Below are 57,671 nucleotides of genomic sequence, written 5' to 3' on the forward strand. Positions count from 1 at the left end.
GTTAGTGGAGTTCGAGGAGGCTCGCGGATCGCCCGCGGAAAGGGAAGGCCTAACCTGGAAGGTTCCCCTTAAAACACATAGTGAATTATCAGAAAATAACCTTTACCCCAACAAATATTATAGAGCCTCTATAAAAAACCCGTGAAACCTTGTCGATTTCACGGGTCAATACTAATTATTATTCTTCCTTTTCTTCTTCAAAAAATTTACGATATTCCGGTGTGATTTGCGTATAGGTTACATCACCGTATTGATCTGTATCGATTACAAATGAACCGTTACTGTAACGATCACTTTCTCTAAACTCTAGTGGTGTTACTTCTTTAACTTCACCTTTTTCGGTTTCAATCGTAATCGTTGTATCATCTCCAACTAAATAAAATCCTACAATTCGATGAGGGTTGCGCTTAAGTTCTCTTAACATAACTAATCCACGTTTAGCGCGAGTGCTCATCTCAAACTCAGATATGCTCATTCTCTTACATGCCCCTCTTTGTGTGACAACAAATAGTGAAGGGTTGTATAGGTCATCAAACACCTCACCATTTACGATGTATTCCCCACTTTTTAAGGACATAGATTTAACACCAGCCGTTTTTACACCTACAGACTTCAGCTCATCTTCATGGTACCAAAGGCCATAACCTGTATTAGAAGCTAAGAAAATATCCTGATGTCCATTTGTCAAATGAACATTCACCAGCTCATCGTCACCCTTCAGTTTCATTGCTGTAATAGGTTTCGAGTAGCGTTGTACTTTATAAGATTGCAAGTCTGATTTCTTGATCATTCCATGCTTAGAAATCGTTAAAATGTATTGTTGCTCATTAAATTCTCGTATTGGAATTGCTTTTATAATCGCTTCATCTCGTTCTATCGGAATAATATTAGCAATATGCTGCCCCATATCTTTCCACTTAATGTCAGGGAGCTCGTGTACTGGTATAAATAAATACTGGCCTTTATTCGTAAAGACTAATAAGGTATCTGTCGTATTAATCTCCATAACGTGAATGATCTGGTCATTATCCTTCATCTGGAGATCTCCCATATTGGATGCTGCATAAGAACGTATACTTGTTCTCTTAATATAGCCCTCTTTTGTAATGGACACGACTACATCTTCAGAAGGAACCATAACTTCTAAATTGATTTTGATATCCTCAATCTCAGATTCAATTTTCGTTCGACGATCTGACTTATAATTTTTCTTAACGGTTTTTAAATCTTTTTTAATAACTTGAAGGAGTTTCTTTTCATCTTCTAAAATGGCTGATAATTCTTCAATAAGCTCCTTAAGCTCATTCGCTTCCTTCTCTAAATCTGTTATATCCGTATTTGTTAAACGATAGAGTTGGAGCATTACGATTGCTTCTGCTTGTTCTTCAGTAAAACTAAATAACTCTATTAATCGGTCTTTTGCATGTTTCTTATTATCTGAAGAACGAATAGTTGCAATAACATCATCTAAAATAGATATAGCATGAATAAGTCCTTCTAAAATATGAGCACGATCTTTTGCCTTCTTAAGATCATATTTCGTTTGACGTTCAACGACTTCACGCTGATGCTCTATGTAAGCGTCGAGAAGCTGTGTCAGATTCATGACTTTTGGTGTTTTATTAGCAATCGCTACCATATTGAAGCTATACGAGATTTGTAAATCTGTGTTTTTATAAAGATAGTTTAAAACACCTTTACTATCAGCATCTTTTTTGAGCTCAATGACAACTCTTAAACCAGTTCGATCCGTTTCGTCACGTACCTCTGATATCCCTTCAACTTTTCGCTCAATTCTTAATTCATCCATTTTCTTAACTAAATTAGCTTTATTTACTTCATAAGGTAACTCTGTAATCACGATTTGCTCTTTGCCACCTCTTAAAGGTTGAATTTCAGCTAGGCCACGTACTACAATCTTACCTTTGCCTGTTTCATAAGCTTTCTTAATCCCCTCAACACCTTGAATAATGCCGCCTGTAGGGAAATCAGGGCCAGGTAATGTCTTCATCAATTCCTCAATTGATGATTCTGGCTTTTCGATTCGTTTTATTACGGTGTCTATGACTTCGGCAAGATTATGAGGTGGTATGTCAGTTGCATAACCTGATGAAATCCCTGTCGAACCGTTAACCAATAAATTTGGAAATTTAGCCGGTATTACGATCGGCTCATGGTCTGTTTCATCAAAATTAGGGATAAAGTCAACTGTGTCTTTCTCAATATCTCTTAATAGTTCTGATGCAATTCCAGATAACCTAGCCTCTGTATAACGCATAGCAGCTGGAGGGTCGCCATCAACACTCCCGTTGTTACCGTGCATTTCGACTAATTCCTGACGCACTTTCCATGTTTGACTGAGTCGGACTAACGCTTCGTAAACCGACGAATCACCGTGCGGGTGGTAGTTACCGATTACTGTACCAACTGTTTTAGCAGATTTACGGAAAGGTTTGTCATGCGTGTTTCTTTCTTGATGCATGGCATACAATATACGTCTTTGCACGGGCTTTAAACCGTCACGAGCATCTGGTAAGGCACGATCTTGGATAATATATTTACTATAACGACCAAATCGGTCACCAATAACTTCTTCTAATGGTAAATCTAAATACTTCGCTTGTTCTGCCAACGTTTTCCCTCCTAGCTATGCAGTCTCTTATTATCTAAAATTGTATCGTCTTCTTCCATACCGAAAGCAACATTTGTTTCGATCCATTTTCGTCTTGGTTCAACTTTGTCACCCATTAATGTTGTCACACGACGTTCAGCACGTGCGACATCCTCAATAGTTACTCGAATTAATGTGCGTGTTTCTGGATCCATAGTTGTCTCCCAAAGCTGATCCGCATTCATCTCACCAAGACCTTTATAGCGTTGGATGGTGTAGCCATTCTTATATTCTTTAAGTAACTTATCCATTTGTTCCTCATCCCAGGCATAATCTTCTTTATGGTTCTTCCCTTTACCCTTAGAAATTTTGAACAGTGGTGGTAGTGCAATATAAATTTTACCTTGTTCAATCAATGGTCTCATATAACGGTAAAAGAAAGTAAGGAGTAATACTTGGATATGCGCGCCATCAGTATCGGCATCTGTCATAATGATGACTTTATCATACTGAGAATCCTCGATATTAAAATCAGCACCTACACCAGCATTTATGGTGTGTACGATTGTTGAGATTTCTTCATTTTTAAAAATATCATCTATCTTAGCTTTTTCAGTATTTATTACTTTTCCCCTAAGTGGTAAAACAGCTTGGAATCTGCGATCACGACCTTGTTTAGCAGACCCTCCAGCAGAGTCACCCTCTACCAAGAATAGTTCATTCTTCTTTGGATTTTTAGATTGAGCAGGTGTTAATTTTCCACTTAATAATGAATCTTTACGTTTGCGTTTCTTTCCATTTCGAGCATCTTCTCTTGCTTTTCTAGCTGCTTCCCTAGCATCTCTAGCTTTAATTGCCTTTTTAATTAACATCTTAGAAACTTCAGGATTTTCTTCTAAAAAGTAAGCTAGTTGTTCAGATACAATACTTTCCGTCACACTACGAGCTTCAGGTGTACCAAGCTTCCCCTTAGTTTGCCCTTCAAACTGGAGTAATTGCTCTGGGATTCGTGTAGAAATGACAGCTGTAAATCCTTCACGAATATCATTTCCGTCTAAGTTCTTATCCTTTTCTTTAAGTAATTGCATCTTTCTTGCATACTCATTAAAAGCACGTGTAATCGCTGTTCTTGCTCCTGATTCATGTGTGCCCCCATCTTTTGTTCTAACATTATTAACAAACGATAAAATGTTTTCGGAATACCCATCATTATATTGAAAGGCAAAATCGATTTCGATTTCTTTTTGTTCACCTTCAAAAGAAATCACAGGGTGCAACCCATCTTTTTCTTCATTAAGATAAGCCACAAATGACTCTAAGCCGTCTGGGTATTTATAAGACTCTGCAACATCATTTCGTTCATCTTTTAATATTATTTCAATTCCTTTTAATAAGAAAGCCGCTTCTCTAAGTCGTTCAGACAAGATATCGAACTGGTAATGAACCTGAGAAAAAATTGTCGTATCAGGCTTGAATCGAATTGTAGTACCACTTTTATTAGTATTACCTTTAACTTCTAACCCCGTTACTGGTTTTCCGCCGTTTTCAAATCGCTGATAATGTTTTGTTCCATCACGACATATTGTGACCTCCAGCCATTCGGACAAAGCGTTAACGACTGAAGCTCCTACCCCGTGTAGTCCCCCACTTGTTTTGTAACCGCCTTGTCCAAACTTACCTCCTGCGTGTAAAACAGTAAATATTACTTCCGGAGTTGGCTTGCCAGTCTTATGTAATCCAGTAGGCATCCCACGACCTTCATCTTTAACAGTAATGGATTCGTCCTTATGAATAGTCACGTGAATTTTATCACCAAAACCCGCTAAGGCTTCATCCACGGCATTATCAACAATTTCGTATACAAGATGATGTAAACCACGATGGTCTGTACTACCTATATACATCCCTGGGCGTTTCCTTACTGCATCTAATCCTTCTAGTACTTGTATTGAATCATCATTATAAGCTTGGTTTGATTGAGACAATCGTACGACCCCTTTCTAATTCTATAAGGTTATCTTTTTATAGCACTGCATAAATTAACTTATTATGTACTTAACATGCTACTGATTAAGGATTATTTAAATCCTACTAGCATTGTGCTTTTTATTTCATTCGGTAAAAGTTAAGAAAATCCCTGTTTATGAACAGAGATTTCCCAAGTTAAACGTTTTAGTTCCCGATTAATCTGGAATGAACAACCTTAATACACAAATCCATTATGACGGTAAAATTGTGTTCTTTCAATAGTTCATATGCTTTTTCATTGGATAGACCTAACTGAGCCCAGAAAATTTTACAATCCGTATTGATTGCATCTTGAGCAACTTCCACTAAATGTTCTGAACGTCTGAATACATTAATAATGTCTATTGGTATGTCTATTTCGTCAAGTGAATTGTAAGCTTTTTCACCTAAGATCTTATCTGCGTTAGGGTTTACAGGAATAATTCGATAACCCTTTTGCTGCATAATTTTTGATACTTGGTAACTCGTACGGTGTGGTTTATCAGATAATCCTACGACAGCTATGTTCTTAGATGACTTAAGCACTTCCTCTAATTCAGAATTAGATGGGTTTTTCAAAAATGACATTGTTGACATCCCCTTTTTCGAACTGTCTTTGACATAAGCATAGCTGTTTTTATATTTTTTCTCAAATAATATTTCATTCTTGTAACAACAAAATTAAAAATGCACTTCTTTATTTGTTTTAGATTTGATAGAATATAATAAGCTAACAATCTATGGAGGAAACAAAATGGAATATGTTATTTTTGCAATTATTGCCTATTTATTAGGGTCAATTCCTTCAGCATTAATTATTGGAAAATTATTTTATCAAATAGATATTCGTGAACATGGAAGCGGAAATCTAGGTGGCACAAACACATTTCGTGTTTTAGGTGTCAAAGCTGGACTTATTGTTTCGATTATGGACATACTAAAAGGGACAGCTGCAACAGTTTTAGCAATCTGGCTAGCGCCTTCAACCGAACCATTAATTATTGGTGCTTTTGCTGTACTTGGACATACTTATCCATTATTTGCTCGGTTTAAAGGTGGAAAAGCTGTTGCAACATCTGGGGGCGTTTTATTAGGAGTAAGTCCGTTATTATTTTTAATTCTAGTTATTTCTTTCTTTACGTTTTTAAAACTGTTCAAATATGTTTCATTAGCATCAATGTTAACAGGAATCATTGCTGTTATTACAGCTGTTATTATGAAAGATATTGGTTTAATTATTGTAACCGTATTATTAGCTAGTTTTGTCATTTATAGACATCGTGATAACATTAAACGAATTAAAGATAAGACGGAACCCAAAATTTCTTGGATGTAACAAGAGCCCCCATTTTTGTGGTGGGCTTTTTGTTTTATAAATGCGTGATCATAAATTAGAAAGGTGCTACTTATGAGAAATAAAATTTTAATTGGTTCAACGATCTTTCTTGTGACATTATTAAGTGTCCTAAATATAAATACGAATGATTATAAAGGTGTTTCTGCTGTACAGGTCTCAAATAATCCAGTAATGACAGAGGAACATTTTCAAGAACCTAAATACTTTGAGTCCTCCATTACGTTGAATGCGATTGGTGATTTATTAATTCATAGCACTGTTTATAAAGACGCTCAAAGTAACAATGGTTATGATTTCAACCCAATGTTTAAAGATATCAAATACTATTTGAGGAATGCTGATATAACGTTTGCTAACCAAGAAACTATTCTAGGCGGAACAGAAATTGGCTTGTCGACCTATCCACAATTCAATACTCCACAAGAACTAGGAGATACATTAAAAGACTCTGGAGTAGATATTGTATCCATGGCAAACAATCATACATTAGACCGTGGAGAAGAAGCAGTTATGAATGCAACAGACTATCTTAATAATATTGGAATTGAATACGTTGGAGCTTATCAGAACGAGGATGATCGAAGTACAGAACGCATTATCCATAGAAAAGGCATAGCTGTTGGCTTTTTAGCTTACACATACGGTACCAACGGCATTCCAGTTCCTGATGGAAAAGATTATTTAGTGAACTTAATAAACGAAGAACAAATTCTAGAGGATATTAGTAACCTTGAGCCTAAAACTGATTTCATTGTCGTTAGTATGCATTTTGGAAATGAGTATCAACCATTACCTAGTGATGAACAAATTCATTTATCAGAATTACTAACGAATCACGGTGCAGATGTTATTATTGGTCACCATCCTCACGTTCTACAACCAGTTGATTGGATTTCAACTGATGAAGGTGATGACAAGTTTGTAGCTTATTCATTAGGAAACTTCTTATCAGGGCAAAAAGGTACAGATCGTTTAATTGGTGCTATTATGCAAATAAAACTGACAAAGACCATCCAACCAAATTTAGAAACAAATCACTTAGTTTCTGAAGCAAAAATAATGCCTACTTATAATCAATATGAAAATTTTAGAAACTATAAAATCGTACCTTTAGTTGAAGCTAATCAATATAGTTTATCAAATGCTGATCAATGGTTTGAGGATAAGAAGAATCTATTACAAACATACACGGATCAAGTTGAAGTTCTTCCTTATTTAGAATAAGTTTAATAAATTGATATACAAAGTACCATTCATTATACTTATATTATGGTTCAGTGTTATGCCCTATTGAAAGGAGCTCTAGTTATGAACGAAACTAAAACGAAGAAACAATTACCTGAAAAAGCAGAAAGACATAAATTATTCGGATCCGTTGAGCCAGGCCCCCGTACTAAACCAGAAGAAAAAAGCAAAATGCCTGACTTACAAAATACGAAAAAGGATTTCTTATTTGAATTAGATGCAGTTGGAATCCAGAACGTAAAGCACCCTATTGTAGTACCTAGTTCTATTAAACCGCTAGAACAAACAACAATTGGAAATTTTTATTTCGCTTCTTCTATCTCGCAAGATTCTAAAGGTACAAATATGAGTCGTTTTACCGAACAGTTAAATGAGTATTATGACAACGGCTTTAAAGTAGATATTAAAACAATGAAAAGCTTCGCAAAAGAATTACAAGGTCGTTTAAAGCAAAGAGATGCTGAGGTGTCAGTAGAATTCCCTTGGTTCTTTGAACGCGAAGCACCATATACCGGGAAGCCAGGTATGAATCATGCAGATGCTTGGATTAACGTTAAATATGATGAAATAAATGGGTATGACATCAAAGTTGGTTTAAAAGGTAAAATCACCACCTTATGTCCTTGCTCAAAAGAGATAAGTGAATATAGTGCACATAACCAACGTGGTAATGTAATTATAGATGTGACGTTAGCACCTGATTTTGATGAGGATCAGCATGATTGGAAAGCACTTTTATTAGAAGCTACTGAATCTAATGCTAGCGCTAGAATACATCCTGTATTAAAACGACCAGATGAAAAAATGGTAACAGAGCAAGCATATGAAAATCCGAGATTCGTTGAGGATATGGTACGTTTAGTATCTAGTGATTTATACGAGTTAGATTTTGTTCAAAAATTTCATGTAAAATGCGTTAATGAAGAGTCTATCCACTTACATGACGCAATAGCATCCATTACGTATGATAAACGCAAGGAATAAGTGATAATAAATGAAGTACCTTTTTATTTACCTTATCCGTTTTTATCAAAGGTTCGTTTCACCCTTAAGGGGTCCATCCTGTCGTTTTTACCCAACTTGTTCAGAGTATGGTTTAGAATCTTTTAAGAGGTTTGGTCTTTTTAAAGGGATTTATTTGACTGTGAAGCGGATTCTTAAATGTCACCCATTCCACCCTGGAGGATTCGATCCAGTACCCGAAAAGAAATCGAAACAGCAATAGAGGTTGGGACAAAAGATATCTTAACCTTAAAGAAGACGAATATTAGAAGTCAAGTTACTCTTAATATTCGTCTTCAATTTTTAGCTACGTCAAAATGCTTCGCTTTCCGCAGGCACATCTTCAACTTCCCCAAACTCACATTCGTTCGGGGATTAAGGAAGTTCGGCTAAATTCGCAACATCCATGTAGCGACGCCGAACTGACCCACATCCTGTGGCCCCTCAGCTCGTGCTGTCTGCGACGACCTGGACGGTCAAGTGTCGGCGTTGGCCACAAATGCTACTTGTAATACTTCTTTGCTTAATTTGCGCCGAGTAATCGCAGGCGCAGGACGTGGCCGCACTTAGCCGACCAGGAGTCTCGCATTTTGACTACGCTAATAACACTCAATATTCGTTTTTTTAAACTACTTTTCTTTTGTCCCAGCCTCTAAATTTATTTAAACCTATTTAATTGGTCTAATTTACCCTCAGCTCTTAAAATATCTTTCTGAAATGAACCTATTAAATCAAAGTGCGGATATCTCTCATCTTTATGTATCCATTTTGGATTTAAACCGTGTTTCTTCCCCCACAGTTTTAATTTTTGTATATCACTACAACCTACTTTTGTAACAGTTTTCATATTCGGATATCGATCATCTAGCCAATAATGAGTTATAAAGGCAATCTCCCCCTCTTCAACTCTTCGTTTCCATTCCTTTAACTCTTCTCTCTTAAGACCAAATGCCATATTACTCCTCCACTGCTTTCAAGTAAGCCTCATGCCATTCTGGAAAGTGTTTTTTGATTGATATTGGTCTAAAATTAGATTTTTTAACACAGACATGTGTAGATTTTCCTGTAACACATAACGTTCCATCTTCAGCATAAATCTCATACCCATAAATGACACGAAAACCGTCATAATAATCAATCCATGTTTTAACTGTTGCTGTTTGACCATAACGAATTGCTTGTTTATATTTAGCTTCAATATCTAATACAGGAGATACGACCCCTTCTTCTTCCATTTCAGCATACTTAAAACCTAACTGTTCTATAAGGTGAGTTCGTCCAATTTCAAACCACACTAAATAATTAGCATGATAAACAACCCCCATTTGATCTGTTTCTTGGTATCTTACTTTAATTTCAGTTTCATTGACAACCATGATGTAAACTCTCCCATTTCAATAATAACTGTTACTATTTTAACATAATTTATTCAGAAAGATTATAAATCTAGACAAGCGCAAACGTCGTTAAACAAGCATAGTGGTAGTCGTATTGCCGCAAAATTAAGTAAGAGTTAATTTGTAAATTTGAGAATTTAAAAAAGCTGGCTTAAAGCCAACTTTTTTAGTGATCATGTGCCTCATCTGCTACTTCTTCCCTTAAACCTTGAACAGATTGACGTCTACGTTCATTTTTAGCCTCAATCTGTTGCTTTTGTTCATTAGACGCTGTTTCCATCGATTCTTCTGCTTCCTCAATGTTTTCAAGTGTATTCTGGATATTAGATTGAATCTTTTCCACATTATCTGAACGATCATCAGGCTTTGGATGTTTATGGTTTGTCATTTAAATATCAACTCCTTCACAATTTGTCATTATTTTGTGAAGGTAACGCAAACATTATACATTCTTTTCTGCTTCTTTAAGCGCTCCTAATCGTTCATCTAGGCGATCATAAATTTTTTCCATTTCATCTGGGTTTTTCATAATCTTTTCTTTTTCACTCTCGATCAAAGACTGAAATGTAACAAAATCTTTTTTACGCAACATAATCGTCTCCTTCTTGTTTTGCAAATAGTTTGACCATTATGTTGGTAAAATATACATACTGTTAATCTAATTCTTCCATTATTTGTACCATTTCTTCATATGTCATTGGGCCAGATTTCCGTTGTAATTGAATTTCACCATTTGAATTAATGAAATAAGTTGTTGGTAGGTTTGGAATTTTATAGCGCGCTGCAACCTCTGTCGTTTCATCGAATAAAATGGGGAATGTTAAACCATAATCCTCAACGAATTCTTTTGCATTATCAATAACCGGTTCATTTGTATTTACAGCTAAAACTGCTACCTCATCACCAAACTCTTCATGGAAATCTTGCATATGTGGCATCTCATCTTTGCAAGGTCCACACCATGAAGCCCAAAAGTTTAGAAATACTTTTTTGCCTCTGAAATCGCTCAATTGAACTGTTTTTCCACTCATCGTTTCTAACTGAAAATTTGGTGCTAGATCTCCAACATCTGTTCCTCCAGACTCAATATCCATACCTTCAGGAACTATGAAAATTGAATCATTCTCTTTCTCTACTTCTTTTGAGAAAGCTGTATTATAAACTACTATACCTATTAACGTAAATATTAAGCTTATTGCAAATATTCTTTTCCAAAACATTGTGCTCCTCCTTGTAATACATTAGAGCGTTTATATTATTCAACACATTATATCTTATCAAATATTTAATGCATCGAGTATTTTGTAAAACAAAAACAAATGAAAACTTTGTTAAAACTAATCCTATTTATGGAATAACTGGACGTTAAGAAGACAAACTATACATTAGAAAACAACAAGGAGGTCAATATTATGAAAGATCAGTCTCAAAATGAACCAAGTAAAAAACAGGAACAATTAGAGGATTTTAAAGTAGAGCATGAAGGTAAGGAATTGACAACTAACCAAGGAACTAAGGTTTCAAACACATCAGATTCTTTAAAAGCTGGAGAACGTGGTCCAACAATTATGGAAGATTTTCACTTTCGGGAAAAAATGACCCATTTCGACCATGAACGAATTCCAGAACGGGTTGTTCATGCCAGAGGTTTCGGTGCACATGGATATTTTCAAGTGTATGAACCTTTAACTGAATTAACAAAAGCAAAGTTCTTACAAGATCCAAATGTTAAAACACCTGTGTTTGTAAGGTTTTCAACAGTTGTAGGCTCACGTGGATCAGCTGATACTGTTAGAGATGTACGTGGTTTTGCGACAAAGTTCTATACTGAGGAAGGTAACTTTGATCTAGTTGGTAACAATATGCCAGTTTTCTTTATTCAAGATGCCATAAAATTCCCAGATTTGGTGCACGCAATAAAACCAGAACCAGATAATGAAATCCCTCAAGCATCTGCCGCTCATGACACGTTTTGGGATTGGGTAGTCAATAATCAAGAAACAGCTCATATGATTATGTGGCTTCTTTCAGATCGTGGTATTCCTAGAAGTTTCCGCATGATGGAAGGTTTTGGAGTACATACCTTTAGATTAGTTAATGAAGAAGGTAAGGCTCGGTTTGTAAAATTCCACTGGAAACCAAAACTAGGCGTCCACTCCTTAACTTGGGATGAAGCTCAAAAAATTGCAGGTAAAGATCCAGATTTTAACCGAGGAGATCTATGGGATGCTATTAACAATGGAGAATATCCTGAATTTGAATTAGGTCTTCAAATAATAGAGGAAGAGCAAGAATTCGATTTTGATTTTGATATATTGGATGCAACAAAAATTTGGCCTGAAGAACAAGTGCCAGTCAAAATAGTTGGGAAAATGACATTAAACCGAAACCAGGATAATTTCTTTGCAGAAACAGAGCAAGCAGCATTTCATATGGGTAATGTTGTGCCTGGAATTGACTTTACTAATGACCCATTACTACAAGGGCGTCTCTTTTCTTATTTAGATACTCAATTATTACGTTTAGGTGGCCCGAACTTTCACGAGATTCCGATTAATCGACCTATTATACAGTATTACAATAACCAAAGAGACGGATTTCATCGAATGACCATCGATAAGGGAAAAGTTGCTTACTTCCCTAACTCTATCAGGCAAAACTACCCTATGCCTGTACCAGGTAAAGATGGGGGTTATGAGCATTATCAAGAGAAAGTAGAAGGTAGAAAAATTCGCACTCGAAGTGAAAGCTTTAATGACCACTTCAGCCAAGCAAGGTTATTTTGGAATAGTATGTCACCTGCTGAAAAGAAACATATTATTAAAGCATTCCACTTTGAGGTTGGTAGCGTAAAAGATAAAACAATCCGTCAAAAAGTCGTAGACATGTTTAATCAAGTAGATGGAGATCTTGCAAAAGAAGTTGCAAAGGGTATTGGAGCACAACCACCAACTAAGAAAAATACGGTTGCTATAACAGATACATCACCAGCCTTAAGTCAAGAGAACACAATTAAAACACCGCAGACAAGAAAAGTTGCCGTTATTGTGGATGAAGGATTTAATTATAATGAGTTAAAACAAGTCTTAGTATCATTTCAAAAGCAAGGGGTTCATCACGAGATCATCAGTAAAACTTTAAGTCCTGTTAACAGTGCGGACGGAAATCAAGTTGAACCTCATAAGAGTTTTGCAAATAGCCATTCAGTTATGTACGATGCTCTCTACATTCCTGGTGGTCAACATATCGAAATGTTAGCAGGGTATAAAGAGACTAAAGACTTTGTTAATGACACATATGCTCACGCAAAACCAATTGGTGCTACAAATGAAGCAATACAACTTCTATCACAAACTCTGGTAAATAATATCGCTTATACTAATGATCATAATGGAGAAGTCTATTCTAACCTTGGTGTAGTGACAATTAATGATGCTAATGATTTAACTGAATTTAATCAAGCATTTATAGATGCCATTGCTCAACATCGTCACTGGATGCGAGAAAATCACGACCGTAAACAAGCATAAGAGAAAGAAGAAAAAGCACATCGCATTTGCGATGTGCTTTAGTTTTGCAATTATTATGCATTTTGTAGCTTGTTACGTAGAACCATTTGAAGGATGCCACCGTGACGGTAGTAGTCAACTTCTACATCACTATCGAAACGAGCAATTACTTCAAATTCTTTTGAATTACCGTCTTCATCAGTTGCAGTCACTTTCACTAGGTCATGTGGTTTAACATCTTCTGTTACTTCAACATCAAATGTTTCTTTACCTGTTAGACCAAGTGATTCAATGCTGTCACCGTCTTTGAACTGAAGTGGTAAAACACCCATCATAACAAGGTTTGAACGGTGGATACGCTCAAAACTTTCAGCAATTACTGTCTTAATACCTAATAAGTCAGTACCTTTTGCTGCCCAGTCACGCGAGCTTCCCATACCGTAATCTTTACCAGCGATTACACATAAGTCAGTACCGTCTTCTTTGTACTTCATGGCAGCATCGTAAATTGGCATTACATCGCCTGTAGGCCAGTATGTTGTAAAGCCACCTTCTTTACCACCTGCAATTTCGTTACGGATACGAATGTTACCGAATGTACCGCGCATCATAACCTCATGGTTACCACGGCGTGAACCGTAAGAGTTAAAGTTACGAGGTGACACGCCTTTCTCCATTAGATATTTACCTGCTGGCATATCTTTAGGGATAGCACCAGCTGGTGAAATGTGGTCTGTTGTTACAGAGTCACCAAATTTACCTATTACGCGCATACCTTTAAGTGGTGTCACTTCTTTTGGATCCTTAGACATTTCCTCAAAAAATGGTGGGTTTTGGATATACGTTGAATCTTCATCCCACTCATAAAGAGGTTCGTCAGTTGTTTGGATTTCATTCCACTTTTCATTAGAGTTAAATACTTCTTCGTATTCTTTACGGAAGATTTCAGGTGTAACAACCTTTTCAATTTCCGATTTAATTTCATCAGATGAAGGCCAAATATCTTTGAAGTATACATCGTTTCCATCTTTATCTTGACCTAATGGTTCATTTAAGATATCAATGTCAACAGTACCTGCTAATGCATAAGCCACAACTAATGGTGGTGAAGCAAGGTAGTTGGCACGTACTAATGGATGAATACGACCTTCGAAGTTACGGTTACCCGATAACACAGAAGCAACTGTTAAATCTGATTCTGCAATTGTTTCTTCAATCTCTGGAAGTAGTGGACCAGAGTTACCGATACATGTTGTACAACCATAACCAACTAAGTTAAACCCTAATTGATTTAGGTATTCCATTAAACCTGAGTTCTCTAGATAGTTTGTAACAACTTTTGAACCAGGAGCTAATGATGTTTTAACGTATTCAGGTACATTTAAGCCTTTTTCTACTGCATTTTTAGCTAGTAGACCTGCACCTAACATTACATGTGGGTTTGAAGTGTTAGTACATGAAGTGATCGCTGCAATTGCAACTGCACCAGTCTTCATAGGAACTTCAGAACCGTCTTTGAATTTAACTACTGCTTCTTTATCTTTTTCGTCTTCAGATAGACCAAAACCTTGGTTACCAGCTGGAGCTGTTAAAGCTTCATTAAATGATTTCTTCATTGCTGATAAAGGAATTAAGTCTTGTGGACGTTTAGGTCCAGATAAGTTAGGTTCTAACTCAGAAAGATCAATTTCCACTAATTGAGTGAACTCAGGATCTTCTTGATCCGGAGTGTAGAATAAGTCGTTCTTTTGTAAATATTCTTTTACAAGTTGAACTTGTTCTTCACTACGACCAGTTAGACGCATGTAGTTTAATGATTCGTCATCAACTGGGAAGAAACCACAAGTAGCACCATATTCAGGCGCCATGTTTGAAATAGTTGCACGGTCAGCTAATGGCATTTCAGTTAGACCAGGACCGAAGAATTCAACAAATTTACCAACAACTTTCTTCTCACGTAACACTTGAGTTACTTTAAGTGCTAAGTCTGTAGCTGTTGTACCTTCTGGGAAGCTTCCAGTTAATTTAACACCTACTACTTCAGGTGTCGGGAAATATGATGGTTGACCAAGCATTCCTGCTTCAGCCTCAATACCACCTACACCCCAACCAAGTACACCTAAACCATTGATCATAGTTGTGTGAGAGTCAGTACCAACAAGTGTATCAGGGAACGCGTCATACGTACCATCATCTTGTTGTTGCTCATGAACAACATTTGCAATGTACTCTAAGTTAACTTGGTGTACGATACCAGTTGCTGGTGGAACCGCACGATAGTTATCGAACGCTTTTTGAGCCCAATGTAAGAACTCATAACGCTCTGCATTACGTTCGAATTCAATTTCCATATTTGCATTTAAAGCATCCGGAGTACCATATTTATCAACCTGTACAGAGTGGTCAATTACAAGATCAACCGGAACTTCAGGATTGATTTGGTCTGGGCTTCCACCCATGTCAACCATTGCTTTACGTAATGAAGCAAGATCAACTACAGCTGGTACACCTGTAAAGTCTTGTAAGATAACTCGTGAAGGTTTGAATGGAACATCTACTGATTCCCCTGTTCCCCACTGAGCTAATTTTTCAACGTGTTCGTCTTTAATAACATGACCATCATGTTGACGTAAAACTGATTCTAAAAGAACACGGATTGAGAAAGGAAGACGAGAAATCTTGCCTAAGCCTTTTTCCTCTAGCGCTTTTAGATGATAATAGTTGTACGTCTTACCATTCAATTCAAATTGCTTTTTTGCATTAAAGGCATGTTCTGTCACGTTTTTACCCCCTTAATGAAAATATGTAGTTTAATAGACAATTCTATAATATTAAAGAACCATCCAATTTTCCGCACTTCTACATTTTATCTGAAATTATTCTAGAAGTAAAACATTTGAACGCATTTTTTATAGATTTATCGAATTAAAGCTTTAATCAAATGTAAAATTAACCAATTCTTTTAAAACAATAGCTTCTTCTTCTTCTGTCATCGTTCTAAAATCTAACAGTGCTTCTTCTCGTTCAACCCTACAAATAATCGGTGGGGTCATCTTTCTTAGCTGCTGTTTAATTTCCTCGGCGGTTAAACGTTCACTAGATAATGACACACCATATGAATCAAGCTCAACTTCTGGTAGTGTCCCTCCACCTACTTTAGACGTTAATCCCACCTCTTTTACGGTTAGAAATGGATTGTGGTATTGTTTATATCGCTCTATAAATTCTATGACTCTGCTTTCTAACTCTTCTTTAGGTTGTAAAATATCTCTAAGTGTTGGAATATCATAGTCTTGCATAATCCATTGTTTTAAAGTTGTTTCTAAAGCAGCATAAGTCATCTTATCAACTCTTAGAACCCTAGCAAGTTGATGTTGTTTTAGGTGGTCTATAAAATGCTTCTTGCCAGCGATTATGCCAACTTGTGGACCACCAAATAGTTTATCTCCACTAAATGATACCAAATCTATACCTTTTTCTAAAACTTCTTTCACTAAAGGCTCCTGGCCCACCTCGTGCCTTTTTAAATCATAAACCATTCCACTTCCTAAATCTTCAAAAGTCATGACTTGGTGTTGGTTAGCTAACGTCACTAAATCCTCTCTACTATAATAATTTACTTATATCTAGTTCAATATCAACACGATTTGTTGATTTACCTGGGTGATCCGTTATAACGACTCCTCTATTAACATCTGAAATATTAATATGACTAAGGGCAACAGCAGCCCTTTGACCTGCTACTGCTCTATTTACAGGTTCATTAAAATGATGAACCCCCTTTACTTGTGCCTTGATATTATGAGGCATCAAATAAACGGTCTGTCCATCACGAATGCTTCCTTGCGAAACTGTTCCTCTTGCAATGGTACCAATCCCATGCAAATGAAAACTTTGATCAACAGGTAAAAATAAATCACCATTCGTTTGTTTTGCCACTATTTTACCCAGTACATTTAAAATAGATTGTTTTAATTCCTCTACTCCAATTTTTGATATTGAGTCAACTTCAAAGACAGGGGAGTTTTCGAAAAATGTTCCGTTCATTTCGTCCTTTAAATCTTCTATAACAATTGATTTTAAATCTTGATCAGCTTGATCTATTTTTGTTATGACGATGATGACGTTGTGTAAGCCTAAGTGTTTAAGAACTTCCATATGTTCTAACGTTTGGGGCATAATTCCTTCATTTGCCGCTATGACCAACAACGTTAAATCGATGGAGGATACACCTGCAATCATTTGGCGTATGAACTTCTCATGACCAGGAACATCAATAATTGAAACACTTAAATGCTCTTCATTTATTAAAGGTGCATATCCCAATTCAATAGAGATATTTCGTTCCTTTTCCTCTTTCAACCGATCTGTATCAACATTAGTTAATGCTTTGACCAGTTCTGTTTTACCATGATCAATATGACCTGCAAGGCCAATCGTTAAATGTTGCTTATTCATGTCGTAACACCAACCGTTAGTGAAATCTAATTCTAAAAATACTTCCTCTATCCTCATGGTCGAGAACTTTTAATGAAGCATGATGTTTATCTAGAATCTGTTTTGTAACCATTAACCCTAAACCAGTCCCTTTTTCTTTTGTAGATAAAAAAGGCTCCCCAATACGATCTTTTAGTTCATCGGGTACACCTGGCCCTTCATCAATGACGTCGACTGTTAATACTTCATCTTTATAAACATGAACTGAAATGATTCCCGATGTTTCCATTGCTTCAATTGCATTTTTAATAAGATTTATAAAAACCTGTTTAATTTGTGATCGATCACAGTTAATAAAGTAATCCTCATTATGATGAATGAACTCAATATTAATTTCACTTAATCTAGCTTGTGATTTCATCAACATACATACTTCGTTTAATATGACAGTTAAATTTTCTTTTTTAACTTGATTCGGTGATGGCTTGGCTATATATAATAACTCAGAAGTAATTGACTCAATCTTCTCAATTTCTTCAGTCATTATATCAAAATAAACTTTTTGCTCATGGGAATCACTCTCTAGTAATTGTAAAAAACCTTTGATCGATGTTAAGGGATTCCTAATCTCATGAACAACACTTGCAGCTAATTGTCCAACTGATGACAACTTTTCGGAGTTCATTAGCATTTTCTGAGCAGTTTTTAATTCTGATATATCATTAACTACCCCGATGTAATATGTCAGTCCTTTGTGGTTATCAATTATCTTCCCTAAATAAGTCGACGTATATAAGGTCTTGTCATCGCTATTCTTAAATGCGATTTCAACATTAGTACGCTCATAACCAATTGAGTTGATTTGATCCTTAAAATGTTCTAAATCTTGTGGACAGACATAATCTAATAAATTACTGTTCATTAAATAGTTGCGAGTATAGCCAAGAAATATTTCAGCTGAATATGAAATGTACCTGATTTTATAGTTTTCATCGAATATTAATTTAACATTAGTAGAATGACTATCGAGCCATTGAAAGGCATAATTAAGCAAATCCTGATCAATTCCTTGCTGCTCATCTCCGTTTATCACCAGTGGGTATTTCTTCATTCGATTAATCCCCCCAAAAAACGACTATATATACTATAACTCTATGAACCAGACGAAAACATTATTACACAATACTTATTTTAACCAAAAAATGTCTGAATGGCAAAAACGATTTAAAATTTTTTGAAAAATTACATATAAGTAACAAAATCAGTAGTGTATATTTTACTTGTAATCTATTATTCAACATTCTATAATGATGAAAGAAATGGGGCTGGTTACAATGCTGGTGCTTGTCGAGGTCTTCAAAACCTTTTGGAAGGCGCGTGTCGTCTTCGGTGGGTTCGATTCCCACACAGTCCCGCCACTTAAATCATCTAAAGAGAGTGAAAGTTTATGTCAGAAACGGTAGGATACTTAATCATATTATGGGGACTAATCATGATTACCCTATTGGGAATTGGCGGATTCTTTATGTTCCGCAAGTTCTTAAAGAAATTACCTAAAGATGATGGGAAGTCCATTATTGACTGGGAAGAATATTATGTAGAACAAACGTTACATATGTGGGGAGAAGATGAAAAAAAATTATTAAATGAATTAGTAGAACCCGTTCCACAACTGTTTCGTGATGTAGCTAAACAAAAAATCGCAGCTAAAATCGGTGAAGTGGCTCTTCAGAAGAAAAAAAAGAGAATCACGTTAGATACTATTATTGAAGGCTACATCTTAGCTACTCCAAAACGTGATCATAAGTTTTTAATTAAACGACTAAATGAAAAAAATATTGATTTTACATCCTATGAGCACCTATTAGAAAAGCAATGAGTACGAATCATCACTCATTGCTTTTTTTAGGTAAAGAAAACCAAAACTCATTTATTTGATTTGTTGAATATACTCCTATTTCACCATTGTGTTTATGAATAATTTCTTTAGCAATAGCAAGCCCTAAACCAGTTCCACTTGATCCATGAGAAGTTGAGTATTGTAATCGATAATACCTTTTAAAGATGTCCTCATATTCAGCTTCTGGAATTTTATTTCCATGAGTTCTAATTCTGAATTTATAATTTTGTTCATGAGACACACCTCTAATTTGTACTGCTCCTTTGCCCTTATGGTATTTTAATGCATTATCTAACAAGTTGTTGATGACTTGTTGTATTCTTTCCTCATGGATTTCAATTACGCATTCTTCAACCTTAACATCCAACGGTATCTCAGCGTTTTCAAAATTCCACTGAAAGACTGCTATACATTGATGTATTACGTTAGCAATATCTATTTTTGATTTTTGTATAATTGATTCTTCTCTAATGAGATCCCATTCTTTTAATTGATCGATTTGATTGATTAACTGCTTTAACCTCTGAGATTCGTTAAATAAGGACTCAGTCACTTCTGATGTGGGAGCCATGTCACCATTTTTAAGCGCGTATAAGTAGCCATTTAGATTTTGTACAGGTGTTCTAATTTCATGAGAAAGATCTGTGATCATCTTTTTCCTAAGTTTATTGTTTGTTTCAAGTTGTTGTAACAAGTCATTATATTGGTCAACGAGCTCACCAACTTCATTATTAGAATCATAATCAACTTTTTCAGGGGTTGATCCCTCTTTTAGTTGTTTTGTTGAGTGAATTAGTTGTCTAATGGGTGTAATAAGATTTTTAGTTAAATAAAAATGCAATAAGCTACCTATTAAAATAGTAAGTAAACTAAATACAATTAAATATTGTAACAATAATGATTCAAATTGAGTTTGACGACCTTGGTCCAAATCGCCCATTGATTCTACTAGTAAACAAGCCGTTTGGTAGATGGCAAAGCTACTTATAAAAATACTTAATGTTATCATCAAAACATTTAATGAGGTTAATCTAAATAATAAACCTTTAAACATGTTGTTTTTCAGAAACAAATTTATACCCCATTCCTCTTACTGTTTGAATTCGTTGAGGTTGATTTTGATCATTTATTTTCATACGTAGCTTTTTAATATGCGCATCAATCGTTCGATCTAATACCTCATGTTCATGGTTTGGGTATAATTGATTGATGAGCTGTTCACGGCTAAACACACTATCAGGATTAGACATAAAAAAGTACAATAAATTAAACTCATGTTTTGTTAGGTTTATGTTTTCTCCGTGTAGTGTTACTTCACCTTTCCTCACCTTGATACAAAGTCCATCATGTACTATCTTTTGACAATAACGTCCTGTTCTTCTTAAAACCGCTTCTATATGAGCTAATAATTCATCTGGATTAAAAGGTTTGGTTAAATAGTCGTCAGCTCCCATTTTTAACCCGTCGATTTTGTCATTGACTTGCGACTTAGCAGATAACATGATGATTGAAACATCTTGTTGTTCTTTTCCTCTAATCCACTCACAAAATTCTTCACCAGATAATTTAGGTAACATTAAATCTAAAATAATGAGGCAAGGATGATGTTTGAGAAACAGTTTCTGAGCTTCTACACCATCAGTAGCTTCGATGACGTGATAATTCTCTTTTTCTAAATATAATCGAATTAAATTACGAATCATCTCATCATCTTCAACAACTAAAATGGTCTGTTCCATCTCTTTCACTCCTTTACCTCACTATTATAGAAAAAAATCTTAGGTTAATCCATTTTCTCGTATTCTTTAATCATCATTTCATAATTCATAGCACCCATTGACTTATGAGAGATGATCCCTTCTGAGTCCACAAAATAAGATGTTGGTATAGGTAGGATTTGGTATTCAGTTGATACGTCACCTTCGTCAATCAATATTGGGAATGTTAATTTGAAATCATCTCTAAAATTACGAACATCCATTAGACTTTGTTCAGTTTCAAATAAATCTATAGCTAAAATCTCAATATCTTTCTCTTCATAAAACTTTTGCATGTCTGGCATTTCGGCACGACAAGGCGGACACCAAGTTGCCCAGAAGTTAAGCATTACTTTTTGTCCACGATAATCGGATAACTTTACTTTTTCGCCCTCTAGATTCTCTAATTCAAAGTCCGGCGCTTCACTACCGATGTCTAAACCAACTTTAGTCTCATCTACCTCCTCACCTTCTGGATCGCTACTAATCATAAAACCATCTTCTTCTACATTTTCCTCATTCGAACCAGACTCATCGCTCTCTAAAACGAAATCATAAATAGCCCAACCGAACATACCAACTAACACAGCAATAATAATGTACTTTTTCATTAGGACTCCCTCCTACTAACCTAAGTTAGCCATCCAAGTATCTTGAACAATGCGTAATAAGAAACTAGATATTCTTGACATTTGCCCTGTAAATAATAAGACACCCATAATAATCATAACTGTTCCACCAATTTTCATGATGATTCCACTATATTTGACGATCCATCTCGCTGAACCAATAAAAAAGGTTAAAATTAAGAATGGTAAAGCAAAGCCTATTACATAGAAAATAGTGTATAGTGTACCTTGAGTTGGATTACTAGCAGCAATCATAAGTATCGAACCAAAGATTGGGCCAATACATGGTGTCCACCCAGCTGCAAACCCCATACCTATAAAGACAGTTCCTAAATAGCCACTAGGTTTATTAGCAAACTGAAAACGCTTTTCTTTCATAAAGGTTGTAATATTCAACCAGCCTGCAACAAATAAACCCATAATAATAATAAATATTCCAGCAATTTGCTGAATAAATTTACCTGATTCACCTACTAAAAATCCTTGTATCCATTGCCCTAAATAAGATGCCCCTAAACCAAGACCGATAAATACTAAGGAAACCCCAAATAGGAATAAACTTGAGTGTATTAGTAATAGTGATCGTACTTTTAAACTTCTGTCATTTTGCAATTCTTTTACACTTACGCCAGTAATATAAGAAAGATATGCTGGAAATAGTGGCAATGTACATGGCGAGAGAAATGACAAAACTCCTGCACCAAACGCTAACCATATGGTTAAATCTGCTGTATCAACCATTATGACACCTTCTTCCTTCTAATTTCCGAAAATAAAATAAACATGCCTAGTAAAATCATTACAATGAAAAACCACGTGTCTAATAGGTAGCCAAACACAGTGGTAAATGGTAAGGTAATCGATAATATTGCTTGACCTAGCCCCCATAGTAATATGACCAAGCCACTCATTAAGTTATATGATATTTGATTAGAAAAAATTAAATAGAGCATCGACAAAGCGAATAGTAATGCTAGATAACGCCAAGTGTACAGATTATCTTGCCATACGAGTTCGATAAATTCATAAATAAATGAAGAAAAGATGAAAACCGTAATTAAGGTGTGCACGAATGGTTCAAAAGTAATCACACCCTTTTTTAGTTTCCAAACCACTAGTATGGAACTCAAGATAAATGCTATGTAAAATGCACCAGAAAAACTTGGGTATGCTAGTACTGCTAATGGATCACTAATGAATAGCTCTAAATTCCAAATAATCTTTCCAACCCAGATAAAGATAATAAAATTAACGAAAAAAGAAAACACATCTTCAATGTTCTTCTTTTTATCTTTTATTACGTGATAATCTGTAATGAAGTATACGAAAACACCAATTATAAAACTTATAACTAACATTGTTACTGAAATTAGCACAGATGTTGCTGCCATGTCGTCACCTTCCATTCTATAAACATAATAAATCACTAATATGAAAGTTTGATGAAAATGAATTCAAATACAAGAAAAGCGCAAGCGCCCGACTAACCATGCAGTGACTGGACCGACTAAACTGAGATAAAGGAAACACGATGAGAGTAGCGAATCGATGTTGACTTATCGTAAGTTTTGACGAGAAGTCACCTAGTGGTTGGGCGCATTGCGCTAGACAGTGCGTTGCAACATAATTTATCAGAACTTAAGTTAAAAATTTATACATTCTTACTTTGTAAAAAAGTTCACGATCACTTAATTTGACCGTGAACTTAAATTCATTTGATTGAAATTTAAGCTTTGTCTAATTTTAACAAACTTAATAAGCATAGCAATTCGCCATGTAAATAACATACCAAATGCAAGTAAATAAAACATACCACTCGTTTCACCAACAGAAACTTCTTGTCCAAGATAAACCTTTAATATGATTCGAAACAACAATAGAAATAATAGTATGAATATAAAGGCTTTCGAGGGCTTTAGGTATATGTCTTTACCTTTCACCTCAAAGTTTGAAGTCCAAATCAGAAGAACAGAGAATGCAATTCCGACTGATAGTGCCTCAATTACTTGCAACCACGACACTTGGAAATAGGGAAACAAAAACATCAGTGCACCTGTACTCATCCCTAGTGGTGGTAATATAATTTTCTTAACTGAAGCTGGCTTTTTAGATGCTTTTGAACGCACAATAATCATTGTTGTTGCGCCCAGTATAAACATGATAGTCGTTAAGACAGCAAATAAAGTACTCTCAAAAAACACAATTATACACCTACATTATCTGACTCATCACCTGAATCAGTAGAAATGGATAAAATGATTGTAAGAGTAATACCAACAACAACTAAGTAAACTCCTAAATCAAAAATTAAAGCTGTAGCTAAGTGTTTTTCACCTAATAAAGGAATTTGGTAATATCCATCAGCGTGAGATAAAAATGACCCGCCAAAGAACATTGATCCTACACCAGCTAATGTTGCTATAAATAACCCTGTAACAAATAAAGTTCTAAAATTTACAGGCAAAATTTTCTCAATCTTTTCGAACCCATAGGTCATGTACATTAAAATAATCGCCGCTGATGTCATTAAGCCTCCAATAAATCCTCCACCTGGAGCATTGTGACCAGCGAAAAATAAGTAAACTGAAAACCCTAATAATATGAATGCTATTAATTGAGTCGTTGTGCGTAATATTAGATCATTTGGTTGCCTCATACAATAACTCCTTCACGATACGTTATTAACTTTATTCTAATACACTTAACATATGAATGACAAACGATATTAAAAACCTGTAAAACCAAAAAAGTTAGCTAGATATAGTGTAAGGTCTTTCATCCAGTCAAAGAACAATGCAATACCTAATACAATAAGAATATATCCGCCAATCTTCGTTATTTTTAAAGAGTTCCGTTTTAGCCAATCTAGCTTTCCAATAAAGAATGATAATACAAAGAATGGAATTGAAAAACCTAGAGAATAAGCTGACATTAACACGACACCTGATTGAGGTTCAGTTGCTGCTAAAGAGATAACAGCTCCTAGTATTGGTCCTGTACATGGAGTCCAGCTCATAGAGAACGCCATTCCTATAAATATAGTTCCGATGTAACCAGCAGGACGGTTCTTAATAGCAACTTTACGTTCCTTCATTAGGAATTCAAAGTTAAATACACCAATCATCACAAGGCCAAAAAATATGATTAAAATGGCACCAAGCTGCCTAATAATATCTTGATATTGTATAAAGAACTCACCTATAAAAAATGTTGAGAAACCAATCATTATAAAGATTGAAGAAAATCCAATTAAAAAGAATAATGTATGTAACAAGCTCCTTTTTCTTAACATCGCATTCTCTGTTTTAAGCTCTTCTACACTCATACCTGTAACGTACGATAAAAACACTGGATATAATGGCAAGACACAAGGTGATATAAAAGATAAAAAGCCTGCACCAAAAGCTAAAAATATATTGACATCCATAGCTACCCTAACTCTCCTTCTATTCTATACCCTAATGATATCGTAACAAATATAAACGATTAATATTGTTTGAATGCTTGAAAATTTAGTGAAATATTAAGAAAAACGTCCACTGATTAGCTTTTGCAGAGTTAATCAAAAAAAGGATAGACAAAACTGTCTACCCCTCTTGACTTTATTTTTTATTTGATTGATCCATTTGTTGGTTCATCGCTCTCATCATTTGGTTAACTTTCTTCTGTGATGGTTTTTGACCCATTTGCATCATCATCGTGCGTAACATCTGTTCATTAATTGGTGGGTTCTTCTTCAAGTAGTTCATCATCGTTTTACGAGCAATAAAGAAACCTATAACAACACCGATAATCAGTGCAGCTAGCGCGATTAATACAACCCAAATTGTACTCATTATTAAATTTTCCTCCTTCTAGTTGTCTCTTCAATAAGTATATTAAAACAACTTGTCTGTGACAATAGATTATTTTTATAGTGAATAGATATGTTTGCCAACAAACGGTGTGATCCAACCACATTCGTAAGTCTCATAATTAACCACGAATAAATGCGGGTGAAACGTTTTAAGGTATTGAAATAATAGTTGGTCTAGGTCAACGATTGTTTCGGCAAATATAGTCATATAATATTCATTCACTTTAATTAAAACGCTCTGGTTCTGATAACTAATGATAATTTGGTTATGTTTATGTTCAATAGTAAATTTTGGGTCTGCCCAATAATTTAAATGCAAAAACAAATCTTTTGCATTAGCCTTGTCCAACACAAGTTTATATTGACCTTGTGCCTCATTATCTGGGTTCTCAATCATTTGTTCATATAGAAAACGATAAACTGTATCAATTTTATAATAAAAGTGTTGAGCATAACCTGACTTGACAAGATATAAAGAATATTGATACATGATATGTCCCCCTTTTAGGACATATCATATCAATATTTTAAAGCGAAATTTGTCAAAGTTTATTTGTTATATCATTATTTTTTGTCAGAATTTCTTATTTCAAAAGAGCTTTAGCACGTGCTACAACATTTTCTACTGTAAAACCATACTCTTCAATAACTTTATTACCTGGAGCGGAAGCACCGAATGTTGATATCCCAAGAACATCACCTTCTAATCCTGTATAACGCTCCCAACCGAATGGAGAAGCCATCTCTACAGCTAGACGTGCTTTAACGTTACTTGGTAACACTTGTTCTTTATATTCATCGTCTTGTTGGTCGAATAAATACCATGAAGGCATGCTAACAACTTGTGCATTTATACCTTCTTCTTTAAGTTGTTCACTAGCCTTATGGACTAATTGAACCTCAGAACCAGAAGCTAATAAGAGTAGATCTGGTTTTTCTACCTCATTTACAACATAAGCACCTTTACGAACACCTTCTTTAGCCTTTTCAGCTGTTCCAGGTAGCACAGGTAGACCTTGTCTAGTTAAGACTAAGGCAGTTGGTGTGTCCGTTGATTGAACGGCAATTTCCCAAGCGGCTCTAGTTTCATTCGCATCACTTGGACGAATTAAGTTCAAGTGTGGCATTGCACGTAACGAAGGTAGTTGTTCAATAGGTTCATGAGTTGGTCCATCTTCCCCTACAGCAATTGAATCATGAGTTAACACATAAGTAACTGGTGTGCCCATTAAAGCGGAAAGTCGAACCGCTGGACGTAAGTAATCACTAAACACAAAGAACGTACCACCATATACTTTAACGCCACCGTGGAGTGCCATGCCATTTAAAGCGCATGCCATCGCAAATTCACGTACACCAAACCAAATATTTCGACCTGAGTAATCAGGATATTTAAAGTCTTCTTCATCTTTTAGCATGGTTTTATTAGAACCAGCTAAGTCAGCACTTCCACCGATTAAGTTTGGAATGTTTTTAGCTAATGCATTTACAACTTCACCAGAAGCAGCACGAGTTGCTAGCGCTTTAGAGTTCTCATCATAAGTCGGTAAATCAGCATTCCAAGTAGCCGGAAGTTCCCCTTTAATAGCTAATTCAAACTCTTCAGCTAACTGTGGGTGTTCAGATTTATATTGTTCAAGAAGCTGATTCCATTGATTCTCTGCTTCTTGACCTCGCTTTACTGCTTTCTCTTCAAAATCAGCTTTAACTTCATCTGGCACGTGGAAATCTTCATGATCCCAGTTATAGTGTTCTCTTACTAGTTGACGTTCTTCGTCACCTAAAGGAGCACCGTGTGCATCAGATTTACCACCTTTGTTTGGTGCACCATAACCGATGACAGTTTTAACTTCAATTAATGTTGGTTGATCTTCAGTTGCTTTAGCATCTAATAACGCTTTTTCAATAGCTTCCGTGTCATTACCGTCCTCGACACGAATGACTTGCCAACCATATGATTTAAAACGATCCTCAACACTTTCAGAGAACGAACGGTTTAAATCGCCGTCTAAAGAAATATCATTAGAATCATACATAACGATTAGCTTACCTAATTTTAAGTGACCTGCAAGAGAAGCCGCCTCTTGAGAAACACCCTCCATTAAATCACCGTCACCACAAATACTATAAGTATAGTGATCAACTAGCTCATGGTTATCTTTGTTATATTTCGATGCTAAGAACCGCTCAGCCATCGCCATACCTACAGACATAGCAATACCCTGACCTAATGGGCCAGTTGTTGCTTCAACACCATCAGTATGTCCGAATTCTGGATGTCCCGGAGTTTTAGAACCCCATTGGCGGAAGTTCTTAATGTCTTCCATTGACACTTTATAACCAGATAAATGTAATAATGCGTACAATAACATAGACCCATGACCTGCTGATAGTACAAAACGGTCACGGTTAAACCAAGTAGAATTCTTAGGGTTATGGTTCATTACTTTCGTCCATAACGTATATGCCATAGGCGCAGCACCCATTGGCATACCAGGGTGACCAGAGTTTGCTTTTTCAACAGCATCAATGGCTAATGTACGTATCGTGTTGATTGATTTTTGTTCAATATTTGTCATTAGTAATCCCCTTTCATTTCCGTTCAAATCAGTTACCACCATTTATCGTATATGGTTTAGCAACATCTGACAAGTTTTTTCATACTAAATTTATAATAAACTTAGTATACTCATACCCTCTATGTATCATTTATCACAACAAAAATTATTATAACAAAACTAATTAGAAAACAATATTAAAAACAGACTCCTTTTTAAAGGAATCTGTTAATATTTAATGCTTTTGATCATTCTCTTGATCTCGCTTTAGTTTCTCAGGTGTAACATCGGTCCCCTCAGGGTCCACAACTTTAACTGACTTCAGTTGGTTCTTAAAGGACTGTCTAAAAGCTTGTAAATACTCTTCTCTCAATTTCTTTTGTTCCTTCTTTTCTTGCTCGGTCAATCCTTCAGTCTTTGATTTATTTGCTAATTCATTTATACGCTTAATTCTTTCATCAGAAATCATAAGAAAAACTCCTTTTTATAGGCTCCTTTGTCATTTTACATGGTGATAGATTTTTAGACAAGTTTTTAAATTTTTACGAACGAATGTTTGCTTATACTGGTTAATATTGCTATAATGAACCCAGGATTAACAGTTGAGGTGAAAAAATGAAGAAACTATCAAAAAGACAAAAAGAGATTTTTGATTTTATAGTGGATAATGTGAATTTAAAAGGTTATCCCCCTTCTGTTAGGGAAATCGCAGAAGCCGTTGGACTAGCATCAAGCTCAACAGTGCACGGACATTTATCTAGATTAGAAGAAAAGGGTTACATTCGCAGAGACCCTACAAAACCAAGAGCCATTGAAATCGTTTATGATGATGGTAATACAGTTCATGAACGAGATGCATTATATGCACCATTAATTGGTAAAGTAACGGCAGGCGAACCAATCACAGCTGTAGAGAATGTTGAGGAATTTATTCCGATACCTTCTACGATCTCAGCTACTGAGGACGAAGTATTTGTGTTATCAATCCAAGGTGACAGTATGATTGAAGCAGGAATTTTTGACCGAGACATGGTCATTGTCCGAAAACAAGCAACCGCTAATAATGGAGATATCGTAGTTGCGATGACTGAAGAAGATGAAGCGACTGTAAAACGATTTTTTAAGGATGAAAACCAGTACCGACTTGAACCTGAAAACCCTACAATGGAACCGATTATATTAAATCAAGTTACCGTTCTAGGAAAAGTCATCGGTCTATATCGTGAAATTCATTAATGAGTAAAGCTGTTCCTATATTTAGGGACAGCTTTTTTAATTACTAATAAAAGCACTCAAGACTTAAGCTTTTACCACTTAAATCTCGAGTGCTGGGGATGTTAATATTATTTGGATTAATAACTACTCATGTATTGCTCGCGCTCCCAAGGGTGTACTTGAGTACGGAACATATCCCATTCGATTTCTTTGGATTCAATAAAGTGTTCAAGTAAGTGCTCACCAAGAGCTGTTTTAATGACATCATCTTTCTTAAGTTCTTGTAATGCATCATATAAAGTTGCTGGTAAGTCTTGAACGCCATTTGCTACACGCTCGTCTTTATCCATGACATAGATATTGCGATCAACCGGTTTAGGTGCTTCCATTTTGTTCTCGATTCCGTCTAATCCAGCTGCAAGCATAACAGACATAGCCATATAAGGGTTTGCTGCTGGGTCTACACTACGTACTTCAATACGTGTGCTTAAACCACGTGAAGTTGGAATACGAATCAGTGGACTGCGGTTTTGTCCTGACCAAGCTACATAACAAGGCGCTTCATAGCCAGGCACTAGACGTTTATAAGAGTTTACAGTTGGGTTTGTTACAGCTGTAAAGTTTACTGCGTGTTTTACAATACCTGCAGTGAACTGGTAAGCTGTTTTACTTAACTGTTCTTCACCATTTTCATCAAAGAATGCATTCTCTTTGCCTTTGAATAGCGACATATTTGCGTGCATACCAGATCCATTTACACCAAATAATGGCTTAGGCATAAATGTCGCATGTAAGCCGTGCTTACGAGCGATTGTTTTAACTACTAACTTAAAGGTTTGGATATCGTCACAGTGCTTAACGGCATCTGAATACTTAAAGTCAATTTCATGCTGACCTGGCGCTACTTCGTGGTGAGACGCTTCAATTTCAAATCCCATTTCTTCTAATTCAAGCACGATATCACGACGGCAGTTTTCTCCTAAATCTGTTGGCGCAAGGTCGAAGTATCCACCTTTATCGTTCAGCTCCATTGTAGGATCGCCTTTTTCGTCCAACTTAAATAAGAAGAACTCTGGCTCAGTACCAATATTAAATGCTGTAAAGCCTAACTTTTCCATACGTTCTAAATTACGCTTTAAGTTATAACGTGGACAACCTTCAAATGGTGTGCCATCTGGATTGTAAATATCACAAATGAAACGCGCTACCTTACCTTTTTCTGAAGTCCACGGGAATACAACAAATGTATCAAGGTCTGGGTGTAGCTTCATGTCTGATTCTTCAATACGAACGAAACCTTCGATTGAAGACCCATCAAACATCATCTCATTGTCTAATGCTTTGTCTAGCTGACTATAAGGAATTTCAACATTCTTGATTGTACCTAATAGATCTGTGAATTGTAGTCGGATAAATTTTACGTTCTCTTCTTCAATAATTTTGTAAATCTCTTCTTTTGTAAATTTACTCATTCTATGTTCCTCCTGTTTTTGGTCCATCTCTTAATGGTAAAACCTTGAAAGGTCTCCTTGATTGATGGACGATTTATTTAAGTAACCAGATTCAAGAAGTTCGCGACGCAATAACTGATGTAGTTCTTTTTCTGAGAGATCCTTCTTGTACTCTTTTGTGTCTGATTGCTGTTTTGATTCTTTTTCTTGAATTTGGTTTTCTCTAAGTTTTAGAACTTGCTTAATCCCTGCAAGGTTAACACCCTCATCAATTAATCGTTTAATTTCGATTAATCGATCGACATCATAGAAGCTAAATAGTCTTCTATTACCTTCTGATCTTAAAGGAGTAACTAATTGTTTTTCTTCATAGTAACGAATTTGCCTAGGACTTAACTCTGTCAACTCTGATACTATACTAATCGGAAATAATGGCATTGCTTTACGATCTTTATATTCCATCCTGCCACCTCCTAATTAATATCTATTATATTCAAAGGAAGATAATCTGTCAACAGATGTTAGGAAAGTTAACATATAAAATTTTAAAAAAGAACACAGCAGTCTTATGCTATGTTCTTATACCCTTAATTATTATTTTGTAACATCAGAAATCCTTTGGTAATGGCCAACTTTACATGTTCATAAGTTAAACCACCCTGAACATATAACGTATATGGTTCCCTGATTGGTCCATCAGCTGTTAATTCTAAACTAGCACCTTGAATGAATGTTCCAGCAGCCATGATGACATCATGCTCATAGCCTGGCATATAATCAGGATGAGGTGTGACATGTGAATTTATTGGAGACTGTTGTTGAACGACTTGGGCAAATTGAACCATCTCTTCTTTAGTCTTGAATGTTATGGACTGAATTAGATCTGTTCGATAGTCGTTCGGACCAGGTGTAGTAATATATCCATATTTTTTTAATAAATAAGAAGTAAATACTGCACCCTTTAATGCTTCACCAACAACATGGGGTGCTAAGAACAAACCTTGAAACATTTCTTGTAAACTATATAAGCTTGCACCAGTCTCTTTGCCTAGCCCGGGCGCAACCAAAAAGTTAGCGCTTCTTTCTACCAGATGTTTCTTGCCTACTATGTAGCCACCTGTTTTAACAATACCTGCACCTGGATTCTTAATAAGCGATCCAGCTATTATATCTGCACCTACATCAGTTGGTTCCTGTTTCTCAACAAACTCACCATAACAATTATCTACAAACACAAGAATCTCACTATCAATTGCTTTTACAAATTGAATCATCTTTTCAATGTCAGAGATTGTATAAGATGGTCGATTAGCATAACCCTTTGAACGTTGAATCATAACCATTTTAGTATTCGAGTTAACAACTTGTTCGATTTGCTTATAATTAGGTTGTCCACCTTCAGTTAATTCAACTTCTTTATACTGTATTCCAAAATCCCTCAATGAACCATCCACTTCACCTTTAATTCCAATTACATTTTCTAATGTGTCATAAGGTCGACCTGTTATCGACACAACCTCATCACCCGGCCTTAAATTGCCAAATAATGAAGTTGTAATCGCATGAGTACCGGAAACAATTTGTGGTCTAACTAAAGCATCCTCACTATTAAACACATTGGCATAAACTTCTTCTATTTTATCTCTTCCTGTATCATCATAACCATAGCCCGTTGTTGGGTTAAAATGATAGTCTCCAACTTGCGCAGCCCGAAACGCTTCTAATACTTTCTCTTGGTTGTATGTGGCAATATGTGAAATGGAATTATGTTGCTCTGTAATATTTTGTTCTGTTTCATCTATTATTTTATATAGTTCTGTGTACATTGTGCTATTTTCACTCACTTTGTTAATTGATTATAAATTGGCATATTAGGGTCCATATAACCTTTTACCTTATATTTCTCATCCGCTTCAATAAATTCTTGAATCTCCATAATGGATTCTTGTTTTAAACGATTAATTAATTTCCCTTGATCCGAATCAACTAAAACATCATACTGCTCCCACTCATCTTTTAACACTTCTTCAATTTTAACTAAGAGACGCTTTAAATCAGCTTCATTTTTTGCACTCATTTTAATACTAGGTTGTGAATAGGGAATAAATTCTTCTTCGAGTAAATCAACTTTATTATAAACCGTTAATACTGGTAAATGGTCTGCGCCTAATTCTGCTAATATTTCTTTTACCGTTTTCTCATGGTCAATTGCATTCTCGTTAGAACAGTCTACTACATGCAGAATAAAATCAGCTTCAGTCACTTCTTCTAAAGTCGATCGAAAAGCAGCAATTAACGACGTTGGAAGCTTTTGAATAAACCCAACCGTATCTGAAATAAGTGCATGAAAACCACTAGGAAGCATCAGACGTCTAGTTAACGGATCTAAAGTTGCGAATAATTTATCTTCTTCTAGTGAACCTTCTTTTGTTAATCGGTTAAAGAGCGTCGATTTCCCAGCATTCGTATAACCAACAATAGATATTTGAAATGCAGAATTTCGCTTTCGATTTTCGCGGTACTGATTTCTATGTTTAACAACCTGTTTTAATTGTTCTTTAATATCCGTTATACGATTTCTAATATGTCGACGATCTGTCTCAAGCTTCGTTTCCCCCGGGCCACGAGTACCAATCCCACCGCCTAAACGGGATAGTTCAATCCCTTTTCCATGCAATCGAGGTAACATATATTCTAATTGAGCTAATTCAACTTGTAATTTACCTTCTTTAGTTTGTGCGCGCATTGCGAAAATATCTAGAATAAGTTGTGTGCGGTCAATTATTTTAATATCCCAAGTGTTAGTTAAATTTCGGGATTGTGATGGGGTTAATTCATTGTTAATAATCGCAACATCAATATCGTTCTCTTGAATGTAATGTTTAATTTCTTCAACTTTTCCTGTTCCAATATAATAAGCAGAGTGAACCTTCTCACGCTTTTGAATAAAAGTCTCAATTATTTCAGCGTCTACTGTTAGGGCAAGTGCTTCTAATTCATCCATTGACGAATAAAATGTTTGATCATTTTCAGTTTGAATTTGACATCCTACTAAGATTGCGCGTTCGTTCATTAGATTACTCCTTTTAAGTTATGGTCTAAATTTAGTATGACCGTATAATTCTAGATTAAATAAAAATATAGTAAATGTCACATTAAATGTTTTTTAGAATAAGCTCAAACATAAATGAAGCCTAACACCAAATTGGGTTAGGCTTAACACTTACATTTATAATCGATTATGATTCCAAATCAATATTTCTTGAAGGTGCAAAGGTAGAGATTGCATGTTTAAAGATTAATTGTTGTTTGCCTTCAACTTCAATTAAAATTGTAAAATTATCAAATGATTTTACAACCCCACGCAATTGAAATCCATTTGTTAAGAATACAGTTAAAGGGATTTTCTCCTTACGTAATTTGTTTAAATAAGTGTCTTGTACGTTTGTAGAATTAGCCATACAAACTCCTCCTCTATCTATCTGTTATATTTATAATTCTATAAATGATTCAGCTTTCCTTCTACTTTTTTGAAAATATTTTCAAATGTGGACCAATAATTATTAGGATCGACATCATACCATTGGACTCCTGGAATCTTGTTACGATAATAAGTGAATTGCCTTTTTGCAAATCTTCTTGTATTACGTTTAATTAACTCAATAGCTCTATTACCATCATATTCACCTTTAAAATAAGGAATCCATTCTTTATAACCAATACCTTGCATTGGTTGTACAGATTCACCATATTTGTGATAAAGATTTTTCACTTCATCAACTAACCCATCCTCAACCATCAAATCCACTCTATCATTTATACGTTCATATAGTGTTTCACGTTTCATATTTAAGCCAATTATTAAAGAATCATAAGAAGTTTTAACTGTTTGGTCTTTTTCTATTTCAGACATTGACTTACCAGTTATATCATAAACTTCTAGTGCTCTAATTACTCTTCTAACGTTATGAGGATGTATTTTTTCTGCGTGTTTTGGATCAATTTCTTTTAAACGATTGTAAAACGGCTCAATACCGACTCTTTCGATTTCATTTAAAGTCTGATTGACATAGTCTGAATCACGCTTTACGTCTGAGAATTGAAAATCAAATAAAGCAGAATGAACGTAAAAACCTGTTCCACCAACAATTACCGGAAGCTTATTTTTATACTTCAATTCATACACTTTATCATGTAGGTCATTCTTAAAATTAGCTGCTGAGTACTCATCGTCAGGGTCTAAATAATCAATTAGATGATGTGGAATACCCTCCTGCTCATCTGGTGTAACTTTTGCTGAACCAATATCGAACTCTTTAAAGAATTGCATCGAGTCAGCGTTGATCACTTCACCGTTAAATCTCTTACTAATTTCAATACCTAATTTTGTTTTACCAACTGCTGTTGGGCCTATTACACTAACGACAAAAGGTTTTTTCACAAGTGACACCTTACCTTTACATAATTCGTTTAAACATCCGTTGTAGTTCATACTCACTAAAGTGTATCACAATAGGCCTTCCATGCGGACAAGTAAATGGGTCTTGGCAGGTTCTAAGTTCATTTAGTAGATAATCCATCTCTTGATGATTTAAGTAATGATTAGCCTTAATCGACCTTTTACAAGACATTAAAATTGCCGCTTCTTCTCTAATCTTTTCAATATCGATATTACGACCATCTACTAATTCGTCGACCATATCTCGAATAATTTGTTCTTCTTCACCTTCAGGGAACCAACTAGGATATGCTCGCACGATATAACTATAATCTCCAAAATTTTCTAAGAATAAACCTACACGCTCAAAAGTTTCTTTATTTTCCTCAATAATGATTGACTCTTTACTCGTAAACTCGAAGTTTAAAGGTACGGATAACTCCTGCACCTCATTAACAGGATTTCCGAGCTTCTTTTTGAAATATTCGTATTTAATGCGCTCTTGAGCAGCATGTTGATCAATCATATAAAGACCTTTATCATTTTGAGCTAATATATATGTTCCGTGAAGCTGACCAATTGGATACATGACAGGCATACGTTCTTCTACAACTGACTCTTCTTCCGCTTCTGTAAAGTTCGGCTCTTCAGGATTTTTGGTGTTCTCAATCGCGCTTTGATGATTTTCTTGAATGAGTTCCCTTTTGGGGGAAGGGTCATTAAAAACTTCATTAACCTTAAACCCATGATTAAGATCTTCAAGGTGCTCACGTTCCTCTTTTTGTTTGTTTTTATAATCAAGTGGGTCAAATGATAAGACTGTCTGCTCAGACTTAGGTTTTTCTATTTTTGCGCCAGAAGGAATAAGAGTTTGTTTGTGAAGAGCATCATAGACTGTCTGTTTTACAATTTCAAATAATTCTTTCTCCTTACTAAAGCGAACCTCCGTTTTAGCAGGGTGCACATTCACATCAACCAAATAAGGGTCCATATTCATTTGTAGTACAACGATCGGATACCTTCCAATAGGAAGAAAAGTATGATAACCGTCCAGTATTGCCTTGTTAATAGCAGGATTTTTAATAAAGCGTCCATTCACAATTAACGAGATAAAATTACGATTAGAACGTGTGATTTCTGGTTTTGCAATATAGCCCTTAACGTTATAATCTAATGAATCATTTTCTATATTAACCATATTCTGAGCAATCTTTTTACCATAGATTTGTTGGATTACTTGTAATAGATTTCCGTTTCCAGGTGTGAAAAAGATTCTTTTCCCATTATGATAGCATTCAAATCTTATATTAGGATGTGAGAGTGCCATTTTATTAATGGTGTCGGTAATATGCCCTAACTCTGTGTGAATTGTTTTAAGATACTTCAGTCTTGCAGGTGTATTATAAAATAAATTTTCTACACTAATCTCAGTTCCTTTTCGCTTAGTATGCTTTTGGATGTCTTGAATTTTACCACCATGAACCACTATTTCAGTTCCAGATTGGTGGCCAGTCGACGTTTTTAACGTCAATTGGCTTACAGAAGCAATACTAGCTAGCGCCTCTCCTCTGAAACCTAATGTTTTAACACGAAACAAATCAAATTCATCGATAATTTTACTTGTAGCATGACGAAAGAAGGCCTTTTCACAATCATCTGGTTCTATACCATCACCATCATCAATCACCTTTATTGAACGTAGCCCCGCTTCTTCTAGCTCAATTTTAATCCATTGACTATTTGCATCCACGCTATTTTCAAGTAGCTCTTTCACAACTGATGCTGGTCGCTCTACTACTTCACCGGCAGCAATCTTGTTGGACAAATCATCAGGTAATTGAACAATTTTCCCCATCATTAGCCTCCTTTAGTCCAACTTCTTTTTCAATTCATATAAGAAGTTCATAGCATCCATAGGTGTCATGTTCATTAAATTTACACCTTGTAACTCATTGATCACATCAACATTCTTCTGTATTGGTGGTTGATCATTAGTTTCAAATAAAGTTAACTGTTCATCACTTGAGCTTTGTTCTCTAAGTGCACTGGTTGCTTCATAAGTCTCAAGAAGATAATTAGCGCGATTGATAATATCATCAGGTAAATGTGCTAGCTTTGCAACGTGTACACCATAGCTTTTATCTGCTTTTCCCTCTTTTATATGATGTAAGAACACAACCTCACCATCATGCTCATCAACCTCTACATGAACATTCGTTAACTGACTTAAGGATTCTTCTAAAGCTGTCAGTTCATGATAGTGCGTAGAAAAGAGAGTTTTAGCACCGATTTGGTCATGTATATACTCAACAATAGATTGCGCTAAAGCCATGCCATCATAAGTGCTTGTCCCTCTACCAATCTCATCAAACAGGATTAAGCTATGTTGTGTGGCATTTTTAACGGCATGCTCTGCTTCTAACATTTCTACCATGAATGTACTTTGACCTGAAACTAAATCGTCCGCAGCTCCAATTCTAGTGAAAATTTGATCAAATACTGGCAGCTCAGCAAATTTAGCTGGTACAAAACAACCAATTTGAGACATAATGACAATTAACCCAAGCTGCCTCATATATGTACTTTTACCTGCCATATTTGGACCAGTAATAAGTAGTACATTGGTGTTCTCATCAAGGTTAAAATTGTTAGGAACAAATTCATCTTTCATGACTTTTTCTACTACTGGATGGCGTGCATCTTCAATATTCACAACATGAGAATCTACAATATTCGGTTTAACATAATTATTTGTTTCACTAACATTAGCAAAGCTTAACAAAACATCTAATTGACTAATGCGTTCAGCTAATAACTGTAGCGATGGAATGTAATCCTTCATTTGATCTCTGATTGCAATGAACAGTTCATACTCTAGTTCAACACTGCGGTCGTTTGCCTCTAATATAAGTCGCTCTTTTTCTTTAAGTTCAGGCGTAATATAACGCTCGGCATTCGTAAGTGTTTGCTTTCGTTCATATCTTGATAAATCAACGTTGGACAAGTTAGCTTTTGTAACCTCTATATAATAGCCAAACACTTTGTTATAACCGACTTTAAGAGATTTAATCCCTGTTCGTTGTCTTTCTTCAGCTTCTAAATTGGCAACCCATGCTTTACCATTCCTAGATGCTTCTCTATATTGATCTAATTGTTCATGGTATCCATCTTTTATAATACCGCCTTCAGTGATTGATATAGGAGGGTCTTCTGCAATACCAACATCTAAAAGTTTATAAACATCTTCATAGGGTTTAAGCTCAGGTAATAGATTTTTAATTGTAGATTCATCAATTTGAGCCAGGATATGTTGAACATTCGGTAAAGAACTTAAAGACCTTTTTAACTGCAGTAAGTCACGTGCATTCACATTACCATAAGAGATTCTTCCAGCCAGTCTTTCAATATCATACATCTCTTTTAGAGCTTCTTTAAGTTCTTCTCTTTCAAAAAAGTGGCTCATCAATGCTTCGACCTGTTGATGACGCTTTTCAATAACTGACTTAGATAATAATGGGCGATCAATCCATTTCTTTAATTTCCTAGCTCCCATAGCTGTTGCCGTTTGATCTAAGACTGATAATAATGTACCTTTCTTAGATTTATCACGGATTGATTCCATTAGCTCTAGATTACGTTTCGAATACAAATCCAATTTCATATAATGAGCTAACTCTACATATTCAACCTTTTGCAAATGTAATAGAAAACGCTTTTGCGACTTAAAGATGTATTGAAATACTCTACCGAATCCCTTAATTAATCTATCATCTTCTAAACCGTCAACTAAATACTGATATTCAGAAGGGATATCATTACCATCTTCTATAGAAATGGTAGCGTTTAGATAATGAGCTAATTCTTCTTTAGACTGATCATCAACATCACTAGGAACAACTATTTCCCTTACTGGCCTATTATATAGTTCACTAATGACATCTTTGAATTCACGTTCTATTAAACTGACGAAGCTTTCACCGGTTGATAAATCAACATAAGATATAACGAAATTCTCTTGTGTTGGTGTAATCGAAGCAATAAAGTTGTTTTCCTCTTCAGTCAACATACTCCCTTCCATAATCGTTCCTGGAGTAATCACTTGGACAACTTCTCTCTTTACTACACCTTTAGCAGTTTTGGGGTCTTCTACTTGCTCACAAATTGCAACTTTATACCCTTTTTCAATTAATGTTTTAATATAACGCTCTGCAGAGTGATAAGGAACCCCGCACATCGGAATCTTTTCGTCTCCCCCATCTCGTTGGGTTAACGTAATTTCTAATTCTTTAGCCGCCTTTAAAGCATCATCAAAGAACATTTCATAGAAATCACCTAGTCGAAAGAATAAAAAGGAATCTTTATGTTCTTTTTTAATTTGTATATATTGTTTCATCATTGGCGTGTACTTTGCCATGGTTATGTATCCCCCAATTAAATATGTCTACTCGTCATTATAGCATACGTTTTCGACAAAATTCATCGAGAGAATGCGTTTTTAATAAAACAAAAAAGGCTGAGTAACTCAGCCTTTTTAGTCTTTATCTACATCAATTTCAGCTAATTCTGCTTCTAGATCATCGAAGTCGAAATCATCTTCATCAAAACCGTTCGGCTCAATTTTAGCCCATACTTTAGTTTCTCCAATAATGTCTACTACGAATTCTCTTTCTAACTCAACTTTTACCTTACCACTATCGTCGATTGTACACTCTAATGTGTTAGGTTGTTGAGTTGCTCGAGCTACAACATCGAAGCTATTCGAGATACATTTATCGTCCTTCATAACAATTGGCACTTTATCAACGTATTGTTTTCTCTCTGTAACAACCTCTGTTTTAGTGTTATTACTATGAGAATACCAAACGTTAATGTCGTATGCTCCTGTTATTTCGACAATGCGCCCTTTCTTCTTAGCCTCATACTGATGATTAATTACCCAGCATCCTAGAATACTAGTTGGTCTATGGTTTGGGGTCACCATATGAAGAGTTTCTGTAAACTTTTTACCTTTACCACAAACCGCCTTCGTAATAATTTCGCGATATTCGCGGTCGAACATGCCTGATCCTCCTCCTTTGTTAGCCAATGTATTTTATGCAAAATAGGTATTTGTTGTGATTCTTGGCCGCGATGTTTTATGTTTCATATTCATTCATATGTAAATGCCCAATAATGTGTTAATCAATTTTATGAATACGACCTTATAAAAAGAAAAGATGTGAAGAAGATGAATGGTTAGTTTAAGAAGCGATTACGTAGTCAAAATGCGAAGGCTCCTACAGGAAGAGCATGAGCTGAAAATCACGCCAAACAAACGGGAGTGAGTTTGGAGAAGTTGAAGCATTGCCTGTGGAAAGCGAAGCATTTTGACGCAGATAATAATTTAACTAATGTTAGGAGTAACTTGACAATAAACTATCGAAGCTCAAAAAAGCCACCAGCTAAGTAATTCATTCTTAACTGGTGGCTTTTAACTATTATAATGATTCTTCTTTTTCTGGTCCTCTGCCTGTTTCACCTTTTAATACGTTGCCACCCGTTTGACGGATAATTTCATCAGTTACTTCATTGGCAATCGTATTAGTCACTCGTTGTAAAATATCATTTACAACCACTTGAGATTCCTTAAATTCTTGAACAATAGGAATTGCATCTAATTCAGCTTGTAAACGATCTAATTCTTCTTCAACGCGCTTTAAAGCTTCACCTTTACCATAGTGTTGAAGATTAACAGCTTGCTTTTGTAATGCTTTAATCTTCTTAATGTGAGCTTGAACTTTATTATTTGAGTTTATTTTAATCTCTAAATCTTTAAAACGTTCAATTTCATCGATATGTGCTAATTTCTTAGCTAATTCCTTTGCTTCTTCAACAACTTGTTGTCTTGTGAATTCTGCCATTTATATCACCTCTACTGGTTCAGCGACGGCTTCTTCAACCATTTCACCGTCTAGTGTCCACGTTTTAGTTTCTGTAACTTTAACATTAACGATTTGACCAACTGCTGATTTAGGTCCTACAAAGTTTACTAATTTGCCACGCTCAGTGTAACCAGCTAGTTTCTCATCATTACTTTTACTTGTACCTTCTACTAGAACTTTAACAACTTTACCCTTATACTTCTCCATCGCTTCTTTAGAATACTGGTTTACAACTTCATTTAAACGATGCAGACGTTTCTTCTTAACATCTTCAGATACATTATCTTCAATACGTGCAGCAGGAGTACCATCACGAGGAGAGAAGATAAATGTGTATGCCCCTTCAAAACCGACTTCATGGTAAAGTGAAATGGTTTCTTCAAATTGTTCTTCCGTTTCATTAGGGAATCCAACAATAATGTCAGTTGTTAAAGCTGCATTAGGGATTTGTTCCTTAATTTTTCTTACTAATTCTAAGTAGCTTTCACGAGTGTAACGGCGAGCCATTACACGTAAAACTTCAGAGCTACCTGATTGAACAGGTAAGTGAATATAAGGCATCAAGTTTCCACCCTTAGCAAGAACCTCAATTAAACGATCATCAAAATCTCTAGGGTGAGATGTCGTGAACTTAACTCTTGGAATATCAATTTTTCTAATTTCATCCATTAGGTCACCTAAACCATAGTCAATGTCTAAGTCTTTACCATAAGCATTAACATTCTGACCTAATAAAGTAACTTCTTTATATCCTTGAGCTGCTAAGTGTCTTATTTCTTGAATAATATCTTCAGGTCGACGGCTTCGCTCTTTACCACGCGTATAAGGAACGATACAATAAGTACAGAACTTATCACAGCCGTACATAATATTAACCCATGCTTTAATTCTTCCTTCGCGACGTTTAGGAAGGTTTTCAATAATATCGCCCTCTTTTGACCACACCTCAACAACCATCTCTTTACTCATTAACGCGTTATAAACAAGCTGCGGAAGACGATGAATATTATGTGTACCAAAGATTAAATCGACATATTGGTGTTTTTTAAGTATGCGATTAACGACTGATTCTTCTTGTGACATACAGCCACAAACCCCGATAATTAAATCTGGATTTTCACGTTTTAACGCTTTTAAGTGACCGATTTCACCAAACACCTTGTTTTCAGCATTTTCACGAATGGCACAAGTATTTAACAAAATGATGTCCGCTTCATTCTGATCTGTTGTCGCTTCATAACCCATTTCAGATAAAATACCTGACATGACTTCTGTGTCGTGCTCATTCATCTGACAACCATACGTTCTAATTAAGAACTTCTTGCCATTACCTAATCCCTGAAATTGCTCTTCAATTTCGAAGTCATCATGATATTCAACTTCTTTTCTAAGTCGTTTCTTCGCTTTTTTCATATTAGGTGGTTCATATGTTGCTTCAAAGTACTTTAGAAAGTCATCTGATGTTTTCTCTTTAAGTCTTGATAAGTTATCCTGGTCGGATTTTACGTCCGATGAATCAACTTGATTAATTTGACTCTGTTCTTTCCTTTGCTTTTCGTTCATATATTTATAACTCCTTTCAACCGAACTAAAGGACATAGACTTACCATTATCCATTAATACAGTATAAATCCTACTAAGAATTTTAACAATACACAACTATTAAATCTAAAGAAATATACTAATTTTGTCATAAAAGATATGTAAATTAACACACAAAAAACGTTCAAACCCAAAATGGATTTGAACGTTCGCTCTGTCTAATTATCTCGGTTCAACAATTAATTTAATAGCTGTTCGTTCTTCTTGATCAATCAAAATGTCCGTAAATGCTGGGATACAAATTAAGTCAACACCACTAGGAGCAACAAATCCTCTTGCAATCGCTACTGCTTTAACGGCTTGGTTAAGAGCACCCGCACCAATTGCTTGAATTTCTGCTGACCCACGCTCACGAAGAACATTCGCTAACGCACCAGCTACAGAGTTTGGATTTGACTTTGCTGAAACTTTTAATATTTCCATTACTAGTTCCTCCTTAATTGACTATTATGGTTTCATAACTAATCTATTCAGCATTCTATGGTACTATTCCTTTTATTATGAACTAGTTTTCCGAAAAATTCAAATATTACAATAACACCTAATTAAAATTAATGTGGTCAGCATTAATAAGAATTCTCTTTATATTCTTAGTTTTACCCGTTTGGTCATCAATTGAAACACTAATACCACTTAAAACTGTTCGCTCTGTTTCAGGCACTTCAAACCTTGCTGGTAAACCAGTCTTAAACTTTCGAATTATAGATTCCTTCTCCATTCCTAAGATACTATCGTAGGCACCGGTCATTCCGACATCAGTAATATACCCAGTTCCATTTGTTAAAATACGTTCATCTGAAGTTTGGATATGTGTATGTGTACCAACAACAGTTGAGACCTTTCCGTCTAAGTACCATCCCATCGCCTGTTTTTCACTCGTTGCTTCTGCATGAAAGTCTACGAATATTAAATTCGTTCTCTTTTTAGCTTCTTGTATCAATGAATCTATAACCTGAAATGGATCATCCAGAGGATTCATAAATGTACGCCCCATTAAATTAATAACAGCTATAGTCTTTTGTCTTTTCTTAATAAATTGTAAACCTGTTCCAGGTGTCCCTTCAGGGTAATTAGCTGGTCTCACGAGACGCTCTGCATCATCTATATAATCAAAGATTTCTTTTTTATCCCAAGCATGATTACCTAACGTTATTACATCAGCACCCCACTCTAAAAACTGATGGTATAAATTTTTGGTCAAGCCTTTACCATGAGCCGCATTTTCTCCATTAACAATCGTTAAATCTGCTTTATGTTGATCTTGTAAAGTAGATAAATTTTGTTTTAATGCTTGTCTTCCTGGTTTACCTACAATATCACCTATAAATAAAATATTCATACATGTACCCTTTCTATTAATAGTCTTATGTATACGTAAATAGTTACATAATCACTGTTTAAAGTCAAAAATAAAAACGGCTTATATAAGCCGTTTTTATTTCGCATATTCAACCACTCGAGTTTCACGAATGACTGTAACTTTTATATGACCTGGATAATCTAATCCTTCTTCAATCTTCTTACGGATATCTCTTGCTAATAGTGATGCCTTAGCATCATCAATATCTTCAGGTCTTACCATAATTCGGACTTCTCGACCTGCTTGGATGGCAAATGATTTTTCAACACCTTCATAAGTATCCGCAATCTCTTCAAGCTTTTCAAGTCGTTTAATGTAGTTTTCTAACGATTCACTTCTAGCACCTGGTCTTGCGGCTGATAATGCATCAGCAGCAGCTACAATAACCGAAATAATACTTGTAGCTTCTTCATCACCGTGGTGAGAAGCAATTGCGTTAATCACGACTTCATGTTCTTTGTACTTCTGTGCTAATTCTTTACCGATTTCCACATGACTTCCTTCAACTTCGTGATCAACCGCTTTACCGATATCATGTAATAATCCAGCACGTCTAGCTAACTGTTCATCTTCACCTAGTTCGGCTGCTAGTAATCCGGATAAATAAGCAACTTCTAACGAATGTTTAAGGACGTTCTGACCGTAACTTGTACGATATTTCAAACGACCGATTATCTTAATTAGATCCGGATGGATTCCATGTGATCCAATGTCAAACGTTGCTTGTTCTCCGACCTCACGGATATATTCATCAACTTCACGACGAGATTTCTCTACCATCTCTTCAATTCGGGCTGGATGAATTCTTCCATCTTGAACTAAATTCTCAAGTGCAATTCTAGCAATTTCTCTTCGAATTGGGTCGAAACCAGACAAAATAACAGCTTCAGGAGTATCATCTATGATGAGATCAATACCAGTTAACGTCTCTAGCGTACGGATATTACGACCTTCTCTACCGATAATACGACCTTTCATTTCGTCATTCGGTAAGTTAACAACAGAAACAGTTGTTTCAGACACATGTTCAGCTGCACAACGTTGCATAGCTAACGATAAAACTTGCTTCGCCTTCTTGTCCGCCTCTTCCTTAGCTCGATTTTCTGCCTCTTTAACCATAAGGGCTGTATCGTGCTCTAGTTCTTTTTGAACACGATCTAAAATCTCTTCACGAGCTTGGTCGCGAGTCAGACCTGAAATACGTTCAAGTTCTGTCTGTTGTGTCTTGAGTAACTCATCCACTTTGCTCTCGGTTTCATTTAGTTGTTGTTGTTTTTCATTTAATGATTCCTCTTTCTTCTCTAACATTAGCTCACGTTTATCTAATGTCTCACTTTTTCGATCAAGCGTTTCTTCTCTTTGCATAAGTCGATTTTCTTGCTTTTGAACCTCTGTTCGACGTTCTCTCAACTCATTTTCTTGTTCTTGACGTAAACGATGGTTTTCATCTTTCGCTTCTAAAAGAGCTTCACGCTTTGCCGATTCAGCGTTACGTTCGCCTTCTTCGACAATCTGTTTCGCGAGTTCTTCTGCACTAGAAATTTTGGCTTCCGCAATGGATTTGCGAACCAAATACCCAACAACAATACCGACAACTAAAAGCAAAATGGAGATGAGTATTGCCATACTATCCATACATTCACCTCCTCTTGCTATTCAAATTTTCTTTTTCTTTCATACATTTCAGTCGGTAATGTACAATCATTCATTTCATCATTTTTAAGTAAAAATGAAAATTATACAATTTAATTTTAAGCTTGTCTAGGCTTTGTGTCAAGGAATTGTCAAACTATTTACAGATTCTATACAGATTTACTTTCAAAATTCACCAATATTAAACAAGCTAAAATAAATATTAAAAAAAATTATTAAAAAGATAAGGTTCCCTAAGTCGAATGACAAGAGGGAACCTTAAAGTTATAAATTTATTATATTGTATATTTAGTCTAAATTTAGCTCTTCTTGACCTTCATCTATTTCTTCGTCTTCTCCACTCTTTTCAAAATTGTAGTGAGATCTAATTGCCGTTGTAATCTCATCATATACGTCACGATTGTCTTTTAAGAACTGCTTGGCATTTTCTCTACCTTGGCCAAGTTTCTCACCATTGTATGAGAACCATGCACCACTCTTCTGAACGATATCTAAATCAGAACCAATGTCTAAGATTTCGCCTTCACGAGAGATTCCTTCTCCGTACATAATATCTACTTCTGCTTGTTTGAATGGAGGTGCAACCTTATTCTTAACAACTTTAATTCTAGTCTTATTACCAACCATTTCATTACCTTGTTTTAATGTTTCAGCACGACGCACTTCAAGTCTTACAGAAGAATAGAATTTTAATGCACGTCCACCTGGTGTTGTTTCAGGGTTACCAAACATAACACCGACTTTCTCACGGATTTGGTTGATAAAAATCGCAGTTGATTTTGATTTATTAATTGCTCCAGATAATTTACGAAGTGCTTGTGACATTAAACGAGCTTGTAGACCAACGTGTGAATCACCCATCTCACCTTCAATTTCTGCTTTTGGTACAAGGGCCGCAACAGAGTCTACTACAATTATATCTACAGCACCACTTCTTACTAAAGCTTCTGCAATTTCTAATGCTTGCTCTCCAGTATCAGGCTGAGAAAGTAATAAGTCATCTATGTTAACTCCTAATGCTTTAGCATACACAGGATCTAAAGCGTGCTCTGCATCAATAAATGCTGCTTGTCCGCCTTGCTTCTGGGCCTCAGCAATAGCATGTAACGCGACTGTTGTTTTACCTGAAGATTCAGGTCCGTAAATTTCCACTACACGTCCACGAGGGTATCCACCTACTCCAAGCGCTACATCTAATGAAAGTGAACCGCTTGAAACAGTTGATACAGTTTGCCCTTCTTGTTCTCCTAGTTTCATAATTGACCCTTTACCAAATTGCTTTTCTATTTGTTTTAAGGCCATATCTAATGCTTGTTTACGATCACTCATCTTAATAAGTCCCCCTTCAATTAAGTAATTCTATCATACTACTTTTTTAATCATTTGCCAACAAAAAAGCGAATATTTGTTCTGTTTTTGTTCGTAAGAAAACACCATTTTCTCATAGCAAATCTATCACTTTTAATAAAAATTGAAAAGAAAATGATGTTTTCTAGCTCAGTAAAATTTTTTTAAATAACTTATTAAATACTTAAAACCTTCTTGAGTAGAGCGTTCACGAATAGCGTTTCGATCGCCTGAGAATACCATTTTATGTACTTCTAATCCTTTGTTTGACGAGATGGCAATAAAAACGGTACCTGCCTCCTGCCCATCAACAGGTTGATTCCCTGCAATTCCCGTAAAACTGATAGAAACATCTGTATTCATTTTAAGACGTGTTTGTTCTGCCATCGCTTTTGCACATGGCTCACTTACCGCTCCATGTTCAGATAATATGGATTGAGGTACACCAACAACATTTGCTTTTGTTTCATTCGTATACGAGACAAATGAGCCTTTTAAGATAGCTGATGCCCCTTCCTGCTGAACTATAGTTGATGCAAATAGTCCACCTGTTAAGCTTTCACACGAACTAACGGTTAAACCTTTTTCTTGACATAATTGCATTAATTGAAGTTCTAGTGGAACATGTCCATAGCCAGTAAAAAATTCGCCTACTCGTTCCATGATTTGTTGTTCAACAGGCTGAAACAATTCTTCACTTTCAACCTTATTCGACGCTTTTGCTGTTAGTCTTAACGTTACATAACCGTTCCCAGCTAAAGGTGCAATCGTTGGATTAGATTGACTTCTAATGAGGTCTTGAAGTTTAGTTTCTAATGAAGACTCACCAATTCCTTGAAAGCTTAAAACTTTACTAAATAATTGCTCTGTTAAGATTCCTTTCTGTTTCATGAAAGGAATAACTTTTTCTGATACTAGCCATTTCATCTCACGTGGAACACCAGGTAAGAAAAACCACCAAGTTCCATCATATTCATAAAATAATCCTGGGGCCATTCCTACTTCATTATCAAAAACAATGCCACCTTTAAATCCCAAAGCCTGCTTTCGATTATTCTCAGTCATCACTTGATGTCTAGTATCATAATAAGCTTGAATCTTATCCATTGATGGAACATGTATCTCTAATTGAGTTTTGAAAATTTCAGCAGCAACATCTTTAGTTAAATCGTCATCTGTAGGACCTAAGCCACCTGTCACTACAACAATATTTGAACGAGCTTGAGCTTTCTCAAAAACTGAATAAAGACGATCATAATTATCTCCTACCGTTTGCTTATAGTAAACATTAATTCCTGAGTTAGCTAATACTTCAGATATCCACGCAGAATTAGTGTCAACAATTTGTCCAAGCAACAATTCTGTTCCAACAGTAATAATTTCACACTTTGTATCTTTGATCATTTCGAATCCCTCATAACATGCCAGTTTTTCACAAAGTAATCAACACCTGAGATTACTGTAATTAAACCAGCTGCATATAAGAATACGGTACCTATAGGGAAACCAATGTAAGAAAACGGGAAATGATGTAATAATAAGAATCCTGCAGCACCAATTTGTAAAGTAGTCTTAAGCTTACCCATTTGGCCAGCAGCTAACACAATTCCTTCACCCGCTGCTACTAACCTTAAACCAGTAACAGCAAATTCACGGCTAATTATGATAATGACTAACCATGCAGGCGCCAACCCTAATTCTACAAGACATATAAGAGCTGCAGAAACAAGCAATTTATCTGCCAAAGGATCAAGAAATTTCCCTAAATTAGTGACTAAATTATACTTACGAGCATAATACCCATCGACCCAATCCGTAAAAGAGGCAATTAAAAATAAAATAGCTGCAACTAAGTGATCAACTGGTAAGACATATTCACCAATAGAATATTCTCCCCAGTCAAAAGGAACAACTATTAAAATAATAAAAATTGGAATTAAAAAGATACGAGAAATGGTTATCTTATTAGGTACATTCATTTTATAAAACCTCCAGCTCACATGAAATAAATCCTTTGCATGACGCAAAGGATTATTACTTATTCTTCCACTAACTCAATATAGATATGTTGACGAACATAGCGATTATTATCATCTGGGTGGAACTCATACTCAAGCTCTTCACCATTAACATAAATCGTTAATCCTTCAGTACTACCTAGATTTAAATAGACTTCATTTTCTTCTAGCTCAAATTCAATCGGTGAATTGTCAGGAGTAAGCATCCCATCAAAGTGTCTTTCGTCACCTTCAACTCTTAACCAGTTTTCGTTTGTCGTTTCAAGTGATAGATTTAATTGATCAACATTACTAACTTCATAGACTGTTGTTACATCACTCTCATCTGCCGAAGCTACATTGATTTGAGTTGTAGACTCTTCTGGTTCTTCCTCTTCTTGCTCTTCAGTTTCAGTTGTTTCTTCTTGTTCCTGCTCTTGCTCTTGATTATTTTCTTCATTTTCGTCTTCATCAGGCGCTGTTATAACTTCTTCATTTCCCATACCTTCATCTGGTTCAGATGCACCAGGATCCAATAAATTAATAACAGCATAGTAAATCGCAAAAATAATCGCAACAATCAACAGTACGACTAACATTTTTGGTAAGAAGTTAAAAAGAGAATTCGAACCTCCACCACTAGAAGTACGACTAGACCTTGAAGGAGTTACATAATCATAATTTTGAGTTGATGTTGAAGGCAATTCTTCTTTATGCTCTTCTAACAACTCTTCTCCATTTAAGCCTACCGCTTCAGCATATTCTCTAACGAAGGCTCGAACGTAAAACTGACCAGGAAGTACAGACCAATCATTTCTTTCTAATGATTCTAAATACCTTTTTTGTATTTTAGTTTCTTTTTGAAGATCATCTAAGGTTAAGTCTTTTTCTAACCTTGCTTCTTTTAGTTTTTCGCCTAATTGCATGCCTAACACCGTCCAATTTTATTAGAAATCAAACATAGAAAAACCATCTTGTTCATCGAATTGCGGTTTATTAATTTTATCATAAGTAATCTCTTCATCTTCATTGTTTCTGAGTTCAATAAAGTAATCAAAGTCATCCAATGTATATTCAGAATGTTGCACAAAAACATCAGGATGTTCAATCACCTTAACAGCGGGTAATTGCATAACTTCTCTAATGACTTGCCAGTGCTTATCACTTGATCGCTTGACAGACACTATTCCATCAAGAATATATAAGTAATCCTTGTGATATTCATGTTTAATTAATTGACTTCGAACTGTTTGTTTTAATAATGTACTAGAGAGAAATAACCATTTTTTATTGGCACAAACACTGGCTGCAACCACAGATTCTGTTTTACCGACTCGCGGCATTCCTCTTATACCTATTAACACATGATCGTCCTTTTTAAACAATTCCGCCATAAAATCTACTAAAATCCCTAGTTCATCTCTTACAAAACGGAAAGTCTTTTTATCATCGGAATCACTTTTTATGTATCGACCATGCATGACAGCAAGCCTGTCTCTTAATTTTGGTCGTCTAATCTTTTTAACTTGAATAGTCCTCATCGTATCTAAAATAGTGACTAGACGTTTCATATTTTTGTCATCTTTACTTAATAAAAGCATTCCTCGATGTGCGTTCTCTACACCATTAATCATAATAATATTTATCGATAACATTCCAAGCAAAGAAGCAATGTCACCTAATAAACCTGGTCGGTTATGTAGAATTTCATATTCTAAATACCAATCTTTACGTTCGTCCATCTAAAGCCCTCCAACCAAGTTCTTTTATAGATATGAAATAATTAACAATGTTAATACTATAATAAATTATTTTACTTGATAATAAAAGGATGTTTATTATATTTGTTAAAACTAATTTGTATAAAAGGAATCCCGAAAGATATAATACCTTTCGGGAAGTAAAAATTAACGATCCGTTCCTTCATTTTGAACTAATTTTACCATCATGTTAGCGATGGCATGTCGTTCTTCCTCAGAAGCTACATTCCATAAATCACGTAACATAGCCTCTTCATCATTCTTTGCATCTACTTGTGTTGCTAAATGCTCACCTACTTCATATGCAAGCTCGTTAATAGTATCTTGTGGAACGCCATTTTGTTGAGCTTGGTGTAGACGATCTCCCAAAAAGTCTTTCCACTGTTCAAAATTATCTAATACAGACATGTTAGATCCTCCTTTTAAGCATACTTTCAATTATTATTTTTTACGGAAGACCTAACATTATACACAAATTATTTAAGTTAATTGCCCACCATTGACTCTGATCACTTGCCCATGAATATATGATGAGTCAGTACTACACAAAAATGAGACAACTTTAGCGACTTCGTCCGTTGTACCTGCTCTTTTAAATGGCACATCTTCGAAAAAATCGTCAAGTTCTTCATTATTTAGATGCTTGTTCATTTTAGTTTGGATTAAACCTGGGCTAACTGCATTCACCCGAATATTGGATTGCCCAACTTCTTTTGCCAAAGCTTTTACAAAAGATATTTGCGCTCCTTTTACTGAGGAATAATATATTTCTTGGCTCGCCCCAATTTCACCCCAAATGGATGAAATCACAATGATATTTCCTTTTTGTCGATTAATCATACTTTTCAAAAACGATTTACTAATTGCAACAGTTGATTTTACATGAGTGTGATACAATTCATCTAATACATCTAAATCTGTTTCAGTTATCAGCCCATTCGCTGCTTTTCCTTGCGCGAATATAATTGTATCAACTTGAAATGGGATTGAGTTAATTAATTCATAATTATTTGGTTCATTTAAATCGGCTTGAATTGTCATGAGTATTTGATCATCGTTAAGCAACTTCTCCAATTGTGCTATTGCTTGTTCATTTTCATTAAAATGTAAAATAAACTGGTATGATTGTTGTGATAGTTCTTTTACAATAGCACTTCCAATTTCTCCACTTGCCCCAATTACTAATACGGTTTGTTTCAATTATTTTTCATCCTCAGGTAAAACCATACAAATTGAAATACGGTCATCTGAAATCCAATCATCTGTCACATCATTTACATCATTTAAGCTTAATTGTTCAAGTACTTCAAAAACATCTCGATAATCAATCCCTAAATGATGATAATGAATAAATGTATTAGCCGTACCTTCTAATTCATTAAATTCTCTTATTAACTCTCCGTACTTTTTCTTCTTTGCACGTTTAAAGTCTTCTTCATTAATCGGTTCATTTTTAATGGATAAAAGCATCTCTTTTACTTTTTGACCGAACTCTTTTGGTTTAGTAGTACTTCCACCAATCGCTGCAAAACCAAATGACTCTTCTAAATATTGTTCAAGTCTTAACTTATCAATAACCAATCCTTCTTGATAAAGCTCTTCATAATAAGATCCACTCTTTGAGAAGTATAAGTCTAAAATCATGTCTCTTACTAAGTCATTTTTTAATAATTTATCTTTTTGTAGAGATTCTTTCTTTTCTTTAACTGCAACCATGCATTTTGGAGTAGTCACAGGCATATAAATTTTTTCAATTTCCTTATACACTTCATCCTTCTCATCACCGTAGAAACGATCAATTCCATTTGGTTTATCGAAATTTTTGTTATTTTGATTTTGCTTGATTAAATTAGTCATACTGTCTAAATCAAAGTTTCCAATCACAAAAATAGACATATTCGATGGGTGATAAAAAGTGTTATAACATGTGTATAAATCTTCATGGGTGATTTCATATATAGATTCAACTGTACCTGCAATATCTATCCTTACCGGGTGATTTTTATACAATGATCCTATGGTGCCAAAAAACAGACGCCAGTCAGCTTGATCATCATACATTTTAATCTCTTGTTCAATAATGCCTTTCTCTTTCTCAACAGTTTGTTCTGTAAAATAAGGATCTTGAACAAAATCAAGTAATGTTTCAACATTTGCTTCTTCACCAAATGTACTTGAGAATAAATAAGCTGTTTGTGTAAAAGAGGTGAAAGCATTGGCAGATGCTCCTCTTTCTGAGAAATGTTGAAACACATCACCGTCTTCTTTTTCAAACATCTTATGTTCTAAGAAGTGAGCAATTCCATCTGGCACCGTTACTTTCTCTGTTTCACCAATTGGAGTAAAAGTTTGATCTATAGAACCATACTTAGTTGAAAAGATTGCAAAAGTTTTTTCAACCTCTGGCTTTGGTAATAGAAAGACATCTAATCCATTTTCCAATTGTTCATGATACATATGCTCGTTAATTCTTGGAATCTCAAATTTATTCATGTCCTTCACCTCCGTCTTCAGCTGTAAGGAAGTATACGGTATCTAATTCAACTTGGTTCGCTACTCGTACAATATCTTCTTTAGTCACGTTATTGATGGTATTTAAAACATCATCAATATCTTCGTACTCTCCTGCAACTACCTGTTGATAAAAGTATTCAACCATTCCTCCAGCACGATCGATTGTTTCTTTCAATTGATGGGTAATCGCTTTTTTCGTTTGATTAATTTCTTCTTCAGTTATTTGTCCATTTTTCATATCTTCATGTTGCTGAATGATGATTTCTTTAGCTTGGTCAAATTTATCTGGAGCAATTCCACTAAACACCAGCATTAACCCTTTATTACTCTCGAGTCTTGAAGCGGCGTAATACGCAAGAGAGTGTTTCTCACGAACATTCATAAATAGTTTAGAGTGAGGAAAGGCGCCGAACACGCCATTAAATACTGTTAATGCTCTGTAGTCTGGATCACGATATGTAATCCCAGTACGATACCCTAAATGTAATTTAGCTTGTTGAACTTTTTGTTTTTCAGTTATTTCATTTACTTTCTCAACTTTTTTATGTTCAGCACGCACCACTTCTACTGAAGGGTTTCGTTTAAAACTAAGCACTTCCTCTATTGTCGATTTAATTTTTTCTTCTTCAAAGTCGCCGACAAAAAACACATCTAATGCATCTTCTTTTATAACCTGTTCGTACGTTTTGTATAAACTTGAAGGCGTAATTTGATCCATGTCATCTAAATAGCCATGAGCATGCACACTATACTTTTCACCTTCACACATTTCATCAATTAAACGCATATTAGCATATTGCATTTTTTCATCAACGATGGATTTAATTTTATTTGTTAATGTTTCCTTTTCTTTAGTGACAATTTTAGAATCAAATTCATTATTTTCAACTTTAGGGTTTGCAGCTACTTCATACAAAAATTCTAGGCACTCTTTGACCAACTCATTGGCATCTGGAATAAACTTTTCATTTGGTACATCCAACACAAAAGTAATGACGTGATTTTCACCTTTTTTCCCTGAGTTAATCGAAAACTTTGCGCCATACAATTCATCTAATCGAAGCCTTAATGCTTTTTCTGATGGATAAAGTTTCGTGCCTTTTTGTAACACAAAAGGTAGTAATGCTCTTTCGGTAATAGTATTTCGGTCTAAAGGCCTTGCGAACTTTAACGCAATTGTATTTGTTTTAAATTTCTTTGTTTGTATTAAGTGTAAATTATATTCATTCTTTTCATAATGTTGATGAGATAATTTTGGCATATTATACCTCCTTTTTTACTCTAATTTATATTCTACCCTAAATAACAATACAATACGAAAAAATCCCTCTTAAAGTAATAAATTTACCTAAGAGGGATTTCGATATTTTATTACCTAGACCCTTTAATAAAAGGTGTCCCAAGTGATTTTGGTGCATCTGCTCGACCTACAAGTCCTACTAAAGCAAAAATCGTTAATACATAAGGTGCAATTTGTAAGTAAACAGATGGGATATTCTCTAGGAGTGGTACACCACTTCCAATTACACTTAAACTTTGAGCGACCCCAAAGAATAGCGCAGCCCCTAATGCTCCAATAGGATGCCATTTCCCGAATACAACTGCTGCCAAAGCAATAAATCCTTGGCCACTGATTGTTCCTTGATAGAAGTTCCCAGCAAATGTTAATGCAAAAATTGCACCACCTGCTCCACCAAAGAAACCAGATAACATAACAGCTATATATCTCATTTTATTTACGTTAATACCCACCGAATCTGCCGCAAACGGGTGTTCACCAACTGATCTTAAACGTAGTCCGAATGGTGTCTTAAAAATCACATACCAAACGACAAAAGCAAGAATAACTGCAATCCAGTTAGTGTAATACGTATTTTCAAAAAAGATCGGTCCAATCAAAGGAATGTCACTTAACAGTGGAATATCAGTAGATCTTAACATCCCTTGAACCATATCAGTTTGACCTTTTCCATAAATTTGTTTAATTAAAAATAACCCAATTCCTAATGCTAAAAAGTTAATCGCTACACCACTTACTACTTGGTCTGCTCTAAATGTAACAGTTGCAATGGCGTGTAAACTTGCAAAGAGAGCCCCTACAATAGCAGCAATCAATATGGAAACCCATGGTGTTAGTGTAGAACCTAATACGGAATATAAACTTAAGTTGACAACGACACCAATAAAGGCCCCCATAATCATTAAACCTTCTAGTCCGATATTAATAATTCCAGATCGTTCACTAAGTACTCCTCCTAAAGCTGTAAAAATAAGAGGGGTTGCGAACATGAATGCTGATGGAATGATGGATTGTAAAACGTCTATAAAAGTACTCATTTAGTTCCCCCTCCCTTTGCTTTGAAGTTTGCTACGTAGCTTTTCATATCCTTTAATTAATTGCTCTCTAAACAAGATAATCATATAGCTGGCTGCAACAAAGAAAATGATTAAAGCAGTAATGATATCTACTAACTCATGAGGAACGCCAGCACTTAAAGGCATATTTAACGCCCCATTTTTAAGAACACCAAATAACCCTGCTGCCAATACAACTCCAATTGCTGTATTACCACCTAACAAAGCAATGGCAATTCCGTCAAATCCAATGTTCGTAAATCCATTATTTAACGTCATATAACCAAAGTTACCAATACCCTCCATAGCACCAGCTAACCCAGCAAAACCACCTGAAATGGCCATAGAAAGCATAATATTGCGTCTAACACTCATTCCAGCATACTCTGATGCTTGAGGGTTATAACCTACTGCTTTAAGCTCATAGCCATATTTAGTCTTTTCAATGAAGTACCAGTAAAATAACGCAGCACCAATGGCTAATATAATACCAGCGTGTACATTGGAGTTCGGCATTAACTGACTGAGCCATTCCATTTTTAGTGAAGCAGTTTCAGCGATGTGCTCAGTACGCTCAGATCTTTCTGTTAAAACATTACGAATAATAGCGTTTACCGAATATAGTGCAATATAATTCATCATAATCGTTATAATAACTTCGTGTACATAAAACCTCGCTTTTAAATAACCTGGAATGAAACCCCAAAGTCCACCAGCTAAAATAGCTGCAAGTACAGCTAAGGGTAAGTGAACGAACGTTGGTAAATCAAATGTAATTCCAACCCATACCGACGCTAACCATCCAACTAACACTTGACCTTCAACACCGATATTTAACAAACCTGTTCTAAACGCGAATGCAACAGCTAAACCTGACAATATATAAGGTGTAATTAAACGAATTGTTTCACCAGTATAATATGGTGTATCAAATGCTCCATTCCAAAGTGCAACATATCCCTCAATCGGATTGTAGCCGAAAATCAGCATAATGAGGGCACCGGCTAATAAACCAAAGAAAATTGATACTAGCGGTATCCATGCTCCGGTTATTTTCTGTAGATTCATTTATGCTTCACCTTCTTTCTTGCTGCCTGCCATAAGTAAACCTAGCTCATCATGATCTGTCTCATCAGGCTTAACTTCAGCCACTATTTTCCCTTCGTAAATCACAGCAATTCGATCACTTAAATTAAATATTTCATCTAACTCAAAAGAAACTAATAAAACAGCCTTACCGTTGTCCCGTTCCTCAATCAATTTCTTATGGATGAATTCAATGGCTCCAACATCAAGTCCACGGGTAGGTTGAGCAGCAATTAAAAGATCCGGTGAACGGTCTATTTCCCTACCTATAATTGCTTTTTGTTGGTTACCTCCAGATAAAGACCTTGCTAAAGTTGTTTCATTTGGAGTACGTACATCATACTCTTCTATTAATTTTTTAGCATATCTATAAATCTCTTTAAAATTTAAAGACCATTTTGAAGAGAATGGCTTCTTATAATAAGATTGTAAAACCATATTTTCAGCAACTGGAAAATCTAAAACTAACCCGTATTTATGTCGATCTTGAGGAATATGCGAAAGCCCTTTTTCATAAATAGATCTCGGTTTTAGATTTTTAATAGATTCGTTGTTTAATAGAATGTCGCCATTTTCTACTTTTCTCAATCCTGTAATGGCTTCAATCAACTCAGACTGTCCATTACCATCTACACCAGCAATCCCTACAATCTCTCCTTGTCTAACGTTAAGATTCAATTGTCGAACCATATCAACATTTCTTTGGT

The 57,671-nt window shown here is 35.4% G+C and carries 56 protein-coding genes, 1 tRNA gene and 1 pseudogene (1 of these 58 running past the window's edge); 8 read left to right on the forward strand and 50 right to left on the reverse strand.

From position 1 onward, the window contains the following. Positions 1-178: 178 nt before the first annotated feature. The 3 genes from parC to ACTWQB_RS06255 all read right to left on the reverse strand — a co-directional run bounded on the left by parC (position 179) and on the right by ACTWQB_RS06255 (position 5,197). Positions 179-2,632, reverse strand: a complete 2,454-nt coding sequence (gene parC, locus ACTWQB_RS06245; protein WP_443138329.1) for a DNA topoisomerase IV subunit A — start codon at positions 2,630-2,632, stop codon at positions 179-181. Positions 2,633-2,643: 11 nt separating this feature from the next. Then, complete coding sequence (parE, locus tag ACTWQB_RS06250) at positions 2,644-4,596, reverse strand: DNA topoisomerase IV subunit B (protein ID WP_443138330.1); 1,953 nt, start codon at positions 4,594-4,596, stop codon at positions 2,644-2,646. Between the two features lie 187 nt (positions 4,597-4,783). After that, positions 4,784-5,197 (reverse strand): CoA-binding protein, encoded by a 414-nt coding sequence (locus ACTWQB_RS06255; RefSeq protein ID WP_443138458.1) that lies wholly within the window; start codon positions 5,195-5,197, stop codon positions 4,784-4,786. Positions 5,198-5,372: 175 nt separating this feature from the next. Between ACTWQB_RS06255 and plsY the strand changes: the two genes are divergently transcribed. The 4 genes from plsY to yidD all read left to right on the forward strand — a co-directional run bounded on the left by plsY (position 5,373) and on the right by yidD (position 8,445). Continuing rightward, complete coding sequence (gene plsY / locus ACTWQB_RS06260; RefSeq protein WP_443138331.1) at positions 5,373-5,954, forward strand: glycerol-3-phosphate 1-O-acyltransferase PlsY; 582 nt, start codon at positions 5,373-5,375, stop codon at positions 5,952-5,954. 72 nt (positions 5,955-6,026) lie between these two features. Further along, positions 6,027-7,199 (forward strand): CapA family protein, encoded by a 1,173-nt coding sequence (locus ACTWQB_RS06265; protein WP_443138332.1) that lies wholly within the window; start codon positions 6,027-6,029, stop codon positions 7,197-7,199. 84 nt (positions 7,200-7,283) lie between these two features. Beyond that, positions 7,284-8,204: a GTP cyclohydrolase FolE2 gene (folE2, locus tag ACTWQB_RS06270; protein ID WP_443138333.1), complete on the forward strand. Its 921-nt coding sequence runs from the start codon at positions 7,284-7,286 to the stop codon at positions 8,202-8,204. A gap of 10 nt (positions 8,205-8,214) precedes the next feature. Further along, on the forward strand, positions 8,215-8,445 hold the full coding sequence (gene yidD / locus ACTWQB_RS06275) for a membrane protein insertion efficiency factor YidD (protein ID WP_443138334.1): 231 nt from the start codon (positions 8,215-8,217) through the stop codon (positions 8,443-8,445). A 435-nt stretch (positions 8,446-8,880) separates the two neighbouring features. Here the strand turns inward: yidD and ACTWQB_RS06280 are convergent, their stop codons facing one another. From ACTWQB_RS06280 to ACTWQB_RS06300, 5 genes are all read right to left on the reverse strand, one after another. Then, positions 8,881-9,177 (reverse strand): hypothetical protein, encoded by a 297-nt coding sequence (locus ACTWQB_RS06280; RefSeq protein ID WP_443138335.1) that lies wholly within the window; start codon positions 9,175-9,177, stop codon positions 8,881-8,883. A 1-nt stretch (position 9,178) separates the two neighbouring features. Further along, positions 9,179-9,598, reverse strand: coding sequence for an acyl-CoA thioesterase (locus tag ACTWQB_RS06285; RefSeq protein ID WP_443138336.1), 420 nt, complete (start codon positions 9,596-9,598; stop codon positions 9,179-9,181). 187 nt (positions 9,599-9,785) lie between these two features. Continuing rightward, positions 9,786-10,007, reverse strand: coding sequence for a small acid-soluble spore protein Tlp (tlp, locus tag ACTWQB_RS06290; protein ID WP_443138337.1), 222 nt, complete (start codon positions 10,005-10,007; stop codon positions 9,786-9,788). A gap of 54 nt (positions 10,008-10,061) precedes the next feature. Continuing rightward, a complete protein-coding gene (locus ACTWQB_RS06295) occupies positions 10,062-10,208 on the reverse strand; it encodes an FbpB family small basic protein (protein ID WP_443138338.1) in 147 nt (48 codons plus the stop codon). A 64-nt stretch (positions 10,209-10,272) separates the two neighbouring features. Further along, entirely contained in the window at positions 10,273-10,839 is a 567-nt protein-coding gene (locus ACTWQB_RS06300; RefSeq protein WP_443138339.1) for a redoxin domain-containing protein, read from the reverse strand. A gap of 192 nt (positions 10,840-11,031) precedes the next feature. Between ACTWQB_RS06300 and ACTWQB_RS06305 the strand changes: the two genes are divergently transcribed. After that, positions 11,032-13,149 (forward strand): catalase, encoded by a 2,118-nt coding sequence (locus ACTWQB_RS06305; RefSeq protein WP_443138340.1) that lies wholly within the window; start codon positions 11,032-11,034, stop codon positions 13,147-13,149. Positions 13,150-13,202: 53 nt separating this feature from the next. Here the strand turns inward: ACTWQB_RS06305 and acnA are convergent, their stop codons facing one another. The 4 genes and pseudogenes from acnA to ACTWQB_RS06325 form a co-directional block, all read right to left on the reverse strand. After that, entirely contained in the window at positions 13,203-15,908 is a 2,706-nt protein-coding gene (gene acnA / locus ACTWQB_RS06310; RefSeq protein WP_443138341.1) for an aconitate hydratase AcnA, read from the reverse strand. A 153-nt stretch (positions 15,909-16,061) separates the two neighbouring features. Further along, positions 16,062-16,724, reverse strand: a pseudogene (locus ACTWQB_RS06315) (aminotransferase class V-fold PLP-dependent enzyme); the annotation flags it as partial. Positions 16,725-16,734: 10 nt separating this feature from the next. Continuing rightward, positions 16,735-17,586: a selenocysteine-specific translation elongation factor gene (gene selB / locus ACTWQB_RS06320; protein ID WP_443138342.1), complete on the reverse strand. Its 852-nt coding sequence runs from the start codon at positions 17,584-17,586 to the stop codon at positions 16,735-16,737. Between the two features lie 16 nt (positions 17,587-17,602). After that, positions 17,603-18,676: an ATP-binding protein gene (locus ACTWQB_RS06325; protein ID WP_443138343.1), complete on the reverse strand. Its 1,074-nt coding sequence runs from the start codon at positions 18,674-18,676 to the stop codon at positions 17,603-17,605. A gap of 210 nt (positions 18,677-18,886) precedes the next feature. Here ACTWQB_RS06325 and ACTWQB_RS06330 point away from each other — a divergent pair. Together ACTWQB_RS06330 and ACTWQB_RS06335 are read left to right on the forward strand one after the other, a co-directional pair. Continuing rightward, a tRNA-Sec gene (locus ACTWQB_RS06330) sits at positions 18,887-18,983 on the forward strand. Between the two features lie 29 nt (positions 18,984-19,012). Then, positions 19,013-19,444: a DUF2621 family protein gene (locus tag ACTWQB_RS06335; protein ID WP_443138344.1), complete on the forward strand. Its 432-nt coding sequence runs from the start codon at positions 19,013-19,015 to the stop codon at positions 19,442-19,444. Positions 19,445-19,454: 10 nt separating this feature from the next. Here the strand turns inward: ACTWQB_RS06335 and ACTWQB_RS06340 are convergent, their stop codons facing one another. The 12 genes from ACTWQB_RS06340 to ACTWQB_RS06395 all read right to left on the reverse strand — a co-directional run bounded on the left by ACTWQB_RS06340 (position 19,455) and on the right by ACTWQB_RS06395 (position 28,734). Next, positions 19,455-20,474, reverse strand: coding sequence for a sensor histidine kinase (locus tag ACTWQB_RS06340; protein ID WP_443138345.1), 1,020 nt, complete (start codon positions 20,472-20,474; stop codon positions 19,455-19,457). A 37-nt stretch (positions 20,475-20,511) separates the two neighbouring features. After that, entirely contained in the window at positions 20,512-21,204 is a 693-nt protein-coding gene (locus ACTWQB_RS06345; RefSeq protein WP_443138346.1) for a response regulator transcription factor, read from the reverse strand. A gap of 44 nt (positions 21,205-21,248) precedes the next feature. Continuing rightward, positions 21,249-21,833 carry a redoxin domain-containing protein gene (locus ACTWQB_RS06350; protein WP_443138347.1) on the reverse strand — a complete coding sequence of 195 codons (585 nt, stop codon included), beginning with the start codon at positions 21,831-21,833 and terminating at the stop codon, positions 21,249-21,251. A gap of 15 nt (positions 21,834-21,848) precedes the next feature. Then, positions 21,849-22,592, reverse strand: coding sequence for a cytochrome c biogenesis CcdA family protein (locus ACTWQB_RS06355; RefSeq protein WP_443138348.1), 744 nt, complete (start codon positions 22,590-22,592; stop codon positions 21,849-21,851). Continuing rightward, entirely contained in the window at positions 22,592-23,242 is a 651-nt protein-coding gene (locus ACTWQB_RS06360; protein WP_443138349.1) for a hypothetical protein, read from the reverse strand. Before ACTWQB_RS06360 ends, ACTWQB_RS06355 begins: the two co-directional genes overlap by 1 nt. A 297-nt stretch (positions 23,243-23,539) precedes the next feature. Next, positions 23,540-24,010, reverse strand: a complete 471-nt coding sequence (locus ACTWQB_RS06365) for a CcdC family protein (protein ID WP_443138459.1) — start codon at positions 24,008-24,010, stop codon at positions 23,540-23,542. 44 nt (positions 24,011-24,054) lie between these two features. Beyond that, positions 24,055-24,507 (reverse strand): Na(+)/H(+) antiporter subunit B, encoded by a 453-nt coding sequence (locus tag ACTWQB_RS06370; protein WP_443138350.1) that lies wholly within the window; start codon positions 24,505-24,507, stop codon positions 24,055-24,057. 69 nt (positions 24,508-24,576) lie between these two features. Continuing rightward, entirely contained in the window at positions 24,577-25,278 is a 702-nt protein-coding gene (locus ACTWQB_RS06375; protein WP_443138351.1) for a cytochrome c biogenesis CcdA family protein, read from the reverse strand. Positions 25,279-25,453: 175 nt separating this feature from the next. Then, positions 25,454-25,687: a YneF family protein gene (locus tag ACTWQB_RS06380; protein WP_443138352.1), complete on the reverse strand. Its 234-nt coding sequence runs from the start codon at positions 25,685-25,687 to the stop codon at positions 25,454-25,456. A gap of 75 nt (positions 25,688-25,762) precedes the next feature. Continuing rightward, entirely contained in the window at positions 25,763-26,197 is a 435-nt protein-coding gene (gene sirA / locus ACTWQB_RS06385; protein WP_443138353.1) for a sporulation inhibitor of replication protein SirA, read from the reverse strand. Between the two features lie 94 nt (positions 26,198-26,291). Continuing rightward, positions 26,292-28,286: a transketolase gene (gene tkt / locus ACTWQB_RS06390; RefSeq protein WP_443138354.1), complete on the reverse strand. Its 1,995-nt coding sequence runs from the start codon at positions 28,284-28,286 to the stop codon at positions 26,292-26,294. Between the two features lie 214 nt (positions 28,287-28,500). Then, positions 28,501-28,734 carry a DUF896 domain-containing protein gene (locus tag ACTWQB_RS06395; protein WP_443138355.1) on the reverse strand — a complete coding sequence of 78 codons (234 nt, stop codon included), beginning with the start codon at positions 28,732-28,734 and terminating at the stop codon, positions 28,501-28,503. Positions 28,735-28,880: 146 nt separating this feature from the next. On the opposite strand from ACTWQB_RS06395, the gene lexA reads away from it, so the two are divergent. Further along, positions 28,881-29,501 (forward strand): transcriptional repressor LexA, encoded by a 621-nt coding sequence (gene lexA / locus ACTWQB_RS06400; RefSeq protein WP_443138356.1) that lies wholly within the window; start codon positions 28,881-28,883, stop codon positions 29,499-29,501. Positions 29,502-29,617: 116 nt separating this feature from the next. On the opposite strand, the gene glnA is transcribed toward lexA, so the two are convergent. The 26 genes from glnA to ACTWQB_RS06530 form a co-directional block, all read right to left on the reverse strand. Next, positions 29,618-30,952, reverse strand: coding sequence for a type I glutamate--ammonia ligase (glnA, locus tag ACTWQB_RS06405; RefSeq protein WP_443138357.1), 1,335 nt, complete (start codon positions 30,950-30,952; stop codon positions 29,618-29,620). Between the two features lie 30 nt (positions 30,953-30,982). Further along, complete coding sequence (locus ACTWQB_RS06410) at positions 30,983-31,393, reverse strand: MerR family transcriptional regulator (RefSeq protein ID WP_443138358.1); 411 nt, start codon at positions 31,391-31,393, stop codon at positions 30,983-30,985. Positions 31,394-31,518: 125 nt separating this feature from the next. Further along, positions 31,519-32,757: a methionine gamma-lyase family protein gene (locus ACTWQB_RS06415; protein ID WP_443138359.1), complete on the reverse strand. Its 1,239-nt coding sequence runs from the start codon at positions 32,755-32,757 to the stop codon at positions 31,519-31,521. Between the two features lie 14 nt (positions 32,758-32,771). Beyond that, on the reverse strand, positions 32,772-34,004 hold the full coding sequence (hflX, locus tag ACTWQB_RS06420) for a GTPase HflX (RefSeq protein ID WP_443138360.1): 1,233 nt from the start codon (positions 34,002-34,004) through the stop codon (positions 32,772-32,774). Positions 34,005-34,170: 166 nt separating this feature from the next. After that, complete coding sequence (gene hfq / locus ACTWQB_RS06425; protein ID WP_443138361.1) at positions 34,171-34,392, reverse strand: RNA chaperone Hfq; 222 nt, start codon at positions 34,390-34,392, stop codon at positions 34,171-34,173. Between the two features lie 38 nt (positions 34,393-34,430). After that, on the reverse strand, positions 34,431-35,423 hold the full coding sequence (gene miaA / locus ACTWQB_RS06430; RefSeq protein WP_443138362.1) for a tRNA (adenosine(37)-N6)-dimethylallyltransferase MiaA: 993 nt from the start codon (positions 35,421-35,423) through the stop codon (positions 34,431-34,433). Further along, positions 35,389-37,224 carry a DNA mismatch repair endonuclease MutL gene (mutL, locus tag ACTWQB_RS06435; protein ID WP_443138363.1) on the reverse strand — a complete coding sequence of 612 codons (1,836 nt, stop codon included), beginning with the start codon at positions 37,222-37,224 and terminating at the stop codon, positions 35,389-35,391. Before mutL ends, miaA begins: the two co-directional genes overlap by 35 nt. A 12-nt stretch (positions 37,225-37,236) precedes the next feature. Then, on the reverse strand, positions 37,237-39,783 hold the full coding sequence (mutS, locus tag ACTWQB_RS06440; RefSeq protein WP_443138364.1) for a DNA mismatch repair protein MutS: 2,547 nt from the start codon (positions 39,781-39,783) through the stop codon (positions 37,237-37,239). Between the two features lie 117 nt (positions 39,784-39,900). Further along, positions 39,901-40,428, reverse strand: a complete 528-nt coding sequence (cotE, locus tag ACTWQB_RS06445) for an outer spore coat protein CotE (RefSeq protein WP_443138365.1) — start codon at positions 40,426-40,428, stop codon at positions 39,901-39,903. A 418-nt stretch (positions 40,429-40,846) separates the two neighbouring features. After that, positions 40,847-41,269 carry a RicAFT regulatory complex protein RicA family protein gene (locus ACTWQB_RS06450; RefSeq protein WP_443138366.1) on the reverse strand — a complete coding sequence of 141 codons (423 nt, stop codon included), beginning with the start codon at positions 41,267-41,269 and terminating at the stop codon, positions 40,847-40,849. Further along, a complete protein-coding gene (gene miaB / locus ACTWQB_RS06455) occupies positions 41,270-42,853 on the reverse strand; it encodes a tRNA (N6-isopentenyl adenosine(37)-C2)-methylthiotransferase MiaB (RefSeq protein ID WP_443138367.1) in 1,584 nt (527 codons plus the stop codon). Between the two features lie 201 nt (positions 42,854-43,054). After that, on the reverse strand, positions 43,055-43,315 hold the full coding sequence (gene spoVS, locus ACTWQB_RS06460; RefSeq protein WP_054751438.1) for a stage V sporulation protein SpoVS: 261 nt from the start codon (positions 43,313-43,315) through the stop codon (positions 43,055-43,057). Between the two features lie 118 nt (positions 43,316-43,433). Then, a complete protein-coding gene (locus tag ACTWQB_RS06465; RefSeq protein ID WP_443138368.1) occupies positions 43,434-44,231 on the reverse strand; it encodes a TIGR00282 family metallophosphoesterase in 798 nt (265 codons plus the stop codon). A 96-nt stretch (positions 44,232-44,327) separates the two neighbouring features. Beyond that, positions 44,328-45,887: a ribonuclease Y gene (gene rny, locus ACTWQB_RS06470; protein WP_443138369.1), complete on the reverse strand. Its 1,560-nt coding sequence runs from the start codon at positions 45,885-45,887 to the stop codon at positions 44,328-44,330. A 306-nt stretch (positions 45,888-46,193) separates the two neighbouring features. Further along, positions 46,194-47,234, reverse strand: coding sequence for a recombinase RecA (gene recA, locus ACTWQB_RS06475; RefSeq protein WP_443138370.1), 1,041 nt, complete (start codon positions 47,232-47,234; stop codon positions 46,194-46,196). A gap of 168 nt (positions 47,235-47,402) precedes the next feature. After that, positions 47,403-48,656, reverse strand: a complete 1,254-nt coding sequence (locus ACTWQB_RS06480) for a competence/damage-inducible protein A (protein ID WP_443138371.1) — start codon at positions 48,654-48,656, stop codon at positions 47,403-47,405. Further along, complete coding sequence (gene pgsA / locus ACTWQB_RS06485) at positions 48,653-49,231, reverse strand: CDP-diacylglycerol--glycerol-3-phosphate 3-phosphatidyltransferase (RefSeq protein ID WP_443138372.1); 579 nt, start codon at positions 49,229-49,231, stop codon at positions 48,653-48,655. The genes ACTWQB_RS06480 and pgsA overlap by 4 nt, the downstream gene beginning before the upstream one ends. A gap of 59 nt (positions 49,232-49,290) precedes the next feature. Further along, positions 49,291-50,175, reverse strand: coding sequence for a helix-turn-helix domain-containing protein (locus tag ACTWQB_RS06490; RefSeq protein ID WP_443138373.1), 885 nt, complete (start codon positions 50,173-50,175; stop codon positions 49,291-49,293). A gap of 21 nt (positions 50,176-50,196) precedes the next feature. Further along, entirely contained in the window at positions 50,197-50,991 is a 795-nt protein-coding gene (locus tag ACTWQB_RS06495) for a DUF3388 domain-containing protein (RefSeq protein WP_443138374.1), read from the reverse strand. A 165-nt stretch (positions 50,992-51,156) separates the two neighbouring features. Further along, complete coding sequence (locus tag ACTWQB_RS06500; protein ID WP_443138375.1) at positions 51,157-51,417, reverse strand: DUF3243 domain-containing protein; 261 nt, start codon at positions 51,415-51,417, stop codon at positions 51,157-51,159. Positions 51,418-51,489: 72 nt separating this feature from the next. After that, positions 51,490-52,209: an elongation factor P 5-aminopentanone reductase gene (ymfI, locus tag ACTWQB_RS06505; protein ID WP_443138376.1), complete on the reverse strand. Its 720-nt coding sequence runs from the start codon at positions 52,207-52,209 to the stop codon at positions 51,490-51,492. Continuing rightward, entirely contained in the window at positions 52,210-53,502 is a 1,293-nt protein-coding gene (yfmH, locus tag ACTWQB_RS06510) for an EF-P 5-aminopentanol modification-associated protein YfmH (RefSeq protein WP_443138377.1), read from the reverse strand. Beyond that, on the reverse strand, positions 53,495-54,784 hold the full coding sequence (yfmF, locus tag ACTWQB_RS06515) for an EF-P 5-aminopentanol modification-associated protein YfmF (RefSeq protein ID WP_443138378.1): 1,290 nt from the start codon (positions 54,782-54,784) through the stop codon (positions 53,495-53,497). Before yfmF ends, yfmH begins: the two co-directional genes overlap by 8 nt. Positions 54,785-54,894: 110 nt before the next feature. Then, entirely contained in the window at positions 54,895-55,860 is a 966-nt protein-coding gene (locus tag ACTWQB_RS06520) for an ABC transporter permease (RefSeq protein ID WP_443138379.1), read from the reverse strand. Then, entirely contained in the window at positions 55,861-56,946 is a 1,086-nt protein-coding gene (locus ACTWQB_RS06525) for an ABC transporter permease (protein WP_443138380.1), read from the reverse strand. It lies immediately after the preceding gene. Further along, positions 56,947-57,671, reverse strand: the 3' end of a protein-coding gene (locus ACTWQB_RS06530; RefSeq protein ID WP_443138381.1) for an ABC transporter ATP-binding protein. Its footprint extends 796 nt past the window's final position; 725 of the gene's 1,521 nt are visible here — the last part of the coding sequence; its start codon lies off the right edge, out of view — the gene reads right to left on this strand; the stop codon is at positions 56,947-56,949. It lies immediately after the preceding gene.

This window comes from Piscibacillus sp. B03, from assembly GCF_052246295.1.
In the GTDB taxonomy this organism is placed as follows: Bacteria; Bacillota; Bacilli; order Bacillales; family Alkalibacillaceae; genus Piscibacillus.

Excerpts from the sequence above, each read along its gene's own strand:
- plsY (WP_443138331.1), top strand. The coding sequence starts at position 5,373 with ATGGAATATGTTATTTTTGCAATTATTGCCTATTTATTAGGGTCAATT.
- ACTWQB_RS06265 (WP_443138332.1), top strand. The coding sequence starts at position 6,027 with ATGAGAAATAAAATTTTAATTGGTTCAACGATCTTTCTTGTGACATTA.
- folE2 (WP_443138333.1), top strand. The coding sequence starts at position 7,284 with ATGAACGAAACTAAAACGAAGAAACAATTACCTGAAAAAGCAGAAAGA.
- yidD (WP_443138334.1), top strand. The coding sequence starts at position 8,215 with ATGAAGTACCTTTTTATTTACCTTATCCGTTTTTATCAAAGGTTCGTT.
- ACTWQB_RS06280 (WP_443138335.1), bottom strand. The coding sequence starts at position 9,177 with ATGGCATTTGGTCTTAAGAGAGAAGAGTTAAAGGAATGGAAACGAAGA.
- ACTWQB_RS06285 (WP_443138336.1), bottom strand. The coding sequence starts at position 9,598 with ATGGTTGTCAATGAAACTGAAATTAAAGTAAGATACCAAGAAACAGAT.
- tlp (WP_443138337.1), bottom strand. The coding sequence starts at position 10,007 with ATGACAAACCATAAACATCCAAAGCCTGATGATCGTTCAGATAATGTG.
- ACTWQB_RS06300 (WP_443138339.1), bottom strand. The coding sequence starts at position 10,839 with ATGTTTTGGAAAAGAATATTTGCAATAAGCTTAATATTTACGTTAATA.
- ACTWQB_RS06305 (WP_443138340.1), top strand. The coding sequence starts at position 11,032 with ATGAAAGATCAGTCTCAAAATGAACCAAGTAAAAAACAGGAACAATTA.
- selB (WP_443138342.1), bottom strand. The coding sequence starts at position 17,586 with ATGAATAAGCAACATTTAACGATTGGCCTTGCAGGTCATATTGATCAT.
- ACTWQB_RS06325 (WP_443138343.1), bottom strand. The coding sequence starts at position 18,676 with ATGAAGAAATACCCACTGGTGATAAACGGAGATGAGCAGCAAGGAATT.
- ACTWQB_RS06335 (WP_443138344.1), top strand. The coding sequence starts at position 19,013 with ATGTCAGAAACGGTAGGATACTTAATCATATTATGGGGACTAATCATG.
- ACTWQB_RS06340 (WP_443138345.1), bottom strand. The coding sequence starts at position 20,474 with ATGATAACATTAAGTATTTTTATAAGTAGCTTTGCCATCTACCAAACG.
- ACTWQB_RS06345 (WP_443138346.1), bottom strand. The coding sequence starts at position 21,204 with ATGGAACAGACCATTTTAGTTGTTGAAGATGATGAGATGATTCGTAAT.
- ACTWQB_RS06350 (WP_443138347.1), bottom strand. The coding sequence starts at position 21,833 with ATGAAAAAGTACATTATTATTGCTGTGTTAGTTGGTATGTTCGGTTGG.
- ACTWQB_RS06355 (WP_443138348.1), bottom strand. The coding sequence starts at position 22,592 with ATGGTTGATACAGCAGATTTAACCATATGGTTAGCGTTTGGTGCAGGA.
- ACTWQB_RS06360 (WP_443138349.1), bottom strand. The coding sequence starts at position 23,242 with ATGGCAGCAACATCTGTGCTAATTTCAGTAACAATGTTAGTTATAAGT.
- ACTWQB_RS06365 (WP_443138459.1), bottom strand. The coding sequence starts at position 24,010 with ATGTTTATACTGGGCGCAACAACAATGATTATTGTGCGTTCAAAAGCA.
- ACTWQB_RS06370 (WP_443138350.1), bottom strand. The coding sequence starts at position 24,507 with ATGAGGCAACCAAATGATCTAATATTACGCACAACGACTCAATTAATA.
- ACTWQB_RS06375 (WP_443138351.1), bottom strand. The coding sequence starts at position 25,278 with ATGGATGTCAATATATTTTTAGCTTTTGGTGCAGGCTTTTTATCTTTT.
- ACTWQB_RS06380 (WP_443138352.1), bottom strand. The coding sequence starts at position 25,687 with ATGAGTACAATTTGGGTTGTATTAATCGCGCTAGCTGCACTGATTATC.
- sirA (WP_443138353.1), bottom strand. The coding sequence starts at position 26,197 with ATGTATCAATATTCTTTATATCTTGTCAAGTCAGGTTATGCTCAACAC.
- tkt (WP_443138354.1), bottom strand. The coding sequence starts at position 28,286 with ATGACAAATATTGAACAAAAATCAATCAACACGATACGTACATTAGCC.
- ACTWQB_RS06395 (WP_443138355.1), bottom strand. The coding sequence starts at position 28,734 with ATGATTTCTGATGAAAGAATTAAGCGTATAAATGAATTAGCAAATAAA.
- lexA (WP_443138356.1), top strand. The coding sequence starts at position 28,881 with ATGAAGAAACTATCAAAAAGACAAAAAGAGATTTTTGATTTTATAGTG.
- glnA (WP_443138357.1), bottom strand. The coding sequence starts at position 30,952 with ATGAGTAAATTTACAAAAGAAGAGATTTACAAAATTATTGAAGAAGAG.
- ACTWQB_RS06410 (WP_443138358.1), bottom strand. The coding sequence starts at position 31,393 with ATGGAATATAAAGATCGTAAAGCAATGCCATTATTTCCGATTAGTATA.
- ACTWQB_RS06415 (WP_443138359.1), bottom strand. The coding sequence starts at position 32,757 with ATGTACACAGAACTATATAAAATAATAGATGAAACAGAACAAAATATT.
- hflX (WP_443138360.1), bottom strand. The coding sequence starts at position 34,004 with ATGAACGAACGCGCAATCTTAGTAGGATGTCAAATTCAAACTGAAAAT.
- hfq (WP_443138361.1), bottom strand. The coding sequence starts at position 34,392 with ATGGCTAATTCTACAAACGTACAAGACACTTATTTAAACAAATTACGT.
- miaA (WP_443138362.1), bottom strand. The coding sequence starts at position 35,423 with ATGAACTACAACGGATGTTTAAACGAATTATGTAAAGGTAAGGTGTCA.
- mutL (WP_443138363.1), bottom strand. The coding sequence starts at position 37,224 with ATGGGGAAAATTGTTCAATTACCTGATGATTTGTCCAACAAGATTGCT.
- mutS (WP_443138364.1), bottom strand. The coding sequence starts at position 39,783 with ATGGCAAAGTACACGCCAATGATGAAACAATATATACAAATTAAAAAA.
- cotE (WP_443138365.1), bottom strand. The coding sequence starts at position 40,428 with ATGTTCGACCGCGAATATCGCGAAATTATTACGAAGGCGGTTTGTGGT.
- ACTWQB_RS06450 (WP_443138366.1), bottom strand. The coding sequence starts at position 41,269 with ATGGCAGAATTCACAAGACAACAAGTTGTTGAAGAAGCAAAGGAATTA.
- miaB (WP_443138367.1), bottom strand. The coding sequence starts at position 42,853 with ATGAACGAAAAGCAAAGGAAAGAACAGAGTCAAATTAATCAAGTTGAT.
- spoVS (WP_054751438.1), bottom strand. The coding sequence starts at position 43,315 with ATGGAAATATTAAAAGTTTCAGCAAAGTCAAATCCAAACTCTGTAGCT.
- ACTWQB_RS06465 (WP_443138368.1), bottom strand. The coding sequence starts at position 44,231 with ATGAATATTTTATTTATAGGTGATATTGTAGGTAAACCAGGAAGACAA.
- rny (WP_443138369.1), bottom strand. The coding sequence starts at position 45,887 with ATGGATAGTATGGCAATACTCATCTCCATTTTGCTTTTAGTTGTCGGT.
- recA (WP_443138370.1), bottom strand. The coding sequence starts at position 47,234 with ATGAGTGATCGTAAACAAGCATTAGATATGGCCTTAAAACAAATAGAA.
- ACTWQB_RS06480 (WP_443138371.1), bottom strand. The coding sequence starts at position 48,656 with ATGATCAAAGATACAAAGTGTGAAATTATTACTGTTGGAACAGAATTG.
- pgsA (WP_443138372.1), bottom strand. The coding sequence starts at position 49,231 with ATGAATGTACCTAATAAGATAACCATTTCTCGTATCTTTTTAATTCCA.
- ACTWQB_RS06490 (WP_443138373.1), bottom strand. The coding sequence starts at position 50,175 with ATGCAATTAGGCGAAAAACTAAAAGAAGCAAGGTTAGAAAAAGACTTA.
- ACTWQB_RS06495 (WP_443138374.1), bottom strand. The coding sequence starts at position 50,991 with ATGGACGAACGTAAAGATTGGTATTTAGAATATGAAATTCTACATAAC.
- ACTWQB_RS06500 (WP_443138375.1), bottom strand. The coding sequence starts at position 51,417 with ATGTCTGTATTAGATAATTTTGAACAGTGGAAAGACTTTTTGGGAGAT.
- yfmH (WP_443138377.1), bottom strand. The coding sequence starts at position 53,502 with ATGAATAAATTTGAGATTCCAAGAATTAACGAGCATATGTATCATGAA.
- yfmF (WP_443138378.1), bottom strand. The coding sequence starts at position 54,784 with ATGCCAAAATTATCTCATCAACATTATGAAAAGAATGAATATAATTTA.
- ACTWQB_RS06520 (WP_443138379.1), bottom strand. The coding sequence starts at position 55,860 with ATGAGTACTTTTATAGACGTTTTACAATCCATCATTCCATCAGCATTC.
- ACTWQB_RS06525 (WP_443138380.1), bottom strand. The coding sequence starts at position 56,946 with ATGAATCTACAGAAAATAACCGGAGCATGGATACCGCTAGTATCAATT.